36 protein-coding genes and 5 pseudogenes (2 of these 41 only partly in view) are annotated in these 57,671 nt (G+C 44.8%); 17 read left to right on the forward strand and 24 right to left on the reverse strand.

What is annotated here, in order from left to right:
• Positions 1–1,342, forward strand: the 3' portion of a protein-coding gene (gene hflX, locus D0A34_05650) for a GTPase HflX (protein UNU18429.1). Its footprint begins 377 nt before the window's first position; only the last 1,342 of its 1,719 coding nucleotides appear in the window; its start codon lies off the left edge, out of view; it ends in the stop codon at positions 1,340–1,342.
• A 1,163-nt stretch (positions 1,343–2,505) separates the two neighbouring features.
• Positions 2,506–3,353, forward strand: a pseudogene (locus D0A34_05655) (IS630 family transposase).
• A gap of 1,100 nt (positions 3,354–4,453) precedes the next feature.
• On the opposite strand, the gene D0A34_05660 reads toward D0A34_05655, so the two are convergent.
• Together D0A34_05660 and D0A34_05665 are read right to left on the reverse strand one after the other, a co-directional pair.
• Positions 4,454–5,077: a GNAT family N-acetyltransferase gene (locus D0A34_05660; protein ID UNU18430.1), complete on the reverse strand. Its 624-nt coding sequence runs from the start codon at positions 5,075–5,077 to the stop codon at positions 4,454–4,456.
• Between the two features lie 479 nt (positions 5,078–5,556).
• On the reverse strand, positions 5,557–5,826 hold the full coding sequence (locus D0A34_05665; protein ID UNU18431.1) for a hypothetical protein: 270 nt from the start codon (positions 5,824–5,826) through the stop codon (positions 5,557–5,559).
• Between the two features lie 961 nt (positions 5,827–6,787).
• On the opposite strand from D0A34_05665, the gene D0A34_05670 reads away from it, so the two are divergent.
• Positions 6,788–10,309, forward strand: a complete 3,522-nt coding sequence (locus D0A34_05670) for a response regulator (protein UNU18432.1) — start codon at positions 6,788–6,790, stop codon at positions 10,307–10,309.
• Positions 10,310–10,894: 585 nt separating this feature from the next.
• The gene (locus D0A34_05675) at positions 10,895–11,344 is read left to right on the forward strand and encodes a hypothetical protein (protein ID UNU18433.1); all 450 of its coding nucleotides are present in this window, start codon (positions 10,895–10,897) and stop codon (positions 11,342–11,344) included.
• A 219-nt stretch (positions 11,345–11,563) separates the two neighbouring features.
• On the opposite strand, the gene D0A34_05680 is transcribed toward D0A34_05675, so the two are convergent.
• Positions 11,564–12,568 carry a phenylalanine--tRNA ligase subunit alpha gene (locus D0A34_05680; GenBank protein UNU18434.1) on the reverse strand — a complete coding sequence of 335 codons (1,005 nt, stop codon included), beginning with the start codon at positions 12,566–12,568 and terminating at the stop codon, positions 11,564–11,566.
• A gap of 209 nt (positions 12,569–12,777) precedes the next feature.
• Here D0A34_05680 and surE point away from each other — a divergent pair, with 209 nt between their 5' ends.
• Together surE and D0A34_05690 are read left to right on the forward strand one after the other, a co-directional pair.
• Positions 12,778–13,584 carry a 5'/3'-nucleotidase SurE gene (gene surE / locus D0A34_05685; GenBank protein ID UNU18435.1) on the forward strand — a complete coding sequence of 269 codons (807 nt, stop codon included), beginning with the start codon at positions 12,778–12,780 and terminating at the stop codon, positions 13,582–13,584.
• Positions 13,585–13,712: 128 nt separating this feature from the next.
• A complete protein-coding gene (locus tag D0A34_05690) occupies positions 13,713–14,111 on the forward strand; it encodes a hypothetical protein (protein UNU18436.1) in 399 nt (132 codons plus the stop codon).
• A gap of 250 nt (positions 14,112–14,361) precedes the next feature.
• Here the strand turns inward: D0A34_05690 and D0A34_05695 are convergent, their stop codons facing one another.
• On the reverse strand, positions 14,362–15,579 hold the full coding sequence (locus D0A34_05695; GenBank protein ID UNU18437.1) for an LL-diaminopimelate aminotransferase: 1,218 nt from the start codon (positions 15,577–15,579) through the stop codon (positions 14,362–14,364).
• A 226-nt stretch (positions 15,580–15,805) separates the two neighbouring features.
• Positions 15,806–16,132: a thioredoxin gene (locus D0A34_05700; GenBank protein ID UNU18438.1), complete on the reverse strand. Its 327-nt coding sequence runs from the start codon at positions 16,130–16,132 to the stop codon at positions 15,806–15,808.
• A 144-nt stretch (positions 16,133–16,276) separates the two neighbouring features.
• On the opposite strand from D0A34_05700, the gene D0A34_05705 reads away from it, so the two are divergent.
• Entirely contained in the window at positions 16,277–17,029 is a 753-nt protein-coding gene (locus D0A34_05705; GenBank protein ID UNU18439.1) for a lipoate--protein ligase family protein, read from the forward strand.
• Positions 17,030–17,228: 199 nt separating this feature from the next.
• Here the strand turns inward: D0A34_05705 and D0A34_05710 are convergent, their stop codons facing one another.
• The 4 genes from D0A34_05710 to psaK all read right to left on the reverse strand — a co-directional run bounded on the left by D0A34_05710 (position 17,229) and on the right by psaK (position 21,645).
• Complete coding sequence (locus tag D0A34_05710) at positions 17,229–18,014, reverse strand: DUF928 domain-containing protein (GenBank protein ID UNU18440.1); 786 nt, start codon at positions 18,012–18,014, stop codon at positions 17,229–17,231.
• Positions 18,015–18,052: 38 nt separating this feature from the next.
• Positions 18,053–20,002 (reverse strand): adenylate/guanylate cyclase domain-containing protein, encoded by a 1,950-nt coding sequence (locus D0A34_05715; protein UNU18441.1) that lies wholly within the window; start codon positions 20,000–20,002, stop codon positions 18,053–18,055.
• 81 nt (positions 20,003–20,083) lie between these two features.
• Entirely contained in the window at positions 20,084–21,280 is a 1,197-nt protein-coding gene (locus D0A34_05720; protein ID UNU18442.1) for a site-2 protease family protein, read from the reverse strand.
• An 80-nt stretch (positions 21,281–21,360) separates the two neighbouring features.
• The gene (gene psaK, locus D0A34_05725; GenBank protein UNU22183.1) at positions 21,361–21,645 is read right to left on the reverse strand and encodes a photosystem I reaction center subunit PsaK; all 285 of its coding nucleotides are present in this window, start codon (positions 21,643–21,645) and stop codon (positions 21,361–21,363) included.
• A gap of 133 nt (positions 21,646–21,778) precedes the next feature.
• Between psaK and D0A34_05730 the strand changes: the two genes are divergently transcribed.
• Positions 21,779–22,426 carry a phosphoribosylanthranilate isomerase gene (locus D0A34_05730; protein ID UNU18443.1) on the forward strand — a complete coding sequence of 216 codons (648 nt, stop codon included), beginning with the start codon at positions 21,779–21,781 and terminating at the stop codon, positions 22,424–22,426.
• A gap of 232 nt (positions 22,427–22,658) precedes the next feature.
• Here the strand turns inward: D0A34_05730 and D0A34_05735 are convergent.
• Positions 22,659–22,922, reverse strand: a pseudogene (locus tag D0A34_05735) (acylphosphatase).
• Positions 22,923–22,981: 59 nt separating this feature from the next.
• On the opposite strand from D0A34_05735, the gene D0A34_05740 reads away from it, so the two are divergent.
• The 3 genes from D0A34_05740 (at position 22,982) to D0A34_05750 (ending at position 25,181) form a co-directional block, all read left to right on the forward strand.
• The gene (locus D0A34_05740) at positions 22,982–23,533 is read left to right on the forward strand and encodes a CPBP family intramembrane metalloprotease (protein UNU18444.1); all 552 of its coding nucleotides are present in this window, start codon (positions 22,982–22,984) and stop codon (positions 23,531–23,533) included.
• Between the two features lie 45 nt (positions 23,534–23,578).
• Positions 23,579–24,880: a PBS lyase gene (locus tag D0A34_05745; GenBank protein UNU18445.1), complete on the forward strand. Its 1,302-nt coding sequence runs from the start codon at positions 23,579–23,581 to the stop codon at positions 24,878–24,880.
• 64 nt (positions 24,881–24,944) lie between these two features.
• Positions 24,945–25,181: a hypothetical protein gene (locus tag D0A34_05750; GenBank protein UNU18446.1), complete on the forward strand. Its 237-nt coding sequence runs from the start codon at positions 24,945–24,947 to the stop codon at positions 25,179–25,181.
• Between the two features lie 16 nt (positions 25,182–25,197).
• On the opposite strand, the gene D0A34_05755 is transcribed toward D0A34_05750, so the two are convergent.
• Positions 25,198–27,102 carry an outer membrane protein assembly factor gene (locus D0A34_05755; protein UNU18447.1) on the reverse strand — a complete coding sequence of 635 codons (1,905 nt, stop codon included), beginning with the start codon at positions 27,100–27,102 and terminating at the stop codon, positions 25,198–25,200.
• Positions 27,103–27,198: 96 nt separating this feature from the next.
• On the reverse strand, positions 27,199–27,399 hold the full coding sequence (locus D0A34_05760) for a hypothetical protein (GenBank protein UNU18448.1): 201 nt from the start codon (positions 27,397–27,399) through the stop codon (positions 27,199–27,201).
• A 158-nt stretch (positions 27,400–27,557) separates the two neighbouring features.
• On the opposite strand from D0A34_05760, the gene D0A34_05765 reads away from it, so the two are divergent.
• A complete protein-coding gene (locus D0A34_05765) occupies positions 27,558–28,388 on the forward strand; it encodes an alpha/beta hydrolase (GenBank protein ID UNU18449.1) in 831 nt (276 codons plus the stop codon).
• 130 nt (positions 28,389–28,518) lie between these two features.
• The gene (locus D0A34_05770) at positions 28,519–30,000 is read left to right on the forward strand and encodes a histidine kinase (GenBank protein ID UNU18450.1); all 1,482 of its coding nucleotides are present in this window, start codon (positions 28,519–28,521) and stop codon (positions 29,998–30,000) included.
• A 125-nt stretch (positions 30,001–30,125) separates the two neighbouring features.
• On the opposite strand, the gene D0A34_05775 is transcribed toward D0A34_05770, so the two are convergent.
• From D0A34_05775 to D0A34_05810, 8 genes and pseudogenes are all read right to left on the reverse strand, one after another.
• Complete coding sequence (locus D0A34_05775; protein UNU18451.1) at positions 30,126–30,479, reverse strand: hypothetical protein; 354 nt, start codon at positions 30,477–30,479, stop codon at positions 30,126–30,128.
• 66 nt (positions 30,480–30,545) lie between these two features.
• Positions 30,546–31,154: an ATP-binding protein gene (locus D0A34_05780; protein ID UNU18452.1), complete on the reverse strand. Its 609-nt coding sequence runs from the start codon at positions 31,152–31,154 to the stop codon at positions 30,546–30,548.
• Positions 31,155–31,185: 31 nt separating this feature from the next.
• A complete protein-coding gene (locus D0A34_05785) occupies positions 31,186–32,421 on the reverse strand; it encodes an adenylate/guanylate cyclase domain-containing response regulator (GenBank protein UNU18453.1) in 1,236 nt (411 codons plus the stop codon).
• 156 nt (positions 32,422–32,577) lie between these two features.
• On the reverse strand, positions 32,578–38,022 hold the full coding sequence (locus D0A34_05790; protein UNU22184.1) for a GAF domain-containing protein: 5,445 nt from the start codon (positions 38,020–38,022) through the stop codon (positions 32,578–32,580).
• A gap of 259 nt (positions 38,023–38,281) precedes the next feature.
• Positions 38,282–39,079, reverse strand: a complete 798-nt coding sequence (locus tag D0A34_05795; GenBank protein ID UNU18454.1) for a hypothetical protein — start codon at positions 39,077–39,079, stop codon at positions 38,282–38,284.
• Positions 39,080–39,154: 75 nt separating this feature from the next.
• Positions 39,155–39,595, reverse strand: coding sequence for a hypothetical protein (locus tag D0A34_05800; protein UNU18455.1), 441 nt, complete (start codon positions 39,593–39,595; stop codon positions 39,155–39,157).
• Between the two features lie 381 nt (positions 39,596–39,976).
• Complete coding sequence (locus tag D0A34_05805; GenBank protein UNU18456.1) at positions 39,977–42,103, reverse strand: HAMP domain-containing protein; 2,127 nt, start codon at positions 42,101–42,103, stop codon at positions 39,977–39,979.
• Positions 42,104–42,163: 60 nt separating this feature from the next.
• Positions 42,164–42,457: pseudogene (locus tag D0A34_05810) on the reverse strand (SDR family NAD(P)-dependent oxidoreductase).
• A gap of 310 nt (positions 42,458–42,767) precedes the next feature.
• On the opposite strand from D0A34_05810, the gene D0A34_05815 reads away from it, so the two are divergent.
• Positions 42,768–43,127 (forward strand): glyoxalase, encoded by a 360-nt coding sequence (locus D0A34_05815; GenBank protein UNU18457.1) that lies wholly within the window; start codon positions 42,768–42,770, stop codon positions 43,125–43,127.
• A gap of 3 nt (positions 43,128–43,130) precedes the next feature.
• The gene (locus D0A34_05820; protein ID UNU18458.1) at positions 43,131–44,411 is read left to right on the forward strand and encodes a recombinase family protein; all 1,281 of its coding nucleotides are present in this window, start codon (positions 43,131–43,133) and stop codon (positions 44,409–44,411) included.
• A gap of 118 nt (positions 44,412–44,529) precedes the next feature.
• On the opposite strand, the gene D0A34_05825 is transcribed toward D0A34_05820, so the two are convergent.
• The 3 genes from D0A34_05825 to D0A34_05835 all read right to left on the reverse strand — a co-directional run bounded on the left by D0A34_05825 (position 44,530) and on the right by D0A34_05835 (position 51,213).
• Positions 44,530–45,678: a response regulator gene (locus D0A34_05825; protein UNU18459.1), complete on the reverse strand. Its 1,149-nt coding sequence runs from the start codon at positions 45,676–45,678 to the stop codon at positions 44,530–44,532.
• 175 nt (positions 45,679–45,853) lie between these two features.
• Positions 45,854–49,552 (reverse strand): GAF domain-containing protein, encoded by a 3,699-nt coding sequence (locus D0A34_05830; protein UNU18460.1) that lies wholly within the window; start codon positions 49,550–49,552, stop codon positions 45,854–45,856.
• Positions 49,553–49,659: 107 nt separating this feature from the next.
• A complete protein-coding gene (locus tag D0A34_05835; GenBank protein ID UNU18461.1) occupies positions 49,660–51,213 on the reverse strand; it encodes an ATPase in 1,554 nt (517 codons plus the stop codon).
• A 498-nt stretch (positions 51,214–51,711) separates the two neighbouring features.
• Between D0A34_05835 and D0A34_05840 the strand changes: the two are divergent.
• Positions 51,712–53,034 (forward strand): annotated as a pseudogene (locus D0A34_05840) (hypothetical protein).
• A 115-nt stretch (positions 53,035–53,149) separates the two neighbouring features.
• A pseudogene (locus D0A34_05845) lies at positions 53,150–55,166 on the forward strand (hypothetical protein).
• Positions 55,167–55,411: 245 nt separating this feature from the next.
• Here D0A34_05845 and D0A34_05850 read toward each other — a convergent pair.
• A protein-coding gene (locus D0A34_05850) for a DUF4347 domain-containing protein (protein UNU18462.1) crosses the window boundary here: on the reverse strand, positions 55,412–57,671 show its 3' portion. 1,073 nt of this gene lie beyond the right edge of the window; the window shows 2,260 of its 3,333 coding nt (coding positions 1,074–3,333); the start codon falls outside the window, past its right edge; its stop codon occupies positions 55,412–55,414.

The raw sequence follows: 57,671 nt of genomic DNA on the forward strand, positions 1-57,671 counted from the left end.
CAGCAATGGAACCCAAAGACGAGATGACAGCCCTACTGGCTATGTCAAAGAAGCTTATCTAGCTCACCTGGTACCCGATTTAGACACGCCTTGCCTCGTTTCTCCTCCCCTCAGTCTGGATGACCTGACTGAGCAAGACTTTGACGACTTAGTTGATGGATGGGAAAGGGATTTTCAAGAAGCAGGCTTTGAAACATCTCAATTGCCAGCAATTGAGAGTGAGGGCGATCGCGTTCTGCTGGTTGGGTTAATGACCGAGGATCATACTGCCCAACGGTTTCAAGATGGACTAGACGAACTCGTCCGGTTAGTTGAGAGTGCGGGAGGAGAGGTACTGGAGACGGTGCACCAAAAGCGATCGCATCCCCATCCTCAAACTGTCGTCGGTCAAGGAAAAGTAGAAGAAATTACGCTTTTGGCTCATCAGCTTGGAGCCAATGTCATTGTCTTTGACCGAGATATCTCTCCCTCTCAAGCGCGAAACTTGGAAAACCAGATTGGAATCGAAGTAGTAGACCGGACTCAAGTCATTCTCGATATTTTCGCTCAACGTGCTCAATCCCAGGCCGGTAAATTGCAAGTGGAACTGGCGCAATTGGAGTATATGCTACCTCGGCTTCGGGGTCGAGGTCAGGCGATGTCAAGATTAGGGGCTGGAATTGGGACGCGAGGTCCTGGTGAAACCAAACTAGAGACTGAGCGACGAGTCATTCAGCGGCGAATCGCGCAACTCCAGCAATCCGTGAACCAACTACAGGCACATCGCGCCCGCTTACGGCAACAACGACAGCAGCAAGAAGTCCCCTCTATTGCATTGGTAGGTTATACGAATGCGGGTAAATCCACCCTGTTAAATGTGTTGACTCATGCCGAAGTTTACACAGCCGATCGCCTGTTTGCCACCCTCGACCCGACGACGCGAAAGATTGTCATTACAGATCCGCAAACCCAGGAACGGCGATCGGTTCTTCTGACAGACACGGTTGGATTTATTCACGAACTCCCGCCACCGCTAATGGATGCGTTCCGAGCCACACTAGAGGAAGTTACGGAGGCAGATGCCCTGCTTCATGTCGTCGATCTTTCTCATCCAGCTTGGCAAAGCCATATCCGTTCAGTGATGGACGTGTTAGAAGAAATGCCTGCCCTTCCGGGGAAAGCTTTGATTGCCTTTAATAAGATCGATCGGGTCGATAGCGAAACTCTAGCTTTAGCCCAGCAAGAATATCCCGAAGCTGTATTTATTTCAGCCACTCAAAGCTTGGGTTTAGATACTTTAAGGCAGCGATTGCTACAATTTATGGACGACGGCGTTTTATCTCCAGCACTTGTAGAACAGTAGAAGGGAGCGATCGTGTTGACTATAAATTTGAATTTGGTAATGCGACTATTAAGCTGTTGTGCATCTAAATCGCATATTTAATCCCTCTGTTTTCAATACTGGGAGAATATAAGACGCTCACAGCGCAACCAAATCCCTAACTACTCCTTCATTAAGAAGAGTCCGAAACTCCTTCAAATAATGGATTAATTTGCACAATTTTAGTCCCAGACTTGTCAGCTTAAACCCTTATAACCAGGGACGAATTAAACAATAAAAAATGTACGGTTGAATAATTAATTTAAAATTATTCATCGTACTTTTTTATGTCTTACTATTCTACCACCCACGATATTGTTAAAATTGGACAATTAACTGAGATGAAAGAGTCAATCTATTGGTTGAATTTCTAGCTAACTAATCATCGTCATCGAAATAGTTGGTGTGAATACTTACTAATAAGTAAACCCTCCAAATAATTTCCCACCACCGTTGTCTGCTCGGATAATCCCTGCGACGATAATCGACCCATCCTAACTCGTTCTGGACTTGCTTAAAGTCAGACTAAATCCAATCTTTTTAAATTATAAATTCGAGCAGCTTTGAGGTGAATATTCCCTCACAATTAGTGATAATATACCAACTGTTTTCACCAGTTGAATCGGTAGTATTACATGAAGGTAAGTGGGTAGTATCTCAGCAGATGGCGTTTCCAAAAAATAATTTGTCTCATAAATCGGGGTTCGACTTGACGATGTGATAGCTGGTGTTGGTAAGGTTTCCAGCTATTATAACGTACTTGTTTTCCAGGCGCGAGCTCTCGCACCATGATTGCTGCCAAGGGCAACAATAAAATGCAAACCTAGCCGATATAATGTACCAATGACATCTCCACTTTTTCCATATAAACTGTGTGCTAAAACCTAAGAGATATGAAATCCAATTTCTGTGAGTTATTGCAGAATTTCTACAGCTAGCTGAGGTTAGCCTTTATAGGTGTCTCCGGGTAGCAGACGCCCTCTGGTCTTAAAGATTTTCAACAGCAATCGATAAGTGATTCCTCCTACAACTGCATAGGCATTGACCGATACAATTCCCCCGGCGGTTTTATAGTCATTTCAAATAAGAATGAGAACATTAAAAAATGAGGTAAAATGAAAAAAAATCCTTAACCAGTTAGGAAAATGTCTTACAGCATAGATTTGAGAAAAAGAGTAGTGGATTATGTAGAAAATGGCGGTCGTATCGCCCAAGCTGCTGTCCTATTTAAGGTAGGAAGAGCAACGATATATCGGTGGTTGGGTCGGTCAGACCTTCAAGCTACAAAGGTAAAAAGACGTAAGATAAAACTAGATTGGCAGGCATTAGAAAAGGATGTTAAAGAGAATCCAGATGCCAGATTAATCGACAGAACCAAGAAGTTTGGAACCAGACCCAGTGCCATATCTTATGCTCTTAAAGAAATGAAAATTACCCGAAAAAAAAAGAACTTCGTTACCAGGAGAGAAACCGAGAAGAAAGGATGAAATACTACTCTCCTCTCAGAGAATTGATTAAAGTATCTGGAAGTCAAAGTCTGGTTTTTCTTGATGAATCAGGATTTGAGCCGTTTCAAGATTGTGCTTATGGCTGGTCAAAAAAAGGAAAAAAAATCTGGGGTGAAAAGTCCGGCAAACCGGGAAAAAGAGAAAATCTAGTAGCCGTTCGACTGAAAGGAGAAAAGGACTTAATTGCCCCAATGGTTTTTACGGGAAGCCTCAATGCAGAAGGCTTTGAAGGGTGGTTATCTTTATATTTATTACCCTCTCTAACAAAGCCATCTATATTAATCATGGATAATGCACCGATTCATCGAAAAACAGCGATTCGAGAACTGGTAGAGGAAACGGGTCATCAAGTTCTTTTTCTCCCGAAATATTCTCCAGACCTGAACGATATTGAACACGATTTTAGTGCCTTAAAGCGAGCCAGAATGTATGCTCCTGCTGGCACATCTTTAGATGAACTCATCTGTGCCTACTGCGCTCAATAGTGTCTCTTTTTTATTTGAAATGACTATATCTAAGTTTCCAATGTACTGTTTGGATACATAATCAGTAGCTTCGCCTTTTTTGACATCTCCATTTTTCTCAATACAGAGGATAGTTTGTTGTTCTCTAATTAATTGAAGAATCTATTTTAATCTAGTCTCTCTTAAAGCTGGATGTTCCCCAATTGAATTCTGTAAAAAGTGATGTAAAGATTGGCTATTGGATAACCCAACCCCTCCGGCTATGTTGGGCAAGGATTTACGGGGGAGTTCTGATAACAGTTCGAGATTTAGGAGTTTAAATACTTCATAATTTCTGCCTTCATCAAACAGGTGTCGATAGTTGTGGGAATACTCATGGATGAATTTGAACGAGGGTGAGGCTATACGTGGTAGTGGGGCCATGAGATGTATCTTCAAAAAACTGAAGAGAACTCTCCCTATTTTACAACGCAATAATTTGACGAACAATTAACAGCCACTCGTCAACTGATGAAATTAAGCATAGTCGTTCCAGAAGCGATCGGCGAGCGGGATAACTAGCGCTCGACCCTGGGAGAAGTGGCGATAAAACCAGGGATAACTGGCGAGCGTTCGTCAAAGGTCGATCGGCATCGTAAAAAATGTAGAACGCACCCAAAAATAATTAGATACCATACAAGAATTATCCCGATTTGCCCTACTTTTATTTCTGAAAGAAGCGACTAAACAACCGTCACCTCTTAGAGACTCTGAGGAATATTATAACATTTTAAAAATGGTTAATAAACTATTTTATAAATTATTTGGATGACTATTTTTCAGTAGCGAGCAGTTACATCTTTGGTTGCTGTCGGCGTCTTATACTGTCCCCAAAGTGACAAAAGAGGATCGTGAGAGCAAACGCGATCTCCTTTTTTTGGCACACTATATGTATGGTGCCTGCGTAAGTCCTGAACTAAATACTTCTTTCCTAGATAACTAAATACTTCTTCTTTCTACGTCGCAATTACCTATTACCAATTCCCTTAATTCACGCTCCGGAAGTCACAGATACACGGATAGCTGTTTTTTCCTTTTTCCTGTTCCGCCCCACTTCCCCACGATCAATTCAAATACTTAGCTTAGGATAGCGAAATCTGCTTGCGTAAAAACAGGCGGCGCGGCTGGCCGAACAGCCTACCAGTCCAATTCCAATCCACCTGTTGCAAGCGATAGCCGGCTTGATAGTACAACTGTCGCGCCGCGTGATTATTTTCCAGAACGTGGAGGTAAATCTCAGAAAATCCCCATTCTCTGGCTGTCTCCTCGCAGTTGCTGAGCAATTGTTGAGCAACGCCCTGTCGGCGGTAGTCCGGGTGAACGGCTAAATTCGACAAATAAGGATAGTCAGAACTCGGTATTTGCCAAGGAAAACGAGAACGCAGAGCCATTTCTACTGTTCCTGCCATGCGCTGATCTCGGTGCGATCTATAATTCTGCGTTCCCTCGTCCCGCGAGACTAGCTCAGCAACCAGACAAATGTAATGTTCTGCCTTAGAACGCAGTCGATTTTTTAAATCTTCGTAAATGCCCAAACGCAACACTGGATACACCCATTCTACAAACCCCTCGCGGGAGTGAAAGCTCATGGCTAAAATATCAGCTAGCTGCGTTAAGTCGTTGGGCGCAGCGACCCGGATCGAAAAACCAGAAAGTCCGGGAGTTTGTTGTTGGTGAGATGGTGAGGAAAAAAATGAAGGATTCACAATGCCAGGCCACTATATTAATTTTTTTACGCGGGTTTCTAAGCTACCATCTTAGAAAATTCACTGATGTTATACTGATCTTATAACGTAACTTATAGGCATAGTTTATTAGCCAGATTAAATTACATTTTTTTGTGCTTGACTTTAAGTAGTATGTGAGGTAAATGAAAAATTCTTAGCATTTAATACTCTACTTATGAAAAAATAAAACTCATCCCCTAATACTAGATTTGTGGATAAGCTATTTGGCCTTTAAATTGAAGCTTGATTCCTGGCTTTCGACCGGCATCACAAGAGTTTAAGTAAACAGTAGCTTACAAATTAAATGCGCGACAGCTTAGCGGGCAAGGTATTAAAAACAATCACAAAGGTTTCAACGTCAGGTTCCCGGAATCTTACCGCTCTCTGCTTACGGAAATACCCGATCGAATATAATTTATCCGTCAAGCGGTAGTTGAAAAACTCAACGACTAACCAGACTAACACCGGCCGCGCTGGCGCGTCGGAGGTTCCCCGCCGCCCCCCGACCGGGCACCCCTGCTTTCAGCAGTTCTGGGCAATCCATCGCCCGTCCCCGATCGAACCGGCCTTACCTGTTGAGCTAGGGGGTACTTTCCCAACTTCCAATTTAAATTTGGATGCCTGGAAACAGTCTGCAGGGGTTTTCCCCGTCGGTTCGATACTCTGCTGCGCGCGAGCGAGACCTTCAAAACCTCGATCGAGCTGATTGACCCCGCCCAAAAACCCATATACGCCACCGACACTGGTCGTGGAGAGATCAAAATTTTAGACCCTAGTTCAAGCTCCGCGATTCATCTGTGGAGTAAATCTAAAATCTAAAATCTAAAATCTAAAATCGACTGATCGGTTTCCACAGAGTACATCCCTAGCTAAGATTAACAGATGGATGCTCGAGCTTGCGGTGTTTGGCCGCAGTAATTGGCTTGTCGAAGGTCTGCAGGAGGCACAAAAAATGCCGAGATCGGGGAAAAAAGTGCAAGTCTAACTAAAATGGTACAGCAATTGCGTCACTCCCACAGACACCTCTGTGGTCTGTCAGCCACCCCCGAATATCAGTCACGGGCTCGGCGCCGGATTGTGGTCGGTATCCTTGGCTGACTGTTAAAGTTGCTATTACTTGTGGGAAAAAACACAGGCGAAGATGTTGGTTGTCTATTGTATCTTGCTGCGGGCAGCTTTCACATACCAAATAAAACAGTCCCAGGAGCCAGAAGCAAACATAAATTTGGCAAATCAACTCACAATCAGGACGGTTATTCCTATGTATTCTGAGATATCCCGACGGCAGTTAAAATGACAGGATTTGTGTTTGCTCTCCTGCATAAAGGTAAGGGGTGAAAGAAAATTATCGGGAGACGGGTTTATGTGAATATCATTAAATAATAAAATTGGGGTGCACGACAGATAACTGTGGCTCAGAAGAATTCCGCATTGAAAACCCAGACATCAAAAATCAAGGTTGATGCTTGCCTCGCACACTCACAACAACTTCATATCCACGAATTATTGTGATATTATTTTCCCAAAATAATGGCACTCTAGGCTAAATCCCAACCCTTATGTCATCAGTCATTCGCAATCGAAAATCGAAAATCGAAAATGGTATGACTTCAGCAATTTAAATCGGCGAATTCTTCCTTTGATCAGACTTATTAAATCGAACAGCCCCGGGGCACAGGAGAACGGTGCATGAATTCCCAAGAAAATCCTAAGCTAAAAATTCTGATCGTCGATGACGAACCGGATAACCTCGACTTGCTTTACCGCACCTTCCATCGAGACTACAAAGTGCTCAGAGCCGAATCGGGTCCCGCTGCTCTCGAAATTTTGGCAAAAGAGGGAGAAGTTGCGGTGATTATCTCCGACCAGCGAATGCCAAAAATGAGCGGTACGGAGTTTCTCAGCCTGACGGCGGCTCAGTACCCCGACGTGATCCGAATTATTTTAACTGGCTATACGGATGTTGAAGATTTAGTTGAAGCTATTAACGCTGGCAAAGTATTCAAATACGTTACCAAGCCTTGGGATGCTCAAGAGCTGATAAATCTTGTCAGTCAAGCTGTTGAGACTCACAATCTTCTGAAAACGCGCACCAATGAACTGCGCCGTGCTTTGAGCCAAGAATCGCTGCTTTATGCCGTTACCAATACTATCCGATCGGCTCTCAATTACCAGCAAATGCTGCAAAGAATTGTGGAAAGTGTTGGGCAGATGTTTGAGGTGAGTTGCTGTCTGCTGCGGCCGTTCCAAGACGGCCGAGTGGCCGATGAGTGGTTCGTTTACCAGAAGGCAGAAACTAAAGGGTTGCGGGGCGATGAGGAAGCGATGCCCGGAGATGCTTCTGCTGCCGAACTCTCCCCAGATTTGCTGCCGGATTTGGTTTGGGAAACTCTGGATGTGGAGGTGATTCAAGATGCCCAAACTGACGATCGAGTTTTAAACTGGGATAATCAGCAACGACAGCAGGCTTACGAAGCTGCGAATATTCGATCGAGCTTGATCGTACCGCTGTTTTACAAAATGGAACTGATGGCAGTCTTGGCGCTGCACCAGTTCGATCGACCGCGCCAGTGGCAAGACCACGAGGTACAGTTGGTAATTACGGTGGCAGACCAAGCGGCTTTGGCGCTTTCTCAAGCCCGGGCTTACGAACAGGTGCGGGCGCTGGCCAAGCGCGAGGCCTTAGTCAATACTATTACTACGGCAATTCGATCGAGTCTCGATCCCCAAAATATTTTTGCAGCCATTACTCAACAACTCGGCCAAGCTTTACAAGTGGACGGCTGCGCCCTATCTCTGTGGACAGAAGATGATGAATACGTCCAATGCGTGGGGCTATACGACACAAATAGAGATACCGTGGCTGTAGAAGAAGGTTTTAACCATCCAGAGGTAGTTGCGAACCCTCTTGGCCCTGAGACGATTTCGGCCGATGCTGTTGGGAATGCTCCCGCCTGGGTTTTTGCCCATCCTTCCCTGCCACAGTCTTTGGTGCCGATTCGGGGCAATCCGGTGTTGCTGCAAGTTATGGTATCAAAAGAGCCGGTGGCGATCGAAGATCTCGACGAACACCCCGAGTTAAATGTTACAGAACTGCAAGTTCGATCGCCAGCCCGCGCCCTGTTAGTCGTTCCCTTACTCTCAGAAGGCAAAATCATCGGCAGCATTTCCCTGCGCCAAAATCGCAGCATCCGCCGCTGGAACATCTCAGACATTGACCTGGCTCAAATAGTCGCCACTCAAGCTGCTCTGGCCGTACAGCAGTCGCGCCTCTACCAGACTACCAGACAGCAGGCAGAACGGCTTCTGGAAGCCGATCGGCTCAAAACCGAATTTTTCCAAAATATCTCCCACGAGTTCCGCACCCCTCTAACTCTAACCATCGGCCCTCTGGAATCAGCTTGCAGGCGCCAAGAAGACTTGCCCTACGAACAAGCCGTAATCGCTTTGCGTAATTCCCGCCGCCTCCTGCGCTTGGTAAATCAACTGCTGGACTTACAGCGACTCGATGCCGGACGGATGCAGCCGAGTTTTCGCCCCTGCGATTTAGTCGGTTTCTGTTACTCTACCGCAGAGTCATTCCGCGCCTACTGCGAGAAAAAGGGACTCCACTTAATTACCCAACTGCAAGAATGTCCTTTACTTTATTTGGATCTTGAAAGATTTGACAAAGTTATTTACAACCTGCTGTCAAATGCTGTCAAATTCACCCCAGAAGGCGGAACTATCACCCTGAAAGTTGAATCGGCCGGCGCTCACTGCTTGTTGCAAGTAAAAGACACTGGTATCGGCATTCGCACGGAACAAATTCCCTATTTATTCGAGCGGTTTCACCAAGCCGAAGGTTCAGCTAGCCGTTCCTATGAAGGCAGCGGCTTAGGTTTGGCACTTGTCAAAGAATTAGTCGAACTCCACCGCGGTCAAATTTCAGTTGAGTCAGTTTACGGCGAAGGTACTACTTTTACCGTTTGGCTGCACTTCGGTTCGACTCACTTGCCCCCGGAACAGGTACTAGAAATACCTGCGGAGTTTCACTCATCCAAAGCTGCGGTGGAACTGGCAGATGTGGAGGCGGAGTTGTCTGAAAATGAGGCAGAAAATCATAACTTTGAGGCGCTCCAACCGATTAAATCAGAAACAGCAGTGGGAACGGTTTTGGTGGTTGACGACAATCCCGATTTGCGCTTTTATGTGTCGGCTATTCTGCGAGATTCCGGCTTTGCAGTTTTGCTCGCCCGCAACGGAGAAGAAGGATTTGCCGTGGCTAAAAAACGTCGCCCTAATTTAATTATAACGGATTTGATGATGCCTTTGATTTCGGGCTTGGATTTGATTCGCATGATTCGAGAGGATGAGGAATTGCAGGGAACTCCGGCAATTTTGCTGACTGCTAAAGCCGACGAAGATACTCGAATAGAAGGAGTAGAACGGGGTGCGGATGCTTATTTGTCCAAGCCTTTTAATGATAGAGAATTGTTGGCGGAAGTGCGGAATTTGATCGCCCTCAAACAAAACGAGCGCCGAGTGCAGCAGTTGAACAGTTATTTAACTGAGTCGGTGCTGCGCCGATTTTTACCGCCGGCGATGGTGAAGGCCGCAGCGGCTGGAGATTTGGCCCTGGATTTGCGCCCGGAACCGCGATTGATTACTATTTTGTTTAGCGATATTGTCGGTTTTACTCAAATGGCAAATACGCTGCGCTCGCGCCGGGTAGCTGAGCTGTTGAATGAATATTTGGCGGCAATGACTAAGGCTATTTTTGACAGTGGCGGTACGGTGGACAAGTTTGTTGGAGATGCGGTAATGGCTTTCTTTGGCGCGCCGGAGGAACTAACGCCTAATGAGCAAGTACGTCGCGCTGTGGCTGCTGCGGGGCAAATGCTGCGAGCTCTGAAGGAGCTTAACAAGGGCTGGTTGGAGCAGGGAATTGTTGGGGAAAATGGCGTGCCTCCGGTGCGGTTTCGCTGCGGAATTCACCAGGGTACTGCGGTGGTGGGGATGTTTGGTGGCCCCGATCGAGCGGATTATACTGCGATCGGGCCGAGCGTGAATATTGCCGCCCGCTTGCAAGAGGCGACGGAACCAAACACTGTGCTAATTTCGGCGGCGGTTGCAGATTATGTTGAGGAAAATCGCATTGTTAAATATAAGCCTTTGAAACTAAAGGGAATTGATGAAACGGTATTGACTTTTTTACTAAATTGTGATTAGTCATTAGAAGTATTATATGTTGATATCCCACGCACAATTTTGGGAACAACCTATTCCTAAATAAGTAGATGAGCGGCAAAATATCTATGTAGTCCAAAGCGATAGTCACTCCGTGAAACGCTCTTTAGAAGCGATATTTTAGGAAAACAATCGCCCGATTGATGATAGCTTGATAGTCGGTGACATACTAAAGTTTATGTACACCTACTTACTGGCCGTAAACAATGTGTTAAATTTAACTTGAATCACGCTAGTTAATGTTGCTTTACATAAACAGAAATTTTTTCGCCTACCTACTTAAGCGCGCGGATCTGCGCTCCGCCTGGGGAGTCAATTGTTTAATCTTTAATCTTTAATCGACTCACCAAAGTTCAAGCTTTTGAATGGCGGCTGGAGAGTCAACTCTAAAATCTAAAATCTAAAATCTAAAATCTAAAATTAAAAAGTGACTGACATTCCTTGCTTGAATCTATCAAAAGAGAGAACTTTTTTAACCGCTCGTCGGGGCATAACCTCTATCTAGAGAACGGTTACGCCGATCGCTCTGATCGAGTAAAAATAGGAATGTCATTTCTTTTGTATTCTATGAAACTGAATTATTTTACGAAACGGCTTTCGACTTTAGGGCGCTTGATGGCTGCAACTGTGCTTTGCGTGTCAGCGATAGCCTTCGTTTGGTCTGGTGCGTTCTTCTCGAACACCGCAGCAATGGCTTCTCCTGCTGTAAACTCGATGGCAGCAACAGAAGATGCGGGCGATGTGGTTCAAGAAAAAGCCAGCAAAGATGCTGGACGAGCCAAGAACTTCATCCGAGATACAGAAGAGAAGGTTAAGGAAACTGCCAAGACAAATGCTACTAAAGTCGATCGAGCATCGGAGGATGGTAGTGTAGTAGAGCGCAAAGCTAAGAAAGATGCGGCCACAATTGAGAAAAGAGCATCGGAAGATTCAGCTCGGACTCAGAAAGCAGTAGATAATACCAAGAATGCTGTCGAGAGCGCTGTTGACAGCATCAAGGGTGTTTTTAGCAAGTAGACAATAAATAAGTAGGTAAGCGCAAAAAAACAATAATATCTTGCAGGGGCTTGTAGGGGTGGCTTTAGCCCTTATCTACAGTAAGGGCGAGTCGATCGTTGCAGAACCCGCCCTCTCCTCAAGTGATGTTTATTTGTACTTACTTACTTGAAACTGAAAGATTGATGTACATTGACCAAGACCTCTATACGGCTCGTGTAACGGGCCCGAAGCCCTTGTTTAAAATTGCCGCAAAAAGCGCAAATCGCTAGCATAAACCCGGCGAATATCGTCGATTTCATAAAGTACCATTGCGAACCGCTCGACACCAAAACCGGCCGCAAACCCAGTATATTTTTCTGGATCTAAACCGACTCCTTTAAGAACGTTAGGATCGACTGTTCCGCAGCCCAAAACTTCCAGCCATTTGCCGTTCCACTGCAAATCAACTTCGGCAGAAGGTTCCGTAAACGGAAAGTAACTGGTGCGGAAACGGATCGGCAAATCTTGCCCAAACATTTGCCGCAAAAACTCTTTAATCGTACCTTTCAAGTCCGTAAAAGTCAGACCTTCATCAATTGCTAAAAGTTCAATTTGGTGGAAAACTGCCGCGTGAGTAGCATCAACAGTATCGCGGCGGTAAACGCGGCCGGGAGAGACAATCCGAATCGGGGGTTTGTGCTGTTCCATGTAGCGAATTTGCACCGATGATGTCTGAGTCCGCAGCAAGTCGCCGCCTGGTAGGTAAAATGTATCTTGCATATCCCGCGCTGGGTGGTCTGGCGGTGTGTTCAGCGCCTCGAAGTTATAATAATCTGTTTCCATTTCCGGGCCGTTGGCGACGGTGTAGCCGAGGCCGACAAAGATATCGAGAGCGCGGTCTATGACGGCGTTTAAGGGGTGAACGCGACCTTGGGAGCGAAAAATCCCCGGCATGGTGACATCGATGGTTTCTGAGGCTAATTTGGCTTGGATTTGGGCGGTTTGGAGGGCGGCGCGCTTGTCTTCTAAATCGGCTTGCAGGGCTTCTTTGACAGTATTGGCGATCGCACCTACTTTGGGCCGCTGGTCTGGCGACAGTTTGCCCATCATGCCTAAAATTTGAGAGAGTTGGCCTTTTTTGCCGAGGTAGCCGACGCGCAACTGTTCGAGTTGTTCGAGGGTATTGGCAGTGGCGATCGCACTTTTGGACTCTTGACCGAGGGTTTCTAGTTGAGTTTCAATGTCGCTTAGCTGGACAGTCATTTTGATTTTAGATTTTAGATTTTAGATTTTAGATTGATGGCAGTTTTGAGCCAAGTTGAGTTTAGCGCAATTATGGCTCGACAGTATTCTTGATTTGAGATTTTAGATTTTCGGTATTTACGGATAATTCGTAATAAGTAATGGGATGTCAGAGCGATCGCCCTAGTTGAATCTAGTTTAATATTGTTATCAGGCCTATAAAAATTTCGATGAAACTTTTAATTAGCAACGACGACGGCATCTTTGCACAAGGCATCCACAGTCTCGCCAACGCTCTCGCCGCCGCCGGTCACGATGTGAGCGTAGTTTGTCCCGACAGAGAGCGCTCCGCTACCGGTCACGGCCTCACCCTGCACCAACCCATCCGCGCCGAAATTGTCGAATCTATTTTTGATCCCGCAGTCAAAGCTTGGGCCTGTTCGGGCACTCCTGCCGACTGCGTGAAACTCGCTTTGTGGGCTTTACTTGACAAACCGCCCGATTTTGTCCTTTCCGGTATCAACCACGGGCCCAATCTAGGCACGGATATCATCTGTTCGGGCACGGTTTCGGCAGCAATGGAAGGAATTATGGAAGGCATTCCCAGCATTGCTTTCAGCCTCGCCAGCTTTACTTCGCAGGAATTTGGGCCGGCAGTGGATTTCGCTGTCACTTTGCTGTCACAGTTGGAAAAACAGCCAATGCCGAAACCTGTGCTGTTGAATGTCAACATACCAGCAGTCACACAAGCAGAAATTACCGGAGTTGCGATCGCCCGTCAAGGCATTCGCCGCTATTTCGACATATTTCAAAAGCGCACTGATCCGCGCGGCAAAACTTATTATTGGCTAGCTGGGGAATTGTTAGAAGATGTAGAAGAAGCTTATGATCCGGCAGTGCCGCATGATATTCCTACGGACGTACAAGCTATTCGCGACAATAAAATTACCGTTACTCCGCTCCAGTACAATCTCACCTGTACTCCCGACTTGCACTCGTTGCGGGATTGGCAATTTGAAGGTTTTCCCAAGCAGTGAGCTCCGATCGACCCGATCCGAGCGGTAAACTAGGAATTAAGGAAAAGTGCCTCTTCAGGTCTATACCTTAGGCGTTAACACAGGCTCCCAATTAGTTGTTGGTTTTTTTTTACTCAAGAAAAACAGTTATGAACGCTCCCACCTATAACACTCATTCTCTCACTTGCCCGATTTGCAACCGTTCCAGCGTCGTAGGCCCAGTCGGGATGGTTAGCGGACTATTCACTTGTCCCCACTGCCATTCTCATTTAGTAATTAGCTGGAGCGGTCATTTTGTGCGAGATCCTTTTAGTCTCAAACAACTGACGGTGGGAAAGATGCTCAGGCGCGAGAGCAGACCGCTAGCTCGCATTCAGCGTGATTTTGGGCTGGGCAAGCATTTTCCGCTGATTGCAATTTTGGGCAGCATGGTATTTGTGGGATGTGCGATCGCCGCTACGGAACAATCGCTACCCCGACAGAATTCATTTCAAGGATTAATAGAGTGGGTGAGCGGAACTGGTAATTCCGAAGATGTCTCCCGTTAACATTTCTTAACAGAAATTGTGACAGATACTCCGTGCAAATATCTATTCCTTTAGGTATAAATCACCATATTTTAGCAATTGCACCAATCTTGAACTGCGGGTAAGGACTTAGGCGGCGTGCCCAAAGCGTGTCCCCAAAAAAGTCAAAACCCCCTCCGGCAGGGGTTAAAACCCCTGCCTCAAAGCTCAATTCCGGTGGGATTAAGTCTCACAAGGGTGTTTGAGGTTAAGTTGATACAGATTACATCGCTCAATTTTGAAACTCAGCAATTTTTTTAACTGCTGTTTCCAAAATTGCTGGCGACTCGACTAAGGCAAATCGCACGTAGCCTTCTCCTGATTTCCCGAAACCGGCACCCGGGGAAGCTGCGACTCCTGTACTCTGTACTAGCTGAGTGCAAAATTTCACGGAATCTTGGCCCCAAGGTTCCGGCAGTTTCGCCCAGACGTACATGGTGGCGGGGGGTACAGGCACTTGCCAGCCGATGCCCTGTAGCGCGTTTACAAAGGCATCCCGTCGTTTTCTGAAGGTTTCTACGCTGGTTCTGACGGTATCTTGAGAACCTGTTAATGCTGCGATCGCTCCGTTCAAAATCCCTCGGTATTGGTTGAAGTCCACTGCGGCTTTTACCTGTCGCAGCGCTGCAATTAGTTCGGAATTGCCGATCGCATATCCGACTCGAAAACCTCCCATACTGTAGGATTTGGATAGTGTAAAAAACTCGATCGCCACACTCTTATCTCTATCGGCCTGAAAGATTGACGGCGCCATCAATTTTCGATATTCTTCCTCGTTACCAGACTCTGCCTGTATGAGAGAATTGCGATCGTCGAACACCAAGTCCACATAAGGGAAATCGTGAACTAAAACCAGCCGATGTTCTCGACAAAAAGCCACAGCTTTCTCAAAAAAAGCAACCGGGGCGATCGCAGTTGTAGGATTGTGAGGATAGCTCAAAACCATCATCTTCGACTGAGCCAGCACTGCTGGCGGAATATCTTCAAATATCGGCAAAAACGCATTTTCTGCTAATAGCGGCATCGGATAAATTTGACCACCAGCCAAATGCACACCGCCTGCGTGGGAAGGATATCCCGGATCGAGCAACAAAGCAAAATCTCCAGGGTTGAGTACAGCTAAAGGCATATGCGCCGTGCCTTCTTGGGAACCAATTAACGGCAGCACTTCTGTTTCTGGATTGACTGCAATCCCAAATTTTTGCTCGTACCAAATAGCTGCTGCTTCCCGAAAATCTCTTGTGCCGTTAAATAGCAAATAGCCGTGAGTGCTGGTGTCTGACAGAGAATGTGCGATCGCATCTGTAATGTGAGCAGCCGCTGGCAAATCCGAAGAACCCAGAGACAAGTCAATCACATTCTGCCCCGCTGCTCTAGCTTGAGCTTTTGCCCGATCCATATCGGCAAATACATTAAATTGCAGTGGATCTAAACGTTTAGCAAATTGCATATTTTCTGTATCTTTTGGGATTTTTAAGGAATATTTTTATATTAACTAAATTATTTTTTATATTGCATTTTTATTTGGTTTGTGATTTTTTTTACTAACCGCAGAGAGCGCTGAGGGCGCCGAGTCAGAGAGGAATATCGAGGATAAAAGAGAGAGCTTAAAAAAAACTTTGCGATTGCTATATTTGTGAGTTGGGAGTTGGAAACTCCCGAATCATTTCCAAACTTTATAAGTGAGCGTCGAGCAAACCGATTAAAGTTTGTTTACTAATAGCTCCTTCGTGAGAAAGCACTACTTCGGCATTTTTAAACAGCCGGAGAGCTGGGACTCCTTCTACTTTATACTGCTTGACGGTATTAGGATTGGGGTCAATTTCCATTTTAACCACTTTCAGCCGATCGCTGTAGTTGGCAGCCACCCAGTCTACCGAAGGCGCGATCAGTTTGCAAGGCCCGCACCAAGTAGCCCAAAAATAGGCAAGCACTGGTTGCTCAGCTTTCAGGACTTCTGTTTCAAATTTTTCGTCGTTAATGACAATTACACTGTTGCTCATGGTTCTGCGATTATTTTTTCTATTTATTTCTAAAGCACCGGCGGGCGTGAAACTTGCACCAACTGAGAAGACAGGCCCAAAAAACTGTTACTAATTTTAAAACATTCTGCGAATTATTGAGTGCAAACTCAGGACTGGGGACGGATGGCTAATTCTGTATGGCGTTTAATTCCACTGTTGTCGGCGTCTGGTAGCGTGCAGATGGCGATCGACCAATGGCTACTGGAACAGCATCTAGCGGGGAAAAATCCGCCAACTCTGCGATTTTACACTTGGCAACCGGCGGCGATTTCCTTGGGCTACCACCAGCGCAGGTGGCCGGAGTTTTGGCAGCATTTGTCTTGGGGGGGAATGCCTGTGCAGTTGGTGAGGAGGCCCAGCGGCGGGCGCGCGGTACTTCACCAAGGGGATTTAACTTATGCAGTTGTGGCCTCGGGATTTGGAAGCAGTCGTATGAAAGCTTATCAGACTATTTGCGAGTTTTTGATTGAGGGTTGGAGGGCGATGGGTTTGGATTTGCAATACGGGGAAGCTGGAAGGGGTTATATTCACAATCCGAATTGTTTTGGTACTGCGACGGGTGCAGATTTAGTTACCGCTGATGGTTGCAAGTTAATTGGTAGCGCGCAATTGCGACGGGGCGATGCTATTTTGCAGCACGGTTCGATGCGTTTGCAGCCAGATGTTTGTTTGTTTTCTCAAGTTTTTGGGGAGCAATTAATTCCTGTGCAATTACCTCTATCTGAAGGAGGAGATGATTTGATTGCAACTGTAATTGATGTTTTGAGTGCGGCTGCTTGTCGCTGTTTTGAAATTGATTTGAAAGTGCAGCCACTTTCGGATCGGGAATGGCATGACATTTTGAAATTAACAAGTAATAAGCTGTTTGACCTTTAATCTGCATATTTGGCGGGCTTTCCGGCAGCCTTTTAGGAACAGCTATCTTGGCTCTTCTACAATAAAAATTGTTTGTTAGGGAACGACCATATTGGCTGTTACTAATACAAGTTAAAAACTGGTACACTTATTGTATTGAAACTTTTCTGGCCCGTTGCTATAACGCCACCAGAAAAGTTAAATTTAAATGCAGTACAGCTTATGGTTGTGGCTTAGTTTGAACGATCGGCTCTTTGGCAATTTTGCCCAAGGTCACTGAATCCAGCAAGCTTTCCCAATCAGCCTTGAGCGCTGTATCATTAGGCTGATCGCGGCGAGCGGCAGCTAGGGTGCTGAGGGCATCTTGCCAAATCCCATTTTCAGCATAAATAACGGTTTTCTGGCGCGGATCTGCCTGATCTAATTGACGGCGGATATCTGCACTGAGTTCAACTCGCCGTACAGTACCGCTTTCCATCTGATCGGCCGATCGGTCTTGAGCGTCGCAAATCACTGTAAAATTCCAAGTGTAACTTTGGCCTACTTCCAAGGGCGGCACATTTTTGTTAGCGGGGATACTAACGCCGATCACCCCTGATAAATTGCTAATTGTGAGATCCTGTTTATAAATCTGCTTGCCGCTTTGATCTTGTAGGATAAATTCGGCTGATTCTGCCTCTGTTTGAGGCAAGTAGAAAAAGAACGTTGGATAGTCGAAAACAGTCCGTCCGATCTTATTCGTAGGCACTAAGGCTGTGAGACCTAGCTGACTAATACTCGCGCAGCCACCGCGCACAGGGCGTCCCGGTTGAGTGGGCGGCCGCTCATCAATATCTTCAGTAGGCTGAATGAAGCGCGGCCCTCCCGGTATAGGGTTGGGTGGGCGGTCAGGTGTGTTTATTATCGGCTGTCCCACAACTGCAAATTGAGAAATGTTAAGTGTGGCTATCAATACTATTGAGCCAACTGATATCAGATTGATGAGAAACTTAGTAATTGTTTTCATATTAACTCCATGAATTTTTAGGGATAGATTCTCTCTTTTTATTTCTTTTTCCTTCCCAAAATCCGGTAGACATTAACTTTTTGTTCCCTGCCTTTTAAAGGCAAAAGTCCCCAAGATTCTACCTCAAATTTGTCCGCCAGATGCAGAAAGGTTTCTTCTGCAATCAATATCCGGCAAGTGCCCTCTTGCCGATCCTTTTCGCAGCTTTCGAGGCGAGAGGCAATATTTACGCTGTCGCCGATCACTCCATATTCTAAACGGGTTGTGCCTCCCAGACTACCCACCATAACAGGCCCTGTAAAGATGCCTACTCGCATTTTTGCGGCCGGTAAACCGCGTGTGAGCCAATTTTGATTCATTTCTGGCAAGCGGGAACTGATGGCTAAAGCACAAGATACGGCAAGGCGAGCATCTTCGGCAATTTCTTCGGGAGTGGTGCGGGGAATGGGTACGCCAAATACTGCCAGCATTCCATCTCCGGTAAATTTATTAATCACGCCTTGATGTGCTTGGACTTCTTGAGCCATTGCTGATAAATACTCATTTAACCAACTCATTACCACTTCTGGTGGTAGTTTTTCGGAGATTGTACTAAAACCCTGCAAGTCGGTGAGGACGATGGTAGCAGTAACTTTTTGCCCTGGCAATAACCCTGATTCGAGCAGATGGACGCGCTCTTTCCACAGCGCATTTGCGATCGCCGGTGAAGTTTGTTGTCCTAATAATTTCATCACAATCCCTTGCTGTTGCCTCGACTGCTCGTATTTATAGGTAACTGCGACTCCTGCGGTGATTAAAAGTCCCAGGGTAGGGGCCATTAAAGGTATCCACCCCTGTTGCATGAAGAGGAAAAAGGTGAATCCGAATAATGAGCCGCAAGCTGCGATCGCGATTGCGATCAAATTTAGGGATTTTTCTAGCCGCCAAGCTAAACAGCCACCCACTGCACTCCACACAGCGATCCAGAGAATTTCGTGCCATTCGTCCCAATACCAAAATAGCCCTTTGCCGTCTAACACTGCACTGAGAATGTGGCTGGTGGCCGTTGCGTGAATTAATACTCCAGGGGTCGGGATATTACCGTTTTTAGTAGCGCTGTAAGGGGTCGAAAAAATATCTTTTACAGTTGGAGCTGTAACGCCAATTAAGACTATTTTACCTTTTACCAATTTGGGGTCAACTTTGCCTTGCAAAACTTGAGTTATTGTCACGGTTTCTGCTATCTTTTTAGCAGAACGGTAATTGAGCAATATTTGATAGCCTTGGGCAGGAATGTTCTGATAACCTCCTGAGTTTGAGCGCAACTTGGAAAATACTATTTTATTTACCAGGAATTCATTGTTTTTTGTACCTTTAGATTCTATTTTTCGGCTATCAAAATATGCAAAAGCTAGCCGGGAGGGAAATGAATAAAACGTTTTCTTACCATCGCCAATAGAAATTACATTGCGACGCAGTATACCATCTGGATCGAGATACAAATCGTTAAATCCTACCCGCTGGTCGGGTATGTTGGGAGGTGGCTGCACTCGATCGTACTTTGAGGTGCCGATGAAGGTAATGGGAAATACTTTGGGGTTTTTCAGTTGAGTTGCTAATTCTGCATTCCCCGGTTCGTAGGGAATATCACGAATTATATCCAGGCCAATAGCTGTGGGTTCTAAACGCGCTATTTCTGCGATCGCTTTTGCTAAAACGCGATCGGAAAGTGGCCATTTTTCAATAGTATTAATGTCCGGATCTGTGACTTCAACTATCAGTAACCTGGGGTCAGGGCCCGGATCTGGCCGCAACTGCACCATGAGGTCATAAGCATTTAATTCCAGTGGCTGCAACCCGCCTAAATGCCGCACTCCCAATAGAGTTCCGGTCACGACAATCCAGATAATAGCAAGAGGTTGCAAGTCAGGGAAGGGGAAGAAATAAGTTAAGTTTTTCCAACGTCCCTCCCCCAATTTATGATAAATTCTATTAAAGAATTTGGGCATAAAATTTAATGTTTGAACCCTGAGTGACAAAGTTGGCTACATCTTAACTTATCACTAATGCCCCTTACCGATGCCCAACTTTTAGTTTTCCTGTGCAGTTTTGGCGATCGCACTTAACTGCAATCCCTGCGGATAGCTGTTTTCTTCTTTGCTGCGCTTGATGTCGGCCATTGAAACCTGGGGTTTGAGGTATTTTGCCAAAACTTTAACCACGTCACCCCGATCGATCGTCCCTGCTACTGAACCAATCGGCGAGAGGACGATGATTCGCGGGAGTTTACGGGCTTCCATGCTGTTAATTACTTCTGCGATGGATGCTTTTTCCGAGACTGTGGGGGTTTTTCCCAGGGGTTTCAAAATGTTGTGCAAAGTCTGAATTTGCCATTGACTGCGTTCTGTGAAGCGGATATCGTCGATCGACACTAAGCCCAAATCCCGGCCGTTGGTCGCAGCAATGTAAAATGGAAACGGATTGACTTCTAACAAATATCGATCGGCAAATTCTCGCAGAGTCAAATCTGCATCTACAACTCGAAACTCGCGGCTCATCGCATCGCTGGCTTTAATTTTAACCAAGGCTTCTTGCAGTGAGGTCAATCTGCTATAAGCAGTGGCATTGCGAATGCCAAACCCGCCGATCAGCGCAATCCACAAGCCGCCGTACTCGCGCGTTAAAAAGCATAAACTCAGACCCAAAGCAACACCCAGCCAACCTAAAACTTGTCCTGTTTTTGCCGCCCAGCGAACGCCGGCAAATCGAGAGCCGGTGATTTTCCAAATTGCTGCTTTTAAAACTTGTCCTCCATCCAAAGGCAGGCCGGGAATTAAGTTAAATAATCCCAAAACTAGATTGATGAGTGCAACCCTTTCGGTGACAATTGCTAGCAAACTTTTCGGGGGAAGAACTTGAGAACCCAAACCAAGGATTAAAAACACCGCAAAGCTGACGAGAGGGCCGGCAATGGCTACTTGAAAAGCTTGACCCGGAGTTTTTGATTCCGAGTCGATCGAAGCTACTCCACCAAATAAGAATAAGGTAATAGAATTAACTTTAATGCCTTGCGATATCGCCGCCAAGCTGTGTCCGAGTTCGTGCAAGAGCACGGAAGCAAACAGTAGCAGAGCTATTGCTAACCCCGCACTCCAGGAGAGCGCAGGCCCCCACAGGCCGTAACTGCTGGCGTATTCGCGGGTTGCTAAGGCTAAAATTATAAACCACGAATAATCTATAACTAGGGGGATGCCAAATAAAGAGCCGATTCGCCAACCTGTCTGCATGAATTTTCCTGGGAAAGGAGAGCAAGAAAGAGTTTCTATTATATCTTTTCTACCCCTTGGCTTTGCCTTTCCCCTGATTTTTACAGAACTCCGGCGCTACCCAAGCCCAAGATTACTCCGGCTCCCAGCAAGTGGCCGAAGCTGGCTGTTGCCAGCAATTCTGGTACGCCGAAGCCTTTGAACATTCCAGGGAGTGCAAGGGGTAAAGCTGGGCCCTTGCCTCGGTTTTGCTTGGAGATGCCGTAGTAGCCGATCGTGATCGCCAGCAAATTACATAAAATCATTGTCAGTCCTACCATGGGCGACCACTCCGGTGTTGAGGGAGCGGTAGATTGTACGGCTAACAGCAAAGATGAGTTGATCACGTTCTTATCTCCTGATTGCACAGATAAATTGATTTCCACGATTATAAAAAGCGCTTTGCATTAAACTAAGATTTGTTTTAATAGTTAACAATTCGTTGATATTTTGATAAAACTGCAGAACCGAGGAGGAAGAGTGCGGGTTAAAATTTGCGGAATCACTAAATTAGACCAAGGAATTGCGATCGCCCGCTTGGGAGCCCAAGCTTTGGGGTTTATCTGTGTGCCAGCTTCTCCGCGCTATGTCAGCCCAGAAACTATTCGGCTCATTGTCGAACAGTTGCCGGAAAATGTCGCTCGCATCGGCGTTTTCGCCAACACCACAATAGAAAATATCTGTCAAGTAGCGGCAGAGTCAAATTTAAGTGGGGTGCAGTTGCATGGAGATGAAACAGCGGAATATTGCGATCGACTGCGGGAGTTTTTGCCGGGAATTGAAATTATCAAAGCTTTGAGAGTTAAGACTTCTGAAACTCTAGAGACTGCGGCTATTTACGCTGTTCGTGTCGATACTTTACTGCTCGATGCTTACCATCCCAATCAACTCGGCGGTACTGGAAAAACGATCGACTGGATGATGTTATCAGAGTTTAGACCCCAGTGTCCTTGGCTGCTGGCGGGCGGTTTAACACCCGATAATATTTTAAACGCAATTGATAGCGCGATCGGCAATAACTTCAGCGGTGTTGACCTTTCTAGCGGCGTAGAAATAGCGCCGGGAGATAAAGATTTGACCAAAGTTGCTCAGTTGTTTGCTAATTTAAGTCAACTTGCTCATCATTAATAAATTGGCAATACCAAATTCGCGCTTTTTATGCGATTCATTCTTTAGTCTGCCTGAGCGAAGCCTGCCTTATACAAGGCAGACCTCGTTTCTACAGTAGCAATTTCAACCCCAGATTATTCCCTTTATTGTTTTATCGGCGGATCTCAAAAGTGCGTGAAGCGGAGCTATCCGGTTCTCCGCAGGGTTTCCCGTTCTCCGTAGGGGTTCCCGTAGGGTAGGGTAGGGAATCGCCCTCCGCGTCTTCGTATTCCAAAACCAACTCACTAACCGTAGCACCGGTGGGGCCGCGGCGGCACCAACTAATCATTTCTTCCACAGCTTTTTTGGATCCTTCAAAGACAGCCTCGACGCGCCCATCGGGGAGATTTCTTACCCAGCCGCTGAGGCCGAAATACTTTGCTTGATTGCTCGTTGAATATCGGTATCCTACTCCTTGAACTAATCCCGAAACAAAAACGCGGACTCTGACGGGCGGCAATGATTGGTTTTGCATAATAAACGGCTCAACTTACTGCTAACATCTGTTTGAAAATTTTAAGGATCAGTTTGATTATGTTAAATTTTAGTGCGATGGCGCTGCCGGGATTCCTGATACGCCGCATCACCCTAGCTTTTTCAACTATTCCCGATTTCACTGATTGGCTGGTTGCAGCTATGCTCGCGCTGGTTTACACTTCGATCGCTCTTTCGGTGGGTTTTTGGTCGGGATTTCTAAAAGTAGACGTGCAAACCTCTCGGCGTACAATTGTGGGAGTGCTCATGGGCTGTTTGTTAAGTCCGGGCATCACCGAGGAATTATTGTTCCGGGTGTTAATGCTGCCGCACCCGTTCGAGAAGGCTTCTGGGTTAACGCTGTGGTTTTGGGGATGCGCGAGTTTGGCGGCTTTTGTAGTTTACCACCCGCTGAACGCGCTGACTTTTTACCCGGTTGGTCGATCGACCTTTATGAATCCAGTGTTTTTACTACTGGCGGCAATTTTGGGAGTTGCGTGCTCTATCGCATACCTGCAAAGCGGTTCTATCTGGCCTGCGGTGGCGGTTCACTGGCTCGCAGTGACAGCCTGGCTGTTGCTACTGGGCGGTTACAGGAGGCTGTATGGTTAAATGTAAAAAGTCCAGCATAACTATTTTGTCGGGAGGATCTCAGTTGTGGGTATCATAGGAGCGATCGTAGGTTTTTTGGCAGGGGTAGCAGTTGCTTACTGGTTGGTGGAAAAGCGCTTAAAGAAGCAAAAACAAGAATACTTGCAGCAAACTCGCAGAATTACTGAGGAAATAGAATTAGCTCAGATGTCTCGGGTGCAACAAGCTGTCGAATCTCAGCAAGGAGAACGCGAGAATCAGCTTAGAAAAGCTACTATCGAACACGAAAATTTACTCAGACAAGTTACTACCCAATACGAAAACCAGCTCAAACAAGTTGCAGCTCAATATGAAAATCAGCTCCAACAAGTTTTGGCCGAACGCGACAGTCAGGTCCAACCAGTTGCCAGCGTAGACGAGTACGAGCTGCGGCGACAAATCAGCGAGGAATTAGAAGCTGCTAACAATGCTAGGATGCAGCAAAATATCCAATCTTTGCAAGCAGAACACGAACATCATTTACTCAGAGTTGCTGACGAATTGCATATAAATTATCAAGCTCAGATGGAGCAACATTTGCAAAACCTGCAAGATGAACACGAAATTCGCTTGAGGCAAATTGCCGAGGAATATGAGAACCGAGAGGTTGAGATGCAGTTAAATATGGAGGCTTTGCAAGAGCAATACGAGAGTCAGTTGCACGCGGCTCACGAGCAGTTGAGAGAGCACGAAGCTCAGATGCAAGCTACTATCAGGTCTTTGCAAGAGCAGTACGAGAGTAATGTACAACAACAAGAAGTCCCGGAGCAGCAGTTCAGTCAGTTAAATCCCACAGAATTTGGAGAATATTTACCACAAGAAGAAGTTTGGGAGGAACAGTCAAGTGAGTTAAATCAAACAGAAGTTCAAGAAGAGTTAAATTACACAGATTTTTCGGAACCACAACCAATTGATTTACATCAACCAGCAGTCGAACCACAGCTTCCAATTACCAGACAAGCACCAAGCTATTCCCTACCGCAGTTGATGGGATGTGTTCAAAGTCAGGACAAAGAAACCCGCAAGTTTGCAGCGTCTGCTTTAGGTAAAATGGGTGCTGCTAATGCTCTGAGAGCCGAAGGTCAGCGAGCAATAGAAACGTTAGGAAAATTAGCTCAAGATATTCACCCGGATGTGCGCGAAGCTGCTGTGGAAGCACTAGCAATGATTAAGTCTGAAAAAGTGATTCCGCTACTACAAAAAGCTTTGCGAGATATAGATAGCGGTGTGGCTAAATCGGCAAGTGCTGCGCTCAATAAGTTTAAGTTTTATCCGCGCACTCCGGCGGCTAAGCCGAAAACTGTTGATGTAAAGAAACCAAAGCGTTAAGCCTTTACGAGCCTAAATAAATATAGCAATTGTCAATTGCCTACAACACAGTAGGGATACAACATTGTTGTGTCCTTACCGAGGTGCTGTATTTGACTCAATTTCTATTACTACCACAAACTTTGGAGGTTGGGTTGAGCAAAGAAATCCAACTCAATTATTCGATCGACAACTCGCCCAACCCTTAGCAGCAATCACCGGCACCCCGCCAGCCGAGGCCGATAGGTTTGATGATGCCCTGCCAACGGCTTTGGTGGCAATTGAGTCGCACAAAATCTATTTCAGACTGTGGGTTAACTGAGTCTGTTGCACTATTCTTAAAATCGCTGCTTTGTACCGAGTATAAATTTGATGTCACCGGAGTCGCTAACACCCACATCTAAGCGAATTAATCCAAAGGACGATCGCACCCTCACACCCACCCCAACACCCGCCCCAGTCCCCGGTTTGTCCCTGACTACCGCCGGTTTTCCCAGTACACTATCTCCTGTGCCCAAATCCGACGCAAAATCAACAAATATCACGCCGCCGACATCCTGGCCCACAGGAAACCGATATTCGCCGGAAGCTAAAAAATAACTCCTGCCACTGCCAATATCCCCGCTATCGTAACCCCGCACGGAATTGCGGCCGCCGAGACGAAAAGCTTCCGTTGGTGGCAAATCCCCGATTACCGTACCCGCTTGCAAGTTAAAAGCCAGCATTTCGGGCAAGGCTTCGGACTCGCTGATGCCGAACAAAGTTACTGGTACATAATGTATATAATTCGCTAACAGCCTGTTACTCACAATGTTACCTCGCCCTAGAGGTATCGACTGCTCGGTGCTGAGGCTGAGAATCGAGCCTCTGGTTGGGTCGAAGGGATTGTCCCGCCGATCGAGCATCGCCCCAAAAGAAACAGTGTATAACTCGTCAACGCCGCTGCCGCTGAATGTGAGAGGATTGCCGAGTTCGTCGCGGCGGGCGATATTTAAGTTGCGATCGCGCGTGCTGATATTTGTATAATTCAGTCCCAAAGTCCCTCGCCAATCGCCCAAAGGTCTGGTAAACCTGAGATTTCCCCCCATCCGAATTTCCCTAACTCGGTTGCCGTTGGGCAAATCAATATCTTTGTTGAAAATTTCCGATATTCTGCGATCGCCAAAAGCTCTCACACTGTATCCCAAACGGTCTTCGGCGGCAACGTAAGGGCTGACAAACTGGACATCGTACTGGATACCTCGGAGGCTGGGCTGAAGTTCTACCGCTAGCCGCTGCGGGTTTCGGCCGAAAGTTCGATCGGTATAGGAAAGAGGAACAGCAACGCCAATATCATCACTAAGACTGGCACTCACGCTAAAAGAGCGAGCCGATCGCTCTTGAACGTTGTAGATTACATTAACATCCGTGCCAACTTCTTCAATCGAAACCGTCACTTTGTCAAACAATCCCAATTGCTGCAACTGCTGCAAATCCGATCGTACAACTTCCCGGCTGTAGTTATCCCCCGCCTTGAGTTTGACCTCGCCTCGGATAAAATCTTCCGAAATTCTGCCCTCAACCGGATTCCCTTTTTTATCAACTGCTTCGCCTCTGGAATTGACAAAGCGAATTTCCACCTCTGCAACGTAAACGCCCTCAGCATTGCCGGCTTGACTGATTTGTAGAGTACCGCCTAGCTGTCGGGTGTTGCTGTTTACTGCTTCGGGGATTTCGGCGTTGGCCGCGATCGTCGCCGGAGTTTTTAACAGAGATGTAAAATCTTTATTGTGGCTGGACTTGAGAGAGGGAGATTCCCTAGGGGATAGCTGCGCCGCGCGTACTTCTCCAGCAGAAGCTGCGAGCTCATCGGATGCGGGCCAATCCTGCACAGTTGGACTCACCTGAGATGTTGCACCATTCTCAATCAGCTTTTTATCAACAGGCAAGATGCCTGTTCCACAAAACAATTCATCTCTTGTGGAACGGGCATCTTGCCCGTTCTTGAGAATAGTGCCAGATGTGAGACTCACCTCATCCTCCTCCCTCTGTGCCCTTGTGGGACAGGCGTCTCGCGTGTCAATTTCTGCGGTTCCCTCTCTAAACTCCGCCTCAGTCGCTGGGGCACTCGGATCGATCGCCCGCGCTGCCAATTCGCCGCCAGCCAGCGCAGCCAAAGTCAAAAATGCAATAATCGGAATTCGCATAGATATTAAATTTAAAGCACACCCAACGCATATTACCCAAAACCGGGCCCCCTGCATAATTAGCCGAAAAGAAACCCGGTATTTTTGAGGCTACCGGGTTTCTGGGATGCTGAAATGTGGGAAAGTTCGATCGCGGGCGATCGTTAAATTTGTTTAAATAGCTTGTCGAGAAACACGTTTCTCAAAATGAGCCTGAGTCTGCTGCAACAGTTGTTCGCGACTATCCTTAGCGGTGGTAATGGTAGGGAGCAAGTTGCGAGCTTGTAAAGTCATGTGAAGCTGTAGGTGTGCTACGTACTCACTGACATCTTCGCGAAGAGAGCAAGCCGGGTACTGTTTTAAAGTAGAGTTCAAAGTGTTCTCCTGCTTTGAGTTTGTAGTATTTTCTAATAATCATAGACAATATCATGGTCTATTTCTAATTGTGTACTCCGTAATGAAGTTTAACCTTTGGACTGCTGTTTTGTTACAATTGTTTACAAAGATTTCTTACCTATCAGGAGTCGATCGCCATGCAGTCTCAAGCAGTTGTAGAACACAAGCACACCTTAAGTACATTTGTCAATAGCACCACCCAAACAGCCGCCTACCTCGACATCGGGTGCGGCCGACCCTTATTGATGCTGCACGGTTTCTTCGGAGAAAAGACTTGCTGGCTGCCATTAATTGAGTTATTGCAATCTCAGTTTCGGTGCATCAGTTTAGATATGTTAGGTTTTGGAGAATCCAGTAAACCCGAAATCCGCTATGACGTAGCTGTAGAAGTTGATTTTGTCCGGCAAGTTGTAGAACAACTAAATATTGAACATTGCTGTATTATCGGACATTCTTTTGGCGGTTGGGTAGCATCTGCATATTCTCTAAAATATCCTAATTCTGTTAGCAGTTTAGTGTTAGCAGCACCGGCGGGAATTCGGGACGACACTTTTTGTGGTCAATATGATGCTTTGCGGCCACTGTTGTGGGAAACGCCAGCCGTGGATTGGGCCTTGCAGTTGGCAAAACCTTTTGCTAGTTTAGCTGGAAAAAGTGAGAAATTGCAGCAAATTTCCGGGTGGCGCAGGGAGTTAATGTCTCAACCAGTAGCAAAGTCATTTTTAATGAGCCGGATGCGGCCAGAAGATGCAGTTGATACAGTAGAAAAAGAAATTCACCAATTGCAAGTTCCTACGTTAGTCATCGCAGCAGATAGTGACGAAACAATTCCTTTATGGCACTGTCAAACCTACGCTAACGAGATACCGGGGGCCGAGTTAGCAATTATTCCCAATGCTGCTCACCGGTTGCCACAAACTCAAGCTCAAATTATGGCGAAGTTGATTTGTAAATTTTTGAATGATTAAGAAAAACGGTGCAAAAAGCCGACTCATAAAAATTGTGATAAACTACTAATTGAAAATAATTGTATTTTATTATACTACTTTAGTAATAAATACAGAATATATTGCTTAGTGTATTGTACAATTTTTTATTATGGCTCTTAAATCTTGTGTCAGCAGGAGCTACAGACATTTAATTGAGTCGGGGATATTACCAATGGCGGCAATGAGGAACTATTTTAATCTGGAAGAAATTACGACAGCCAGAAAAATTAGTGCTGCGGTAATTAATATCAGTGGCCGTCAGCGAATGCTTTCCCAACGAACGGCTTTTTTTTGCATGAGGTTAGTTGGCTCTCAGAATGGGGTAGAAAGAGCCAAACTGCGGGGGAATTTGTTAGAGGCGATCGAGCTTATGGAAAAATCGCACCGCGACTTAATTAATACTGACAGCAGCATCAATTTAGTGAGTCCCCCTTCAGCCACCGTCAAGGCACTGTATTTTGAGGCGCCACTGTATCTAGACAAACAAGTGCGCCAATATATCGATCGAATAAAAGCATTGCTGCAAGTTCCCGATGCCGAACTCAGGCCGGAAAATCCCCATCTGCTGTATATTGTCGAAGCTGCTGGCGGCGAATTACTAGAAGCTTTTGATGCCGTGGTGAGCCAATACCAGCAAGAAAGCGAAATCGAACAATTTGAAATCGATCTTAAACAGGTAGAACTTTATCAAGAAAGTTGTGCTGCTACCGCGAAAGCAGAAGCTCAAGCTGCCGAGATCGATCGCGCACTTTACGAACTCAAACAAACTCAAGCTCAACTCCTCCACAGCGAAAAAATGTCTTCGCTGGGGGCGCTAATGGCTAGTATCGTCCACGAAATTAATAACCCAGTTAGTTTTATTTATGGCAACTTGAGCCATGCCGCAATTTATACTCAAGATTTGTTGCACCTGCTGTGTCTCTATCAAGAATGCTATCCCCATCCCTGTCCCGAAATCACAGCTAAAATCGAAGAGATAGATCTTGATTTTCTAGTTGAAGACTTGCCTAAAGTTATCTCTTCCATGCAAATGGGTTCCAATCGCATTCGCGAAATTGTCAAATCTATGGGCAACTTTTCGCGAACCGATAACAGTAACATGAGTATGTGCGATTTGCACGACAGCATAGACAGCACCGTGTTAATTTTGCGAAACCGTCTCAATTCTCAAATAGACCGTCGCGACATTCAAGTAGTTAAAAATTATGGAAAATTGCCTCCTGTAGAGTGTTATTCAGGACAGCTCAATCAAGTATTTATGAATCTAATTACCAACGCGATCGATGCTTTGGATGAGGCCTCACAAAATCAGCCCTATGCTGCGCTAAAAATTTTGATCACAACAGAATTAGCGGGGCCCGATCGCGTGAGAGTGCGGATTGCTGACACGGGAACCGGAATGACACCACAGATAAAAGAGCGAATGTTCGAGCAGTTTTTCACCACCAAGGAAATCGGTAAAGGTACCGGTTTAGGATTGTCTATTGTCTACAAAATCTTAGTAGAAAATCACCGAGGAGCGCTCCGGTGCGAGTCGGAACCCTGCAAGGGAACCGAGTTTATCATTGAACTGCCGATCCAGCAAACTTAAGCAATTTACTAATCATCCAAATTTATCTATGTTAACTGTGTGTGGCACGGGAGTCCCCCCTGTGTTAACTGTGTGTGGCACGGGCGTCCCGCCTATATTAACTGTAGTTAAAATTTACACATATCCTAGTCTAATTCTAGCTTCAAAGTTGGCAACAGCTTTTCTAAATTTCTGAGAGATTTCTGTTGCCAAGGAATATCATTTGAACCCAATACCAAAAGTTGAATCGTTTTCTTTTTGCGGACGCTAATGACAAATTTAGACAGCATACTGATACCAGAACTGTTAACAAATTCCAATTGTTTTAGGTTCAAGGTAATAGTAGAAGGTTCGCCATTGGCGACCTCATCTAACAATTCGGCTATTGGTGCATACTCTGCAGGGCCGCTCAGGCTGAGTTCGCCTTGGAAAGTGACTGTGACTGATTCTGCATCGTAGTGAATGCTGTAATCTTCACCTTTAATTTCTTGAATGCCCATTGTGATTTTTTTTCCTGACTAAAATATTGCAATCGCACAAGAGAGTAAATATTGAAATGCTAGAAACTAGACCCTAATTTGAACCACAGTTGTAACAATGATGGTATCACTATCTGGTCTGCGATCGAATTTCCAACCTATCTTAGCTGAATAGTCATTAATCATCGTCAGCAATCCCAATCCCGAGGTATCGCTTTCAGATTCCGCATTCTTCTCAAGCTGCTGCAAATAAAGTTCATTTGGATCGGAAGCCATAATTTCTTGAATAAACTCCTTCAACTTATTTGCGCCTTGTGCATTCACACTATTACTGGCAAAAATTACCGCCGTCACCTCTGTTTCACCAATAAAGTGTATGCCAAATTTGACCTTATAATTAGTATCATCGTTGTTAAATTTTATCGCATTTTCTAACAGTTCGTTGGCTACGTAGCTCACAGCTCCCTTACTTTCTTTTATGCGTTTCTCGCTGCTAGCATCCTCCTCATCCACCGGTAGAAAGCTAGACAAATAATCGGCTACAAAATGAGCTGAAAGCCTGTTATTGCGCCAGCGCTGTTTGATGGGGCGAGAACTGGGGGTAAATGTAAGTTCTAGAGAGTCGTGTTCAGGAGGAAATTCTTCAATGAATTCTCCAAAAATTTGTGTCATTGTTTTTAAGCTTCCAGATGTCATGATTTCTCTCCCTCCAATTGATGTATTAATGTCACTTCTGGGTGAATTTCCACACGCCATTCCAGTTAGCAGGAATACTCTTTTCTAACAGCGATTGGATGCGTTTTAGGTAAAGTTGACTGGGCTTGTCATCTGGATTTAGGGCTACTATCTGTTCAAAACAAACTATGGCTTTAGCAAAATTTCCCTGACAATATTCTTGGAGTCCTTCCTCAAATATAGGCAAAGTGTGAATTTTAAGCGCTCGCACGGGTTCTACTTCAACATCTAACACCTCACAAACTGTAATGGCTTCTTGTCTACCTTTGACAATAGCCCGATCCAAAAAACGGATATGATACTTTTCGGGTTGACTCAAACGTTGTACCGCATCTCCAGAAATTAATAAAGATACGCCATAATACTTAGTCAAACCTTCCAGACGAGCAGTGAGATTGACATGATCTGAGAGCGCATCTGCTTGCATCCGATTCGCGTCTCCAATAATCCCAACCATCGTATCACCCACATGGATACCAATGCCGATCTTCAGCGGTATATCCCCATTTATGTTACGGCTTTGATTGTATTTCTGCAACTGCTCCAATTTCACAATTCCTGCCTGAATAGCATCATCCACGCCATCAGGAAAAACTGCCATAACTCCATCTCCAATATACTTGACAATAAAACCGTTGTGCTTACGAATTTCGGGACTAATTTGCTGTAAATAGTTATTGATGAAGTCAAAGTTTTCTTGAGGAGTCATTTGCTCCGCCATCGTGGTGAACGACCGCATATCGGAAAACATAATTGCCATTTCTTTGCTCACGTGATCTCCAAGCTGGAAATCACCCATGCTCTGCTTGCCGAGAAATTGGAGAAATTCATCGGGAACGAAACGTCCGTAAGCCTGCAAAAGTTTCTCTAATTCTTGTTCCCGCGCTTTCACCGTTTGCACCATATGGGAAAATACCTGTGCCAGTTCTCCCAGTGCATCACTGCGTGCTGCCACATCTGACAATATCTGGGGTTGAAAGCTATTGTTTTTTACAGCAATAGCTGCATCTATAACCTTTTTTACCTGCTCGATATAAGTCTGCATCTCTCGGTTTTTATGACGGATCTGGTTTTCCAGATCCGTGGAGTGTTGGGTAATAATTTCTACTAAGGTTTCATAGCTATTTTTTTCATCCTCGACTTCCTCAAGTTTTTGGCTCAACTCCTGTAGCTGGGTATGGAGTTCTTCGGGAGATTTAGATGGTGCTACATTTATTTGTGGTTTCATAATTTATACTTCCGAATCTGGAAGCGCAAAATTGTTTGACTTCCTCGCTGTAAATTATTATAACTTACAGGTGCGGAACTCGAAATCCTGTTTCTGCTTCGATGCTTGAACACTAAATCCAAGACCCCTCGTAGAAACCGGGTTGACGACGGTCAATCATAAATTATGCACAATATTTCCCTGTTGCTTCAATACTAGCAAAGTAATGTCATCAAAAACCTTTTGTTTTCCAATAAATTTTCGCAAATCATCGATGGTGGCTTCCTTGATTTGTTCGGCGCTCAAATGCCAGTTTTGAGAAACCACTTCACAGAGTCTTTCGATACCGTAGAATTTTTTGTGCATATTTCTAGCTTCGGGGATGCCGTCAGTATAAAGCACCACCCCGTCCCCCGGCTCTAAGTCTACTAAAACATGGCTAATCCAATCGGAAATATCCTCATCTAAGCCGATGGGAAATCCCAAATCTATTGTGTCTATCCGCTGGATTTGACCGCCTTTCCTGACCACAAGAGTTTCCTCATGTTGACCGCTGATACTAATTGTGCTATCGGCGTAGTTGAGCAAAGCTAGGGTCATATTTTTGTCCGAGTTCATGCGCTGGACATTTTTATAAATAGTGCGGTTGAGGGTATCTAAAAAGCGAACCGGGTCTATTTCTTGAACTTCTTTCAAAGCGCGAACAGCAGCTTGAGTCATTACCATCAAAATGCCGCTTTCTAGTCCGTGTCCGGTGACATCACCAATGCAGACCGTAACCACCCCGTCAGTACAAAGTACGTCGTAGTAATCGCCACCAACTTCCTCTGCTGGTTCCATAAAGCCAGCGATATCTAACTCTGCAATTGCAGCTAATTCCGCAGGTTTGGGCAGAATTAACTGCTGCATTTGTTTGAGGATATCGAGTTCGGCACTCATCCGCAGATTTTCGGTTTTGAGACGTTGGTTGAGGGCAGAAATTGCCTGATTCGCTTGGGCTAGTTGGGCTGTACGTTCTTCAACTTTATCTTCTAGAGTTTGATATAGCAGAGCATTCTCCAGCGAAATAGCTGCTTGGGAAGAGAGAATTTTTAAGACTTCCAATCTGTCAGGAGTAAATGCACCTGGGGCGAGACTATTTTCTAAGTACAAAATGCCGATCGCTTTACCTTGGTTAACTATGGGAGTACACAATACAGATTTAGGTTGGTGCTGAATAATGTAGGGGTCGGCCGCAAAGATATTTTCAGTAGCAATATCATTAATTACCAAGGTTTCTCTGGTACGCCAGACGTAGTTAATGGCAGTGATGGGAAGATGTTGACTTTGAGAAAGGGGAATATTCGGCAAATAGCAGCGCTCGTCTAAGCATTTAGCAACAATCGATAATTTGCCAGCTCTTTCTAAGATGATAGAGCCTTTTGAGGCTCCCGCATTTTGGGTCAAAATGCGGATCAAAGTTGATAGCAATTCCTCGACGTTTATTTCTCCAGATATGGCTTGAGAAGCTTTAATAACTGTTGCCAAGTCCAGCCTATTGCCAATATTATTGCCAGTAGAGGTTAGGGGTTCGACTATAGTTTGATCGATTGTATCTCCCGCATACAAACTTGTTTTTTGTTCGAGAATTTGGTAGAGTAATTGGGGATATTTTTGTTCTAAATCATGAATTTTTGCTGGAGCTCCCCAGCGAGCATAAGCGTAGTAAGCGTCCGTTAGATAGACGCGGGCAATTTTATCTTTGCCTAATTCAAGGTAGAATTTAGCTGCCAATTCGCCTGCTAGTGCTTCTTCTTGGAGGTATTGGTTTTTTTTTGCCGTAGCAATGGCGCGATCGTACAAATCCATTGCTTCGAGCCTGTGTCCCAATACTCGTGCTATTTCTGCGGCTACTAAGTCATACTTGTGCTGATAATTCATCGGTGCATGGAAGGCCCAAGTTTGCATTTTTTCCTGCTTGGCTGCAACTTGGTTCAAGTATTGTTCTTGAGCGATCGAATCAGCATGGGGATACAGTGCCACCAGGGCGAGGGAATGGTAAAAATTGTACTGGGGAACCATCATCAACGAGCCGACACCCGCGACATATTGCTCTGCTAGGTGGGCATTTTCCACAGCCCGATCGCGATCGCCAAACAAATAATTCACCACCAATTTAGCAAAATAAACCCCAAAGATGGAAGAGACATTATTTGCTGCCAGCAAAACTGGTAACATTTCATCTTCATTAAAACTCTCGCCCACTAACCGACAATTGTCCTCAGCTAATCCTTGTAAGTTTAATGTAAGTTGTCGCCAGATTTTAGTATAATAAGTCTGATATTCTTGTTTGGAATTCAGCATTAGCTCGAGATACTGTTCGTATTTTGTATCTACAGAGCTTAACTCTTCGCCGCTAAAAAAGCTGTAGATGCAAAGATACATAGCCGAATAGCAAGCATACTCGATATCGCCAGTTTCTAAACCGCTTTGGACTGCTGATACCAAAGACGCTATGCTCGATCGACTCGGTTCTTTCCAATGTCTCACGCAAGCATTGTACACCATCACAACTTTCGAGTGAAATTCTTGGGATGGGAATTTATCTAATACCTGCAAAGATAGTTGGCCGTATTGATAGCCTAATTCAATTTCTCCGATTACTTCACAGATTAAACTGCAACAAGCATAGGCATAACTAGCCGGTGCAGAGTTCCCATATTTGCTACAAATATGTGCCATTGTAAACACAACGGCTGGGTAAAGTTCTGGACTAGCTAGATAAGCGGCAGAAGCGATCGCACATAAAATCCTCAAAGCAGCAATTTTATAAGGATCATTAATTTCGGGCAAATTAGCTAAGGCAGATATCTCTACTGTAGCGGGAAGTTTTGTTTCCAAAGAAACACCCAGCATTCCCAAAGCTTGCAATCCCGTATCTACTGCCGATTTCATCTGATTTTGAGCAATATAAGACTGAATTTTCGCTTCGTAAACTCTGAATTGATCGAGGAGATTGTGCGCTCGACATAGAACTATTTCCGCCAGTTGGTGCGACAAATCGAACTTGGTATTCAAATATTCGGCTTCAACCGCTTCTACATAGAGATCGATCGTTAAGTCGTATAAATTTGTCCAGCTATCATCTGCTACCAGGTTTCTGCCGATAGTTAAATAATCCACAGCAGCAGCATAAGCTGTAGAATTTTTAGCTTTACGTCCCGCAATTAAGTTCAAGGAAGCTAGTTGATTTCTTTCGGTGCGATCGACAATTAATTCCACTCCAATATTCAAGTGGTTGACAATATCAAATATTCGATCTTCTTTTTCATCTTCTGGGGTATTACTCAACAACAATCTGCCAATTTTTAGGTGAGTTGACTGTTTTGCCTCATCGGGAATCAAAGAATAAGAAGCTTGTTGAACGCGATCGTGCAAAAATTTGTAACTGGGCAATTGACAATCGGCAACAGCTAATGGTGTAGACTCTCCATCATCTGCAAAAAATTTGTAAACTTCACTTTGCGGTAAAATTAGACCTTCTTGCAATGCTTTCCATAAATCAGCCGCAGTATCTATTTGAGATTTTTCACAAACAACGGCTAAGGTTTCTAAATCAAATTGACTGCCAATACAAGCAGCTAGTTGTAAAATGTTTTGAGTAGTTAGCGGCAATTTTTGCAATTGAGTCGCCATAAATTCCACGACATCATCGCTGACTGCCAATTCTCTAATTTTAGTAATATCGCACTGCCAACCACCCCTTTGTCCCCCATCCAACGGGGTAAAATCGAAATAGATTAACTTATCTTCATGCAGCTTTTTGAGGAATTGATTGCTAAAAAAAGGATTGCCTTTAGTTTTTTGAAAAATCAATTCTGTTAAAGAAATCGAGCGAGACTGCGGACAACTTAAAGCATCAGCAACTAGACGATTTAAGTCAATTTTTGAAAGTGGCGCGAGAGTAATTTGATTAATTATAGGGGCTGGGCGCTCAATACTGCGATTTGGTAGATTGCGAATCTCTGATAAAGTCAGCATTAAGGGATGAACGCTGGAAACTTCATTATCTCGATAAGCGCCAATTAGCAGCAAATGTTGACCTTCTGATTCGCCGAGCAACAATTGCATTAGTTTCAGAGATGCTGAATCTGCCCATTGTAAATCATCTAAGAATATCACTAAGGGGTGATTTTTGGTAGCAAAGACACGAATGAACTTTTGAAATAACAGATTGAAGCGATTTTGTGCAGGACTGGGTTCTAATTCCTGGACAGGAGGTTGCTGGCCAATCAGCAGTTCTAATTCTGGGATAACATCAATAATTACCTGAGCATTATCGCCTAAAGCCGATAAGATTTGGGCTTGCCACTGCTGAACTTGAGTAACACTTTCTGTCAGTAATTGCTGCAGGAAACTTTGCAAAGCTTGTACCCAAGCTGAGAAGGGAATATCACGCCTGAATTGGTCGAATTTCCCTTTGATAAAGTATCCCCGCTGCTGGACGATTGGTTTGTGAACTTCGTTCACCACAGCGGTTTTGCCAATCCCGGAAAAGCCTGCTACCAACATGATTTCGGTAGTAGCTCTAGGGGGGAGTTTCTGAGGCTCTCGGCTGCTACTAGGGGAAACCTCCAAATCGGCGGCTGCGAAATTTTCTTGGGGACAAGCGACCCGCTGGAAGGCTGCGAATAGGGCCAAAACTTCGCTTTCTCTGCCGTAAAGTTTTTCTGGAATGACAAAGCGTTCGGAAATGTCTCTGCTGCCTAATTCAAACAGTTGAATAGTGCCATGATCTGAGTATTCTTTTAAGCATTTTTCTAAATCGTGTTTGATGCCACCAACTGTTTGATAGCGTGCTTCGGCTGTTTTCGCCATCAGTTTGAGCACTATGTCATTCAATACTTGGGGGATGACAGGATTGAGGGCGATCGGGTGAATTGGCTGGCGAGCAATGTGAGAGTGAACCAATTCCATCGGATCGTTAGATTGGAATGGCAATTGTCCTGTCAACAGTTCGTAAAAAGTTACTCCTAGTGAGTAAAAATCGGTGCGGTAGTCAATCCCACGATTCATTCTTCCAGTTTGTTCGGGAGACATATAAGCTAATGTCCCTTCTAAGATGTTGGGATTTTTAATTTGTGGATTTTCTCGAGGTAAAAGCGAGGAAATACTAAAGTCTATTATTTTAACTTCTTGAGTTTTAGGGTTAATTATAATGTTCTGGGGTTTGATATCTTTGTGAATAACTTGGTGGTTATATATTGATTCTAAACAAAAGCAGATTTTAATGGCTATTTGTAAAAAATTTTCTAGGCTAGTGGTAATTGTGTCCTTGAGGTTCCAAGCATCATTGGTGATGTATTCTGCTAGAGAAATTCCGCCAAAATCCTCCATCACTAAGGCAAAACCGTTACGGTATACTTCCAGACTTAAGTGTTTGACAATACCGGAATTTTCAATATTTTTGGCAATGGTGTACTGATTGCGAAACTGCACCAGTTCGCTGAAAGTGGGATACTCTGATTTGAGCAGTTTGATGACGACTGGTTGATTGTCTGATTCAGAAAAACCTCGGTAAACCAAGGTTCTAGAGCCTGAGTAGAGTTGTTCGATCGCCCGGTAGCCGGGAATTGATATCAGGGTCATAGTTACTATAGTAGATCTTAAAGGAAGAAGGCAAAAATCGATGGAGCGATGCAATTGGGGGCACTGGTTTCAGCGATTCAGAACGTACTTACCACCGCTCAGGTTGCTAAATCCTAGTAAGCTTTTAGTTTAAGGAATATAAAAAAGTTTGCGATCCTTAGTGATTAGTTTACTACAGCCCGCAAGGTTTAGGGAAGATTTGACAAAAAAACAATGATCGATAGCTAACCGATCGCGAATCACATCAATTGTGTTAAAAACCTTTGAAGCGCTTGCTTTGTAGGATCGATCGCCTGGTAAAGTCACATTTGGGATATTCAGGGTCCTGTTGGTTGAATTCCGGACAAATTTCTTGGTATATAGCTATTTTTTTATTGTCGGAAATAGAGTTAGGGAAATTTGCGTTTTGGTTCTTGACTACTGCTGCGAATTCCGGATATAGTTCGTCTTGCTCGACTCGCGGCTGGTCGTAGAAAGCTTTGATGGCTGGTAGCGATCGCCGGGGTGGCGTACCGCTATCTAAATCTTCGCTAAAAGCAATCCAGAGTTTGGTATCAACGCTGCTCATGTAGTCGATAAACTTGACAGCATTAGCCTGACAATCTTGATTGTTACATCGAGAAGAATTCACAGCTAAAGTATCAGCAAAAACCAATGGTTTAAGTTCCTGACCATAGGGAGCTGGTGTTGCAAAAAGAGGTAGCTTTTGGGTATCGGACAAGCGGATATAGAAAGACTTTTCCGAAAAGCCAATAAAGCTGCTGACCCCTGCTAAAAAGTCCTGGTATCCCGCGTTGGGATCTTGATTATAGTAGTTGTTGACACAGCTATTTGTACCATTGACTGCACATTCCGAAGACATTTCTACTAAAGTGTTCATTACCTGCGGAACGAGCGGTTTTTCCAAAGCTTCTGTCACTTGCTCAAACCCCAACAAGTCTGTATAGCCATCCAAATAAAAGCCGATCGCATTCCAGTCACTGTTAAAATTGGCAATTAATCGCGGTTTGACGGGTGGTTTGTGAGATAAATAATTAATTAATCCCGGCACTGATTTAACTTGCAAAATATCCCGGTCTCGCCCGAATAAAAAATATGAGCACAGCCAAGTAGGAAAACCGTAGAGTTAATTGTTGTAAGTTGATGCTTGTAGACCTACTTGCCAAAACTTGGAAGTTGATATTGCTTGGGAAGCTGGAAGAATCAAATGGTTATCCACTGCATCACCTAACATTAAGGTATCAAGTTCAACTAAATCCAATCCATTTTTACCCAGAATATTCGGTAAATTGCTGTAGGTATAGGTGTCATATTCTAAATCTTGAGTCATTACTGCATTGAGCAAAACCTGGGGATTTTTTTGTTGAAACTCATTAACAATCCGCTGTACCATCGGCTGAAAATTTGCTTCTGGTGTTGTCGGTAAATAGGGGTACAACAATACCGATAAAGTCTGCTGGGCTTGATCGGTGAAACATAAATAGCGATCCGGACTATTGGGGGTGACGTTCAGATTGTCAACATTGTATGCCGTACACTCCACGCGATCGACGTTTGCGTCGAGCAATCCTGTGGGTTGAGTGCAAGAGTTTGGCCGGAGGAGAGCAATATCCTCTGCATATTTTGCTTAACTGTGTTGCGAATACCACCAGAAGCATCACAAGTAATTGACTGGTTAGTAGAATTGTGAACGGAAATCTGACCTGCATTAGCAACTCCGGGAAACAGAGTTATTACTGCGATAGTTAATAAGATTGACAGTAGTCGAAAGAGGCTGTTTGTCATTAATTTATAGAGTAGAATAGATCTTTAATTACTAATGCGGTAGAGCCAGCGTTTTATAAAAATTTATTCATATTTTTATCTCAAACACAGCAGATGATACTAAATATCTTTTTTTAGAAGAGCAGCGATGGGTGAATAAAGCAAGAAGGAAAACAAACGAAACTTAATCCTTTTTCTTGAGAACAAGCAATGTAATGTCATCAAATACCTTTTGTTCTCCAATAAATTGTCGCAAATCATCAATGGCAGCTTCCTTAATTTGTTCGGCGCTCAAATGCCAGTTTTGAGAAACCACTTCACAGAGTCTTTCGATACCGTAGAATTTTTTATGTATGTTTCTAGCTTCGGGGATGCCGTCAGTATAAAGCACCACCCCGTCCCCAGGTTCTAATTCTACTAAAATATGGCTAATCCAATCGGAAATATCCTCATCTAACCCGAGCGGAAATCCTAAATTTATGGTGTCTATCCGCTGTATTTGACCACCTTTCCTAACCACAAGAGTTTCCTCATGTTGACCGCTGATACTAATTGTGCGATCCGCATAGTTGAGCAAAGCTAGTGTCATATTTTTGTCGGAATTCATGCGCTGGACATTTTTATAAAGAGTGCGGTTGAGGGTATCCAAAAAACGCACCGGGTTGGATTCTTGCATTTCCTGAAGAGTGCGGACAGCAGCTTGAGTCATCACCATCAAAATGCCGCTTTCTAATCCGTGCCCGGTGACATCACCAATGCAAATCGTGACAACCCCGTTAGTACAAAGTACGTCGTAGTAATCACCGCCTACTTCCGAGGCTGGCTCCATAAATCCGGCAATATCTAAATCTTCAATGGCTGCAAGTTCAGCAGGTTTTGGCAGAATCAACTGCTGCATGTGTTTGAGCATATCGAGCTCGGAGCTCATGCGGAGGTTTTCCGCTTTCAGACGCTGGTTGAGAGCAGCAATTTGTTTAGTGGCTGTGGCGAGTTCAGAGGTACGTTCTTTGACTTTATCTTCTAGCGTTTCAAAGGATTCTTGCAGTTGTCTCGCCATGCTGTTAAAGGAATTTGTTAAGGTTTCAATTTCCAAAATCCGGCTGGAATCAACGTTCTGGTTGAGAGCACCACCTGCTAGATATTCTGAAGCTTGAGCAATTTGATTCAAAGGGCGAGTAATCCAGCTAGCGGTGAAGATACCCACTCCGACAGAGACAATGAGAGCCACAATACACAGCCAAATGGTCTGGCGAGTGTTAGCATAAATTTGCGCCATAAAGTCCACTTCAGGAACTACTACTACACTCAGCCAATTGAGGCCGTACTTGTCAGTTAGCGGAGAAACTTGGATAAATTGCCGCTCACCGTTCAGCTTAAAGTCAAGTTGAACAGTTTGATTGATGTCTTCCAAATGCTTAAAGCGATCGAGCAGATAAACCACACTTTGACGCATCAGCGGGTTGCTGCTTTCCTGTGCTTTTATCCGCTTTGTATCTTTGCCTGTTCCAACCGAAAGAGGCTGTTCTTTAACCGAGGTTGCTATTAATTCACCCTGGGGTTCAATGATAAATACTTGACCGGAATTACCCACCCTTAAGGTTTGCAGGAAGTGGCGAATTTGATCTAGTCCCATCTGGCAAGTCAGGACGCCAATTAGTTTGCCCTTGGCATCGTAATAGGGTATACTCGCATTAATTTGCAGCGTACCGTAGCCAAAATTAATATAAACTTCACTCCAAGCTGCCTGTTTCTTCTCAACAACAACTCTGTAAAAAGGGCGCGTGCGAACGTCATAATTGGGCGTGGTTTTGTCAATTTTTGTCGGGTTTCCATCAGCGTCCAGGTTGTAAAATATCAAGTCGCCACTCCCGGGACTCAGTTGCTGGGCAAGCTGAGGTTGTTCAAGCCCAACCAGCCGATTTACCCAACCCACACGCAGATACTGACCTTTTTCGTTGGCAATTCCCGCGTAACCGATCGAATTAAATTGCAGAACTTGTTTCCAAAAATAGGGTCGAGCTTGCTCCAAATCGTCAAAGTTCAACACCCCCAGACGTAAAGCATCCTGATTGATCTGATTCACGAGTGGCGGATCTTCCAGATAGGTTTGGACACGTTCGTAAACTCTCGCACTCACTTCCTGCCGCAACTGATTAACAATATCGTTGACTATCTGCTCTCCGTTTCTGTAAGAGAGATAGCCAACGCAGCCAACAGCAGCCAAAATTTGGAGTACAAAGGGAACTACCAAGACATTGCGGAGACGGAATTTGCCCGATCTGGAGACGATCGCACTTTTTTCTGAAACCATTGTTAAAAACACTCCCAGCGGGCAGTTTACAGTAGGTTGATTAACTTTTCAAATGCTGCCCTAAATCGGAATAACGACGCCGCGAACATCTTTGGCAGCTTCCAAACCAAAAAAGTAAATTACTTGAGCTAGAGATTCAGGTTTCACCCATTAGTGAGCCTTTTCCGAACCCATTAACGATGGATTTGTCGGAGTATCAATCACACGAGGGAGGACAGTATTAGCAGTGATATTAGTACCTTTTGTTTCATCTGCGATCGCCTTTGTGAGCGCCACCACTCCAGCTTTAGCAGCAAAGTAAGCCACCCCTTGTCCAATCGGCTGTCCGCCGCCACGCGAAGCGACAGTCACAATTCCCCCATTTTACCCGTCAAAAATACTTGTTTGCTTTTCATGATTTATAAGTAAGTAGGTACAAATAAATATAACATGGGGAGACGGCGGGTTTTGCAGTAGTAAACTCGCTGCTGCTATAGATTCTAACTAAACGCGCCCCTACAATTTCCGATTTTCTATTCAGATTTTTTCCGATGACCTATTTACCTTTTTGGATAGATTAAGAGCAACTGACAATGTTATCATATCCACAACTGAACAAACATTAACCAATCTGCGAGCATCAGCCTGCATCAGCGGTTAAAATAAAAAAAAATACCAAACAAAAATGCAAATTACTCAATCCCTGCACAGCGCCATACTCATCTCCAACCTGGAAAAATCCCAACACTTTTACAGCACCGTACTAAGACTGCAAAAAATCGATCGAGACTTAAAATTTCCCGGAATCTGGTATCAAATCGGCGACTTCCAGCTCCACTTAATTTTAGGTGCAACAATTATCCCAGATGCCGTGGACCATGCCAAATGGGGACGCAACCGACATCTAGCATTTTCTGTTGCTAACTTAGAGGCAGCCAAACAGCAGTTAATCGCTCACAATTGCCCGTTCCAAATGAGCGCGTCAGGTCGATCGGCATTATTTACCCAAGATCCCGACGGCAACATCATCGAACTCAGTGAGTAACAGATGAAAATCATCGCTTATTCTTACACCGAACCGCTACTGGAAGCAGCACCCGCACCGGAAATTTGGGGTCAAGAAGTCGATCGCACCTATCAAGACTTAGGGGGGCGGCAACAACTTCAGCAACTCCTCAAAGACTGCCAAAGAGAACCAGTCAAATACTTATTAATTCAGCGGTTTGAAGAACTAGGCGACACATTGCAGCAAGTGTGTTCGCACCTCGCCCAACTCGAAAACCTCGGCGTCGAAATCATCGTACAAGCAGAAACAGAACCGCGAAACCGCAAAAACTTGCTGCAAATACTCGCAGAAATCCAGCGCAGCCAACACAGCCGGAGTATTCGCAAAGGACACGCGCGCAACCGCATCAAATCCCGCATTCCACCGGGTAAGGCTCCTTACGGCTACCGGCGCGGCAAAGATTGTTATACGATCGATAAAACCACCGCCCCCACCGTCAAAGACTTTTTTGAACACTTTTTAATTTACGGTTCCTTGCGAGGTTCCGTGCGGTATTTAGCCAAGAAATACAACAAAAAAATTTCTGTAAGTACCGGCCGCCGCTGGCTGACAAACCCCGCTTACCGAGGCGATTTGGAATATCAAAACGGCAAAGTAATTTCTAACACCCACGTCCCGATTATTTCCCGAGAAGAAGCCGCCCAAATAGACAGATTGCTGCGCCGCAACCGCTGCCTTTCTCCTCGCAGCGCTAGCGCCCCACGTTCCCTCGCAGGTTTAGCAATTTGTGCAGAATGCAAATCGCCCATGACAGTTGCCAAAGTCACCTCCTACCGCAAAGAAAAAGAATACCTTTATTTGCGACCGATTACCTGTCCAAAACAGCCTAAATGTAGCGGCCTTTCCTACGATGAAGTATTGCAATTAACCATCGCCGGTATTTGTCGGGATTTACCCGATGCTGTTGCTGGCTTGCAAATGCCGAATATGAATGGAATTAAAGCAGGAATTGTCAGGGCGATCGCATCAAAACAAGAAATCCTAGAGCAACTTCCCGCCCTAATTGACAGCGGCATTTTAGACACGGAAACGGCAGAGTTTAGAGCCTACAAAATCCGCACCGAAATTGCCGAACTGCAAAGCAAATTAGCGCAACTACCCCCAGTAAATTTGCGAGAAACTGCCCAAACAGTTTCCCTTCCCCAATTTTGGCTCGATTTATCAGAATCAGAACGCAGGTTTTACTTTCGAGAATTTATCGATCGCATTGAAATCGTCCGGGAAAATACAACTTGGAAACTGCAAATTATTTTCATTTTTTAACGATTAGCTCGACCTTCATCCGTAGCTCCTAGGTTAGATCCCCCAATTCTTAAAGAAGTGGAATATTTGGGTACTAGATTAGTTCACTAGGAGTGGAATTAGTTTTACAAGCATCGGTTTAGACCGCTGAATTATCTTTTTTACCTTTTAGCCAATAGGCGCTCATCTCTCCTTTTCCTTTAATCGTGATCGCACCTCTTTCCTCAAATAAATACCGCTCTTTTAACAGTTCGTAAATAGCCGTAGTAACTTGAATATATCCCGGTAATCCTTGACATTCCATCCGAGAAGCAACATTAACAGTATCTCCCCACAAGTCATAGATAAATTTTTTAGTGCCAATTACGCCAGCAACTACGGGTCCTGTATGAATGCCAATCCGAATTTGAAATGGTTCGCCTCTGTCAGTTTGAAAATCAGCGATCGCTTCCTGCATATCCAAAGCCATATTGGCGATCGCTTCTACATGATCTGCCCTCGGCACAGGCAACCCCCCCGCTACCATATAAGCATCTCCAATTGTTTTAATTTTTTCCAAACCGTGTTTTTCAGTTAGTTGGTCAAACCTGGAAAAAATCTCGTTCAGTACATTTACCAATTCTAGAGGTAACATTCTAGCAGCAATAGATGTAAAATCGACAATATCGGCAAAAAGAACTGTTGCTGAATCAAACCTCTGAGCAGGAGAACCCTCGCCCTTTTTCAAATTTTCAACAATCGCTGCTGGTAAAATATTCAGCAATAAATGATCGGACTTGGTTTGAGCAAGCCGTAAAGCTACCTCCACCCCTTGTCGGTCTTTAATTTCGTTTTGCAAACGTTCGACAAGTTCTTTGAATTGCTTCGTTTGCTCTTGAAGTAACTGTTGTTGACTTTGAATGGTTAACTGATTTGCCACTCGTGCCAATACTTCTTTAGCGTGAAAAGGTTTAGTAATATAGTCAACTCCTCCCACATCAAAGGCTTTCACCTTATCTAAAACGTCATCTAAGGCGCTTAAGAAAATCACGGGAATGGAACTGGTTTTTGGTGAAGCTTTCAACTTTTCACATACCTCATATCCATTCATGTCTGGCATCATCACGTCCAGCAAAATTAGAGTCGGCGGAAACTCCAGCACTGTCGCGATCGCCCTTTGCCCGTTCAGCACTTTACGAACCTGATACCCTTGTTCGGTCAAGATTGTAGATAAAAGCCGGACGTTATCGGGCTTATCATCAACTACTAAAATGTTGGCTTGAATGGTAGGATATTGATTGCTGTCCATGCGAGGGCTCACGGTAGTTTTTTAAGCTCAAAGATATTAACACTTAATAATTCGCTCTCCCTCCAAACGAAACAGTATAAATTTTGATTTTCTCTCCTACAAAGAGAGGGCAGGGAGAGGTTGGGGGGGGCAAAAGTTAAGTCTTTTTTAAATAGGAGATGCCCCTAAGTAGAGATTAGTTGGAAACTGGTACTCTAATCATCATAAGTGCTGATTGCGCTAGCTCTATAATATCGTCAAACAGGAAATCGTCCACTAAAGTAGTTAAAACTTGTGCGGCTACAGCAAATTCTCTAGGCAATTCCTCAATCAACTTAAGAATTTTATCGTCGCAACATTCATGAGCAGCATGAGATATCTTCTCCACCCACTCAGGAGGCATTTGACCGAGTTGTAACTCAACAGATTGATTGCTAGTCACGCCGCTAATTTCGCTTTCATTTTCTAGTGGTGCCTCCACAGATTCCTCGTAAAGGTAGCGCACTCCTAAAAGTTCTTCCATCTTCGCAAATAATATCTTTGCCTCGAAGGGTTTACGCATGAAATCATCGCAGCCTGCTCCTAAAATAGTTTGTCGTTCCTCTTCAAAAGCGCTAGCAGTAAGAGCAACTATTACAGTTTGTTTTCCGAGAGGATGAGCTTTAATTTTTCTGGTGGCTTCATAGCCATCCATGACAGGCATCTGCATATCCATCCAGATCAGGTGCGGTTGCCAATCCTCCCATACAGCAATCGCTTCTTGACCATCTCTAGCTTCTCGCACGAGGATGCCTAGTGGTGACAATAATCTGTCTATGACTAGGCAGTTATCGGCGCGATCGTCAACAACCAAAATCCGGTATTCTGGTTGATTCGGCGCTAAACTAATTACTTTTTTCTGCGGTTTAAGGATTTTAATCTCGCTTGGAGCGGCAAGACTGATTTGAATATCAAATGCAAACTTACTTCCCAACTCTGGTGTACTGCTGACAGTAATATCTCCTCCCATCATTTGTACAAATTTGCGGCTAATTGGTAAACCTAATCCAGTCCCCTGTTGAGATTTTTGACCTGTTTTTGTTTGCTCAAAGGGTTCAAATAACTTATTCATTTCTTCTGCGGCAATGCCAAGGCCCGTATCTTCAATTTCAAACTGAAGGCGTAACACTTCCGGGTGAAGGTCATGCGCGTCTACACAATCACAGTGTGCCAAGCTTTCGGACTGATTAAAACCAGTGCACCATCCGGGTTTTCTTTGTATAGCTGCGGTTTCAACGGCTAAGCTTTCGGAATGTTCACAACCCGCGCCGACAAGTTTTGTTTGTGTGTCCGAAAACTCTGCGGTTTCAGCCCCCAAACTTTTTTCTACCTTCTTTTTCACTCGCAAAGTAACGCTACCCATCTCTGTAAACTTGATCGCATTTCCTACAAGATTAATCAAAATTTGCCGCAACTTACCTTCATCTCCACTAACAAAGTCCGGTACACCGTCACCCACTTCAAGATTTAGCTGCAATTTCTTAGATTTAGCTTTTAATCGAAACATTTCTTCTAAGGTTTTTAGCAAGCGCATTAAATTAAAACTGCTTTCATTAAGCTGACTTCGGCCGGCTTCAATTTTGGACATTTCCAAAATGTCATTAATCAGGGCAAGCAAGTGTTCACCGGCGCGATTAATAATTTCTAGGTGCTGTAGGTGTTGATTGTTGAGAGATGAATCGCGCACCATCACCTGACTAAATCCGAGAATGGCATTCAGGGGAGTCCGCAGTTCGTGGCTCATAGAAGAAAGGAATTCGCTCTTGGCGCGGTTAGCTGTATCAGCAGCTACGACAGCTTTTTGTAATGCTGTTTCTGCTAATTTGCGTTCCGCAAGTTCTGTTTTAGCTTGTTCAAAAAGGGTGGATTGCTGAATAGCAATTGTTAGCTGCACGGAAATTTGCTGGAGAGATTCTATCTCAGAAGAGTTCCAATGCCTTTGACTGCGGCAGTGATGAGCAATGAGTAGCCCCCATAGTTTTTCACCTTGTAAAAGGGGAACGACTAGGTTAGCTTTAATTTCCAACTCCCTTAGTAAATTAAGGTGGCACTCTGAAATACCTGCCGTATAAATATTGTCGATCGCGCGGACGTGTCCCTGCTCGTAAACAGAGACGTAGCGTTCTCGAAAACAAGGGTCATTAATGTCAATCCCCAAAATCGGCATCGTACCGACGGCTATCGACTCGACGGCTATAAATCCACTCCAATCTGGATTAAAGCGGTAAATAACTGTTCTATCAGTTGACAAAAACTGGCGGACTTCTTCCACAGCCATTGCCAGCACTTCTTCTAGGTTAAGAGAGGAGCGAATTCGCTCTTGAATGGAATTCACTAGCCGCTCCCTTTTTACTTGTTGCTGCAAGGCTATTTCCGCCTGTTTGCGAGCAGTAACATCTACTCCATAACCAACGCACTCCACAGGTAGGCCAGCAGCATTTTTGACTAACTTTATCTCGTCGTAAATCCAGCGATAACTGCCGTCTTTGTGCCGTTCGCGGTATTCGTAAGAAATCGATTCTTTTTCCAAGAGTTTAGCGAATGAAGTAGCAACAATTTCTCTATCTTCTGGGTGAATCAGGCTATGCCAATCAAGGGAACCATCAAGAAATTCTCGCGCTTCATAACCCATGATTGAAACAATATTATCGCTGACAAATGTTACGTCATAATTTCCCCCTAATTTGCAGCTAAAAATCACCGCCGGAGTAGTCGCCAGCAAATATTGCAAGCGTTCGGTGACAGAGCGCAAGTTTAACTCAGCTTGTTTGCGATCGCGAGCTTCCATTGCTAAAGCTGCAATCTGTGCCACATAGCTAGCGAAGCTTTGTTCGTCGAGCGTCCAATTCCTCAGCGTTCCCTGATGTTCTAAACAAATTACACCCGCAATTTGTCCTTGATGGCTAATAGGAACATCTAGCATCGACGAGATGTTTAAAGGAATCAAATAAGATTCGCTAAATTCTTGGGTGCGCGGATCGGTTTTGGCATCAACCACTGCGATCGGCTGTTCTGTATTCAAAGCTTGGAAATAGCTAGGATAGTCAGCAACTTTCAGTTGTGCATCCTTACTGTGTTGATGGGGCGTCAGTTCGTAGAGGTCGGCACAGCACATTCCGGATTTATCTTCTTGATAAAACCAAATACTTGCCCGCTCAACATTCAGAGTACGGGTTGCCATTTGTGTAATCTCTCTCAAAGCCTCGCTGATATTTCCCTCGTAGATACTAGAATTTTTGGCTAATTCTAGCAATCCATTTTGTTGTTCTGTTAACCTAGTTTCTCGTTCGCGCAAAGCAGATTCAGCAGCTATTTTTTCTCTAATTTCCCCTTCTAAATAACCGTTGATTTGTCTCAACTCTGCGGTGCGCTCTTCCACTTTAACTTCTAAGTCATCATAAGCACAGCGCAAAGCTAATTCTGCATCTTCACGTACGGCGATTTCACACTGCAACTTGCGATTTATTGTCTCTAAGTCTTGCGGGGTTTTTAAAGATAAAAGCTGTGGCAATACTGTTACCATCGAGGCTGCTGTGTAGCAGGAAACCAGTGCAGTAATTCCTTTTTCAATCCCCGACAGCCAATAAGCGGAATGCCACAACGTCCAAATTTCTAGCAAGTGACCCGTGCCGCAGAGAACAATAAATGCACCAAATAAAGCAAATATTCCTAAAAAAGGAACATCGCGCCGCTTGAAGATAAAATAAATTAGCATCGCCGCAATTGAATAGTAGGCGATCGCCATTAAAAAGTCCCCTGTTACGTGCAGCCAAACTAAAGGTGTTTGCCACAGATAGCAATGACCGTGAGGCATATACTGAGTTGGGGAAAAGATATTTTTGAGTGATTCCCACATAATATTTGCTATTTGGAGATAATCTTGATGTGAACGATGCCTAAGCTAGGGAAAAAAGTAAAATAGATGCAAAATTGTAGCTGGATGCGGAATGAGTTATTAACGCCTCAATCCAGCTTTTTCATAACAGTTTGCTTCTGGAGTAGGGGGCGATCGCCAAATTGCGAGCGCAAAGGAATTTCAATGATAAACTCAGTACCTCTGCCAACCTCGGAAATGCAGCGCAAATAACCTTCATGGGCTTGAATAATCTGATAAGCAATTGCCAAACCCAGCCCGGTACCAGCACCGATAGGTTTGGTCGTATAAAATGGATCGTAAATTTTAGCGATCGCATCATAATCTATGCCAGGGCCATTATCAGCAATGTGAATCTGCACCCACTTGCCATCAACTAAAACCGTGCGGATGCGAATTTTTAGCAGTGGGCAATAGGTATTTTGTAAGTTGTCGGAGAAATTATTTTCCCAATAGCCGTTGCTCGAATATCCCTGATGTACAATCTGTTCTAAAGCATCAATAGCATTAGAACAAATATTCATAAATACTTGGTTAATCTGCCCAGCGTAGCATTCTAATTCGGGCAAATCTCCATACTCCTTAATCACTTGAATCGGCGGACGTTTTGGTTCTTCTTTCAAGCGGTGCTGCAAAATCATTAAAGTGCTGTCGATCCCTTCATGGATATTTACTTTCTTCATATCAGCTTCGTCTAAACGGGAGAAAGTGCGTAAAGATTTAACAATGTCCTTAATCCGTTCTGCTCCAATTTTAATCGAAGCAAAAAGTTTTTGCAGGTCTTTTAAAATAAAATCGAGTTCGATAGTGTGAATCTTGTCTGCAATTTCCGGCGCCGGAGTGGGGTAATAAACTTGATAAGCCTTAATCAATGCCAAAATATCTTTAATGTATTCCTCAGCCGGAATCAGATTGCCATAAATGAAGTTAACAGGGTTATTGATTTCGTGAGCAACCCCAGCTACCATTTGCCCCAAAGAAGACATTTTTTCAGTTTGCACGAGTTGAGCTTGGGCGTTTTTGAGCTGTTGCAGAGTTTCCTCTAGCTGCTGAGTTCGTTCCCGTAGTTTCGCTTCCGAGTGCCGCAATGAATTTTCAGCCAAAGAGCGATCGCGATTTTCCTGTTGCAAAAGTTCATTGGTTGATTCTAAAGCGATCGTCCTCTCAATCACCCGTTTTTCCAATTCTAGCATTAATTTCGAGAGTGCTTCTTGAGCTTGTTTGCGATCGCCAATCTCATTTTGTAAAGCTAAATTTGCCACCGCTAATTGAGCGGGACTGGGGATAGCCAAGATTTTTGGGATTAGTTCCACCAGCACTGCTGCTGTAGATAGCGAAATCAGCGCTGTAATCCCTTTAAGAAAACCAGAGAACCAATAATTAGGATGCCACAGCGTCCATATTTCCATAATATGGGTAATACCGCAGCAGATAATAAAAGAGCCAAACAGCATGAAAACCCAGTCAAAAGGCACATCTTTCCGTTTTTTGACAATATAAATGAGGGTCAGGGGTATCAAAAAATAAGCGACGGCAATCAAACCATCGGACAAAACGTGTAGCCCCACTAATCCCGGCTTCCACAAGTAGCAATGACCGTGAGGAATAAAATAATTAGGGAACATTGTATGAACCATTTGCATTAAATCAACTCGGTTATTGGCTAATTTTTTTTAAGAGAGGGTTACAGGAGAATAAAAAAATGTGCTAGCACAAAAAGAAGAATTATGCTTTTGGACTTAACACTTGTGATGAGTATATGCAGCGAGACGAAACTACATTTAATTAAGTTAACATCAATCTACTAAGCTTTAGCAAAGCCAACTGTCACATCTTTAATTGTGACTTCACGGCCAACTGTGACACCTGCATGACATTTTAGCCAACCAGCGAGAAAAACTGAACACTGCTTGCTACCTGAAAGGGAACCCCGCCAGCACCTCTTGAAGGGTTAGGGCGCTCAGTGACCACTGAATCCTTTATTGATATTGGTGCGCTTCGGTGAGATTTAACGCATTTGACCTGTTACCCCATGAGAGAAATGTCGCTATAGGCTCGCGTCCCAATCAAAGAGGCGATCGGCTTTACAGCCAATTATAAGTGATAATATCAACGATACACTCACGGGATAATTGCAAATTATGACGATAGATGAGTTACTACAGCTAACTCGTGTCCGATTGCAAAAAGATTTATATCCCGTACAAGCAATCATACTCCGCCAAGTTTGGGAAGGAAAGACTTATACAAGCATCGCCTCTACCTCTAATTACGGAGAGAATTACCTGAGAAACATCGCCTCGTCCTTGTGGCAATCCCTCTCTAACATCTTGCAGACACCTATTAGCAAATCTAATTTTCGCTCCTCAGTAGAATCGCGTTCCCTGAGCGCAGACGAACGAGAATTAATTGAAGAATTCACCCGCAGCCAATGCCTAGCAACACCTTTAGAATTTCCCGGGCCTCCAGTACCCCTCGGTTCCCCATTTTATATCCATCAGCCGCTAATTGAAGAACTCACCTATCGAGAGATTAGTAAAGCCGGAAGTGTGCTGCGGATTAAAGCTCCCAGGAAGATGGGTAAAAGTTCGCTCCTGCGAAGGATTGTAGCTCGCGCGACTTCTCTTGGCTATCGAACTGTAAGTTTAGATTTTCAGCAAGCCGAGGAAGCTGTTTTAGACAACCTAGATAAATTTTTACGATAGTTTTGTGCCAACATCAGCCGTCACCTAGAATTGCCACCTCTGTTAGATGATTATTGGGATGAAGGCATGGGTAGCAAAGTAAGCTGTGCTATCTATTTACAACAATATATTTTAGACACAATAAATACTCCTCTTGTCTTAGCTTTAAATGAAGTCAATAGGATTTTTGAGTCTCCAAAAATTGCCAGAGAATTTTTGCCGCTCCTGCGAAGCTGGCCTGAAGAAGCAAAGCGGATTGAAACTCTAGGCAAACTGCGGTTAATCGTTCTTCACTCCACAGAAATTTATATTCCTTTAAAGCTCACTGAATCGCCTTTTAATGTCGGTTTACCGCTGCAATTGCCCTATTTTACAGAAGAGCAGATACTTGCTTTAGCGCAGTGTCACGGACTGGATTGGACAGATAGCCCCGATGCCGATCGACTCATGGCAATGGTGGGGGGACATCCTTATCTGGTGTGGCTAGCTCTTTACCACCTCTGTCAAAATAGTTTAACGCTAGATCAGCTACTACAAAAAGCTCCCACAATAGCAGTAATTTATAAATATTATTTGCGGAGTTTTTGAGTGACATTGCAAGAGTATCCCGAACTTGCGGTTGCACTTAAACAAGTGGTATAATCGGAAGACGGAGTGGAATTAGATCCGATAGTAGCTTCTAAGTTAGTTAGTATGGGGCTAATTCATATCGATAATAACCGCTGTACGCTGAGCTGTGAGTTGTATCGCCTATATTTTGCTTCGCACAACTTTATTTAGCTCGAGGTTTGAGAGTTTATTTGCGTAAGTTATATTAGAATGAAGCGATCGCACCACATCCTCACCTCTCAAGAAACTCACTAGATACTTACATTTAAATTAACCCATAAACGGCATGACCAAGGTTACATACCAAATTGGAGGCAGTCTTGCTAGTGATGCACCTACCTATGTGGAACGACAAGCAGATATCGAACTTTATGAAGCCTTAAAAAATGGCGAATTTTGCTACATTCTCAACTCCCGACAAATGGGCAAATCTTCCCTTATCGTTCGCACCCTGCACCGACTGCAAGCAGAAGGATTTCAATGCAGTACCATTGACATGACCCGCATCGGCAGCGAAAACATTACTCCTTTACAGTGGTACAAAGGAATCGTTGGGATTTGTGGCGCAGCTTTAATTTATTAGGAATAATTAATTTAAAAACTTGGTGGAAAGAACAAGAAGAAGTTTCTCTCCTGCAAAGATTGAGTCAGTTTATTGAAGAGATTTTATTGACCCGATTTGCGGAAGAGCGAATTTTTATATTGGTCGATGAGATTGATAGTATTCTCAGTTTAAATTTTCCGGTAGATGATTTTGCCTTGATTCGTTTCTGCTACAATCAACGAGCTATCAATCCAGAATATACCCGCATTACCTTCGCAATTTTCGGAGTAGCTACACCCAGTGATTTAATCGCCGATAAAAATCGGACACCTTTTAATATTGAAGTGGCGATCGATTTGTCAGGATTTAGCTTAGAAGAAGCGCAACCATTAGCGAAAGGGTTAGAAAATGTCATAGCCAATCCGCAGGCAGTTCTCAAAGAAATCTTAGTTTGGACTTCAGGACAGCCATTTTTAACGCAAAAAATATGTGAATTAGTAGTAAAAATAGCGGGTAATCCCACAGGGGTGATTTAAAAATACCACCGGGAACCGAGGGAGTTTTTGTGGAATCGTTGTTGAGAGAAAACATCATCAATAAATGGGAATCGCAAGATGAGCCAGAGCATTTAAAGACAATTCGCGATCGCATAATTGGCAACGAACAACTCACTGCCCGTAGCTTAGGCATCTATCAAAACCTCTTACAATGTGGTGAAAGTGAAGCGGATGATAGTCGAGAGCAGATCGAACTGCTGTTATCAGGTTTGGTAGTAAAACAACAAGGTTTTTTAAAGGTAACTAACCCGATTAATCAAGCAGTTTTTCACCTACAATGGGTAGAAAAACAGTTAGAGCAACTGCGTCCTTATTCCCAAGCTTTCAACGCTTGGATCGCTTCAAAACAAACCGATGAATCGCGATTGTTGCGCGGACAATCGTTAAAAGACGCTTCCTACTGGGCCCAGGGAAAAAGTTTGAGCGATTTGGATTATCACTTTTTAGCCGCTTCTCAAGAATTAGACAGGCTGGAAGTGCAGCAAGCGCTGGAAGCAGCGAGGCTCACAGAAGTTGAAGCCAGACTCACAGAAGAACGCAAGCGGTTAGTTTTAGAGCAAGAGACAGCGAAGCGGCAGCGAAGATTTCTTGGGGCGCTGAGTGGATCACTGATAGTTGCGATCGCATTTGGCATCCTCGCCCTCTGGCAATATCGTCAAGCCGTTACCAGCGAAAGTCAAGCCCTCACCTCCTCCTCCGCAGGACAATTCGCCTGCCAACAGCGATTAGACGCTCTCGTAACTGCCATCAAAGCCAGACGTAGGCTCGACAGTTTCCCTAGTTCCAGCCTTCAATTGCAATCTCAAGTTCAACAAGTGCTGCAACAAGCCATCTACGGAACAGCAGAATTCAATCGCCTGTCGGGTCATCCCAGTGGGGTTTTAGCACTTGATGCCAGTCCAGACGGTCAACTCATCGCTACAGGTAGCAACGACCAAACGGTCAAGCTTTGGCAGCTCGATACAGAAATAACGATGCTAACGGGACATGAGGGGAATGTTTGGGGGGTGGCGTTTAGTCCCGATGGTAAACAAATTGCGTCGGTTGGGGACGATCGCACAATCATTCTGTGGGATGTGGAGCGCATTCTCAAACTCGATGAACTGGCTTATGCGTGCGATCGCGTCCGAGATTATCTGCGAACAAATACCGATGTGAAGGAGGAGGATAGACATTTGTGCGATCGTATTAAAACGGAATAATATCCAGTCCGCTTTATTAGGAATAATAGATTAATATGTGTGGGCTAGAGCATCATAAGATTAGAGGATATTTATCCTGCTGGGCTACTTTTTATTGAAATATGCTATAATACTAAATCCGGCTTAATTACTCCCTTTATCTGTCAGTCTGCGGAGGCGCACTTCGTGTGTTTAGTAGCGGTTTCAACCACCGAATGATACGCAGAATGATAAAGGGAGTAGCTAACCTGGATTTGGTATAATAACTACAGAGTAATGAAATCGGTAGCAGTGAGAATACCGGGGGTAATACCGTTAAGCTTCGCCAACAATTGATTGGTGTCCGTCACAGTAATCAAAGTTTGATTGTTGCTGGAAGTAATACTGAGTTGATTAAAACTCAAACCCGAATTCAAGCCAATTAAATCCTCTCCATTGCGGAAATCATTAATGATGTCGCTACCCAAACTTTGATTTAGGGAAAACACATCATTTCCCGAACCACCAGTCAAAGTATCGTCCCCAACATCTCCGGAAAGGAAATCGTCCCCAGCACCGCCGCTGAGAATATCATTACCTTTGCCGCTGTAGAGGGTATCGTTACCGATGTCGCCACAGAGCACATCGTTGTCATTGCCACCGAAGAGCAAGTCGTTGCCCTCACCGCCATCGAGACTGTCGTTTTCTTTGCCGCCGTAGAGGGTGTCATTTCCCCCCTCGCCAAAAATCAGGTCTGCACCTTCATTGCCAAAGGCAATATCGTTGCCGTTTCCGGCATTAATTGTGTCATTTCCTAAGTTGCCTAAAATGTAGTCATCGCCATCTTCACCCAGCAAGATATCGTCATCTTTACCGCCGAAAATGCTGTCGTTACCAACGCCGCCGGCAACTGTATCATTGCCGAGATCTCCCCTCAACAAGTCGTCGCCCTCGGCATCTACCACAGTGTCAGGATCTTTGCCAGCGTAGATGGTATCGTTGCCAGCGCCGCCAGAGATGAAATCGGTGCCTTCATTGCCAAAGATTGAATCGTTATCTGCCCCGCCGTCAATGTTGTCATTGCCGCCCATACCGTAGAGAGTATCGTTGCCGGTAAGTCCATTAATCGAGTCGTTGATGCCGCCACCCATGATGAAATCGGTACCTTCGCCACCGTTAATAGTTTGTTGGACGGGGTTGGGGGTGATGGTGGCAGGATCTAGTTGCGGGGCGTTGAGGCTATCGAGTAGGCAATCATCTACGGCCGGAGTGGGAGTCGGCGCGGGTGTCGGTGTCGGCGTTGGTGTGGGAGTCGGTGTTGGTGTGGGAGTCGGTGTTGGTGTGGGAGTCGGTGTTGGAGTTGGAGTCTCAGTTGGAGTTGGAGTCTCAGTTGGAGTTGGAGTAGGAGTAGGAGTCGGCGTCGGAGTCTCCGTGGGAGTCTCCGTGGGAGTCGGCGTTGGAGTCGGCGTTGGAGTCGGCGTTGGAGTCTCAGTTGGAGTCGGCGTCGGAGTCTCAGTTGGCGTGACTGTAGCGTTAAATTCGTAAGCGCCAATATCCACGATCGCACTTCCGTTATTATCACCATCTTGAGGGCGACTCACACCGCGCTGATCCGCAGCCGGCGCGCCCGCACCAGTACCGGTATCAATTGCCGGACTTCCTGTTAGCAGCGGCAGCACGAAAGCGCCGTTAATATTTTCCAAAGGGCCAAGTAAGGGGTCTGCGATCGTAATACTTGCCGTAACATTACTATCATTAGGATCTCCCACGGTCAGTTTAGCGGGAAATTGAAGATTGTTTCCCCCATCGATGAGCTCCCGTCCAGTGTGCTGCCTATTTTTAAAAGGATTACTTGCCGTATTCCTATCAAAAATCGAATTCTTGACAGTAATTGGCGATTTCACACGATCGTTAAAAGTAGCAATACCTCCCGAATATTCCCCAGCGATATTTTTAGCAAAAGTCGAATTGACGATATTAGTCGAAAAAGAATCTCTGTTGCCAACAACCATTCCTCCACCCTGCTTAGCAGCGCTGTTGCCGGAAAATGTACTGTTAACTACGCTGATGTTTCCATTTTCACCCAACCACAAGCCGCCGCCGTTATCATCGGCTGTGTTGTTGGCAAAGGTGGAGTTTGTCACTGTCAAATCGACATTGCCGTGGCGGACGCCACCGCCGGAGCCTCCCGACCCCGCTGCATTTTTGACAGCTTTGTTGTTAATAAAAGTGCTATTTTCCAAGACCACTTTATCTTGCAAATAACCAAACAAAAAGGCTGCGCCTCCTTCTCCTGTCCCGATATTGCCATCAAAAACGCTGTTGCGGATACCAATATTTCCGGCAACAGGGCCGGGGGTTGCATTGGGGCCCGAAGCATTAGCCCCATCGACGTAAACTGCCCCGCCAGGGCCTTTATCTGTGCGGTTGCCTGTGAATTTAGAGTTTTCGATCGTCATAGTACCCAACAGGTTATTAACAGCCCCGCCGTAGCTGCCTTTGTTGTTGGTAAATTCGCTATCTTGGATAGTCAGAACACCGCCGCTT

Origin of the sequence: Microcoleus vaginatus PCC 9802, from assembly GCA_022701275.1 — a bacterium.
GTDB classification, from domain to species: domain Bacteria; phylum Cyanobacteriota; class Cyanobacteriia; order Cyanobacteriales; family Microcoleaceae; genus Microcoleus; species Microcoleus vaginatus_A.

Bases quoted from the DNA above. Each gene is read 5' to 3' on its own strand.
- D0A34_05665 (UNU18431.1), bottom strand. From the start codon at position 5,826: ATGGGTTTTTGGGCGGGGTCAATCAGCTCGATCGAGGTTTTGAAGGTC.
- D0A34_05670 (UNU18432.1), top strand. From the start codon at position 6,788: ATGAATTCCCAAGAAAATCCTAAGCTAAAAATTCTGATCGTCGATGAC.
- D0A34_05675 (UNU18433.1), top strand. From the start codon at position 10,895: ATGAAACTGAATTATTTTACGAAACGGCTTTCGACTTTAGGGCGCTTG.
- D0A34_05680 (UNU18434.1), bottom strand. From the start codon at position 12,568: ATGACTGTCCAGCTAAGCGACATTGAAACTCAACTAGAAACCCTCGGT.
- surE (UNU18435.1), top strand. From the start codon at position 12,778: ATGAAACTTTTAATTAGCAACGACGACGGCATCTTTGCACAAGGCATC.
- D0A34_05690 (UNU18436.1), top strand. From the start codon at position 13,713: ATGAACGCTCCCACCTATAACACTCATTCTCTCACTTGCCCGATTTGC.
- D0A34_05695 (UNU18437.1), bottom strand. From the start codon at position 15,579: ATGCAATTTGCTAAACGTTTAGATCCACTGCAATTTAATGTATTTGCC.
- D0A34_05700 (UNU18438.1), bottom strand. From the start codon at position 16,132: ATGAGCAACAGTGTAATTGTCATTAACGACGAAAAATTTGAAACAGAA.
- D0A34_05705 (UNU18439.1), top strand. From the start codon at position 16,277: ATGGCTAATTCTGTATGGCGTTTAATTCCACTGTTGTCGGCGTCTGGT.
- D0A34_05710 (UNU18440.1), bottom strand. From the start codon at position 18,014: ATGAAAACAATTACTAAGTTTCTCATCAATCTGATATCAGTTGGCTCA.
- D0A34_05715 (UNU18441.1), bottom strand. From the start codon at position 20,002: ATGCCCAAATTCTTTAATAGAATTTATCATAAATTGGGGGAGGGACGT.
- D0A34_05720 (UNU18442.1), bottom strand. From the start codon at position 21,280: ATGCAGACAGGTTGGCGAATCGGCTCTTTATTTGGCATCCCCCTAGTT.
- D0A34_05740 (UNU18444.1), top strand. From the start codon at position 22,982: ATGTTAAATTTTAGTGCGATGGCGCTGCCGGGATTCCTGATACGCCGC.
- D0A34_05755 (UNU18447.1), bottom strand. From the start codon at position 27,102: ATGCAGGGGGCCCGGTTTTGGGTAATATGCGTTGGGTGTGCTTTAAAT.
- D0A34_05765 (UNU18449.1), top strand. From the start codon at position 27,558: ATGCAGTCTCAAGCAGTTGTAGAACACAAGCACACCTTAAGTACATTT.
- D0A34_05770 (UNU18450.1), top strand. From the start codon at position 28,519: ATGGCTCTTAAATCTTGTGTCAGCAGGAGCTACAGACATTTAATTGAG.
- D0A34_05775 (UNU18451.1), bottom strand. From the start codon at position 30,479: ATGGGCATTCAAGAAATTAAAGGTGAAGATTACAGCATTCACTACGAT.
- D0A34_05780 (UNU18452.1), bottom strand. From the start codon at position 31,154: ATGACATCTGGAAGCTTAAAAACAATGACACAAATTTTTGGAGAATTC.
- D0A34_05785 (UNU18453.1), bottom strand. From the start codon at position 32,421: ATGAAACCACAAATAAATGTAGCACCATCTAAATCTCCCGAAGAACTC.
- D0A34_05805 (UNU18456.1), bottom strand. From the start codon at position 42,103: ATGGTTTCAGAAAAAAGTGCGATCGTCTCCAGATCGGGCAAATTCCGT.
- D0A34_05815 (UNU18457.1), top strand. From the start codon at position 42,768: ATGCAAATTACTCAATCCCTGCACAGCGCCATACTCATCTCCAACCTG.
- D0A34_05820 (UNU18458.1), top strand. From the start codon at position 43,131: ATGAAAATCATCGCTTATTCTTACACCGAACCGCTACTGGAAGCAGCA.
- D0A34_05825 (UNU18459.1), bottom strand. From the start codon at position 45,678: ATGGACAGCAATCAATATCCTACCATTCAAGCCAACATTTTAGTAGTT.
- D0A34_05830 (UNU18460.1), bottom strand. From the start codon at position 49,552: ATGTGGGAATCACTCAAAAATATCTTTTCCCCAACTCAGTATATGCCT.
- D0A34_05835 (UNU18461.1), bottom strand. From the start codon at position 51,213: ATGCAAATGGTTCATACAATGTTCCCTAATTATTTTATTCCTCACGGT.